Origin of the sequence: Candidatus Pseudothioglobus sp. Uisw_050_01 (assembly GCF_048085775.1) — a bacterium.
Taxonomy (GTDB): Bacteria; Pseudomonadota; Gammaproteobacteria; order PS1; family Pseudothioglobaceae; genus Pseudothioglobus.
This window is the reverse complement of the sequence record NZ_CP159804.1, coordinates 1668291-1725689: the sequence shown is the minus strand read 5'-3', so window position 1 is coordinate 1725689 and position 57399 is coordinate 1668291. Positions and strand designations below refer to the sequence as shown.

Annotated in this window: 62 protein-coding genes (2 of these 62 running past the window's edge); 44 read left to right on the top strand and 18 right to left on the bottom strand. The window is 38.2% G+C overall.

What is annotated here, in order from left to right; all coding sequences use genetic code 11:
* The 6 genes from ABXT51_RS08760 to ABXT51_RS08735 form a co-directional block, all read right to left on the bottom strand.
* A protein-coding gene (locus tag ABXT51_RS08760; RefSeq protein WP_416695442.1) for an aldehyde dehydrogenase crosses the window boundary here: on the bottom strand, positions 1 to 1029 show its 5' portion. The gene continues 441 nt to the left of window position 1, outside the view; only the first 1029 of its 1470 coding nucleotides appear in the window; its start codon is at positions 1027 to 1029; its stop codon lies beyond the left edge, outside the window.
* Positions 1030 to 1041: 12 nt separating this feature from the next.
* Positions 1042 to 2079 (bottom strand): LLM class flavin-dependent oxidoreductase, encoded by a 1038-nt coding sequence (locus ABXT51_RS08755; RefSeq protein WP_416695440.1) that lies wholly within the window; start codon positions 2077 to 2079, stop codon positions 1042 to 1044.
* 11 nt (positions 2080 to 2090) lie between these two features.
* A complete protein-coding gene (locus ABXT51_RS08750) occupies positions 2091 to 3038 on the bottom strand; it encodes a flavin reductase family protein (protein ID WP_416677989.1) in 948 nt (315 codons plus the stop codon).
* The gene (locus ABXT51_RS08745; protein WP_416695438.1) at positions 3035 to 3874 is read right to left on the bottom strand and encodes an alpha/beta fold hydrolase; all 840 of its coding nucleotides are present in this window, start codon (positions 3872 to 3874) and stop codon (positions 3035 to 3037) included. Before ABXT51_RS08745 ends, ABXT51_RS08750 begins: the two co-directional genes overlap by 4 nt.
* A 292-nt stretch (positions 3875 to 4166) precedes the next feature.
* Complete coding sequence (locus tag ABXT51_RS08740) at positions 4167 to 4781, bottom strand: aspartyl/asparaginyl beta-hydroxylase domain-containing protein (protein ID WP_416695436.1); 615 nt, start codon at positions 4779 to 4781, stop codon at positions 4167 to 4169.
* 9 nt (positions 4782 to 4790) lie between these two features.
* The gene (locus tag ABXT51_RS08735) at positions 4791 to 5108 is read right to left on the bottom strand and encodes a hypothetical protein (RefSeq protein WP_416695434.1); all 318 of its coding nucleotides are present in this window, start codon (positions 5106 to 5108) and stop codon (positions 4791 to 4793) included.
* A 223-nt stretch (positions 5109 to 5331) separates the two neighbouring features.
* On the opposite strand from ABXT51_RS08735, the gene ABXT51_RS08730 reads away from it, so the two are divergent.
* Both ABXT51_RS08730 and ABXT51_RS08725 read left to right on the top strand, forming a co-directional pair.
* Positions 5332 to 5694: a hypothetical protein gene (locus tag ABXT51_RS08730; protein ID WP_416651983.1), complete on the top strand. Its 363-nt coding sequence runs from the start codon at positions 5332 to 5334 to the stop codon at positions 5692 to 5694.
* 79 nt (positions 5695 to 5773) lie between these two features.
* Positions 5774 to 6196, top strand: coding sequence for a hypothetical protein (locus ABXT51_RS08725; protein WP_416695432.1), 423 nt, complete (start codon positions 5774 to 5776; stop codon positions 6194 to 6196).
* Here the strand turns inward: ABXT51_RS08725 and ABXT51_RS08720 are convergent.
* Positions 6193 to 6852 (bottom strand): NERD domain-containing protein, encoded by a 660-nt coding sequence (locus tag ABXT51_RS08720; protein ID WP_416695430.1) that lies wholly within the window; start codon positions 6850 to 6852, stop codon positions 6193 to 6195. The two genes, ABXT51_RS08725 and ABXT51_RS08720, sit on opposite strands and share 4 nt — an antisense overlap.
* Positions 6853 to 7051: 199 nt before the next feature.
* On the opposite strand from ABXT51_RS08720, the gene ABXT51_RS08715 reads away from it, so the two are divergent.
* Together ABXT51_RS08715 and ABXT51_RS08710 are read left to right on the top strand one after the other, a co-directional pair.
* On the top strand, positions 7052 to 7456 hold the full coding sequence (locus ABXT51_RS08715) for a DUF4174 domain-containing protein (RefSeq protein ID WP_416695428.1): 405 nt from the start codon (positions 7052 to 7054) through the stop codon (positions 7454 to 7456).
* An 8-nt stretch (positions 7457 to 7464) separates the two neighbouring features.
* Positions 7465 to 7644, top strand: coding sequence for a hypothetical protein (locus tag ABXT51_RS08710; RefSeq protein ID WP_416695426.1), 180 nt, complete (start codon positions 7465 to 7467; stop codon positions 7642 to 7644).
* A gap of 161 nt (positions 7645 to 7805) precedes the next feature.
* Here ABXT51_RS08710 and grpE read toward each other — a convergent pair whose 3' ends face one another.
* On the bottom strand, positions 7806 to 8348 hold the full coding sequence (gene grpE, locus ABXT51_RS08705) for a nucleotide exchange factor GrpE (RefSeq protein ID WP_416695424.1): 543 nt from the start codon (positions 8346 to 8348) through the stop codon (positions 7806 to 7808).
* A 65-nt stretch (positions 8349 to 8413) separates the two neighbouring features.
* Between grpE and ABXT51_RS08700 the strand changes: the two genes are divergently transcribed.
* The 11 genes from ABXT51_RS08700 (at position 8414) to ABXT51_RS08650 (ending at position 17808) form a co-directional block, all read left to right on the top strand.
* On the top strand, positions 8414 to 9232 hold the full coding sequence (locus ABXT51_RS08700) for an NAD(+)/NADH kinase (protein WP_416695422.1): 819 nt from the start codon (positions 8414 to 8416) through the stop codon (positions 9230 to 9232).
* A gap of 12 nt (positions 9233 to 9244) precedes the next feature.
* On the top strand, positions 9245 to 10906 hold the full coding sequence (recN, locus tag ABXT51_RS08695) for a DNA repair protein RecN (protein WP_416695420.1): 1662 nt from the start codon (positions 9245 to 9247) through the stop codon (positions 10904 to 10906).
* A gap of 150 nt (positions 10907 to 11056) precedes the next feature.
* Entirely contained in the window at positions 11057 to 11398 is a 342-nt protein-coding gene (locus ABXT51_RS08690) for an ATP synthase subunit I (protein ID WP_416695418.1), read from the top strand.
* Positions 11398 to 12222 (top strand): F0F1 ATP synthase subunit A, encoded by an 825-nt coding sequence (gene atpB / locus ABXT51_RS08685; RefSeq protein ID WP_416651969.1) that lies wholly within the window; start codon positions 11398 to 11400, stop codon positions 12220 to 12222. Before ABXT51_RS08690 ends, atpB begins: the two co-directional genes overlap by 1 nt.
* Before the next feature lie 36 nt (positions 12223 to 12258).
* Entirely contained in the window at positions 12259 to 12492 is a 234-nt protein-coding gene (gene atpE / locus ABXT51_RS08680) for a F0F1 ATP synthase subunit C (RefSeq protein ID WP_416651967.1), read from the top strand.
* 34 nt (positions 12493 to 12526) lie between these two features.
* Complete coding sequence (locus ABXT51_RS08675) at positions 12527 to 12997, top strand: F0F1 ATP synthase subunit B (protein ID WP_416695416.1); 471 nt, start codon at positions 12527 to 12529, stop codon at positions 12995 to 12997.
* A gap of 9 nt (positions 12998 to 13006) precedes the next feature.
* On the top strand, positions 13007 to 13555 hold the full coding sequence (locus ABXT51_RS08670) for a F0F1 ATP synthase subunit delta (protein WP_416695414.1): 549 nt from the start codon (positions 13007 to 13009) through the stop codon (positions 13553 to 13555).
* A gap of 21 nt (positions 13556 to 13576) precedes the next feature.
* A complete protein-coding gene (gene atpA / locus ABXT51_RS08665; RefSeq protein ID WP_416651959.1) occupies positions 13577 to 15118 on the top strand; it encodes a F0F1 ATP synthase subunit alpha in 1542 nt (513 codons plus the stop codon).
* A 6-nt stretch (positions 15119 to 15124) separates the two neighbouring features.
* Positions 15125 to 15988, top strand: coding sequence for a F0F1 ATP synthase subunit gamma (gene atpG / locus ABXT51_RS08660; RefSeq protein WP_416695412.1), 864 nt, complete (start codon positions 15125 to 15127; stop codon positions 15986 to 15988).
* Between the two features lie 23 nt (positions 15989 to 16011).
* Positions 16012 to 17391, top strand: a complete 1380-nt coding sequence (gene atpD, locus ABXT51_RS08655) for a F0F1 ATP synthase subunit beta (protein WP_416695410.1) — start codon at positions 16012 to 16014, stop codon at positions 17389 to 17391.
* Positions 17392 to 17808, top strand: a complete 417-nt coding sequence (locus ABXT51_RS08650; protein ID WP_416695408.1) for a F0F1 ATP synthase subunit epsilon — start codon at positions 17392 to 17394, stop codon at positions 17806 to 17808.
* Here ABXT51_RS08650 and ABXT51_RS08645 read toward each other — a convergent pair.
* Genes ABXT51_RS08645 through rpmH form a run of 6 tightly spaced genes read right to left on the bottom strand, consistent with a single transcriptional unit; the run spans position 17805 to position 21021 of the window.
* Positions 17805 to 18110 carry an MGMT family protein gene (locus ABXT51_RS08645; protein ID WP_416695406.1) on the bottom strand — a complete coding sequence of 102 codons (306 nt, stop codon included), beginning with the start codon at positions 18108 to 18110 and terminating at the stop codon, positions 17805 to 17807. The two genes, ABXT51_RS08650 and ABXT51_RS08645, sit on opposite strands and share 4 nt — an antisense overlap.
* Positions 18107 to 18640 carry a KdsC family phosphatase gene (locus ABXT51_RS08640; RefSeq protein WP_416695405.1) on the bottom strand — a complete coding sequence of 178 codons (534 nt, stop codon included), beginning with the start codon at positions 18638 to 18640 and terminating at the stop codon, positions 18107 to 18109. The genes ABXT51_RS08645 and ABXT51_RS08640 overlap by 4 nt, the downstream gene beginning before the upstream one ends.
* An 8-nt stretch (positions 18641 to 18648) precedes the next feature.
* Positions 18649 to 20292 carry a membrane protein insertase YidC gene (yidC, locus tag ABXT51_RS08635; protein ID WP_416695403.1) on the bottom strand — a complete coding sequence of 548 codons (1644 nt, stop codon included), beginning with the start codon at positions 20290 to 20292 and terminating at the stop codon, positions 18649 to 18651.
* 6 nt (positions 20293 to 20298) lie between these two features.
* Positions 20299 to 20532 carry a membrane protein insertion efficiency factor YidD gene (gene yidD, locus ABXT51_RS08630; RefSeq protein WP_416651945.1) on the bottom strand — a complete coding sequence of 78 codons (234 nt, stop codon included), beginning with the start codon at positions 20530 to 20532 and terminating at the stop codon, positions 20299 to 20301.
* Positions 20529 to 20882: a ribonuclease P protein component gene (gene rnpA / locus ABXT51_RS08625; protein WP_416695401.1), complete on the bottom strand. Its 354-nt coding sequence runs from the start codon at positions 20880 to 20882 to the stop codon at positions 20529 to 20531. Before rnpA ends, yidD begins: the two co-directional genes overlap by 4 nt.
* Before the next feature lie 4 nt (positions 20883 to 20886).
* Complete coding sequence (gene rpmH, locus ABXT51_RS08620; RefSeq protein WP_082344989.1) at positions 20887 to 21021, bottom strand: 50S ribosomal protein L34; 135 nt, start codon at positions 21019 to 21021, stop codon at positions 20887 to 20889.
* A 296-nt stretch (positions 21022 to 21317) separates the two neighbouring features.
* Here rpmH and ABXT51_RS08615 point away from each other — a divergent pair, with 296 nt between their 5' ends.
* The 7 genes from ABXT51_RS08615 to ABXT51_RS08585 all read left to right on the top strand — a co-directional run bounded on the left by ABXT51_RS08615 (position 21318) and on the right by ABXT51_RS08585 (position 28689).
* Complete coding sequence (locus ABXT51_RS08615; RefSeq protein ID WP_416651941.1) at positions 21318 to 21806, top strand: DUF494 family protein; 489 nt, start codon at positions 21318 to 21320, stop codon at positions 21804 to 21806.
* Between the two features lie 8 nt (positions 21807 to 21814).
* On the top strand, positions 21815 to 24166 hold the full coding sequence (gene topA / locus ABXT51_RS08610; RefSeq protein WP_416695399.1) for a type I DNA topoisomerase: 2352 nt from the start codon (positions 21815 to 21817) through the stop codon (positions 24164 to 24166).
* Positions 24167 to 24239: 73 nt separating this feature from the next.
* Positions 24240 to 24863, top strand: a complete 624-nt coding sequence (locus tag ABXT51_RS08605) for a phosphoribosylanthranilate isomerase (RefSeq protein WP_416695397.1) — start codon at positions 24240 to 24242, stop codon at positions 24861 to 24863.
* Complete coding sequence (gene trpB / locus ABXT51_RS08600; RefSeq protein ID WP_416686925.1) at positions 24860 to 26062, top strand: tryptophan synthase subunit beta; 1203 nt, start codon at positions 24860 to 24862, stop codon at positions 26060 to 26062. The genes ABXT51_RS08605 and trpB overlap by 4 nt, the downstream gene beginning before the upstream one ends.
* Before the next feature lie 79 nt (positions 26063 to 26141).
* On the top strand, positions 26142 to 27440 hold the full coding sequence (locus ABXT51_RS08595) for an MFS transporter (protein WP_416695395.1): 1299 nt from the start codon (positions 26142 to 26144) through the stop codon (positions 27438 to 27440).
* Between the two features lie 2 nt (positions 27441 to 27442).
* Entirely contained in the window at positions 27443 to 28030 is a 588-nt protein-coding gene (locus ABXT51_RS08590; protein ID WP_416695393.1) for a 1-acyl-sn-glycerol-3-phosphate acyltransferase, read from the top strand.
* Between the two features lie 47 nt (positions 28031 to 28077).
* Positions 28078 to 28689: a short chain dehydrogenase gene (locus ABXT51_RS08585; RefSeq protein WP_416695391.1), complete on the top strand. Its 612-nt coding sequence runs from the start codon at positions 28078 to 28080 to the stop codon at positions 28687 to 28689.
* A 19-nt stretch (positions 28690 to 28708) separates the two neighbouring features.
* On the opposite strand, the gene ABXT51_RS08580 is transcribed toward ABXT51_RS08585, so the two are convergent.
* Entirely contained in the window at positions 28709 to 30187 is a 1479-nt protein-coding gene (locus ABXT51_RS08580) for a carnitine 3-dehydrogenase (RefSeq protein ID WP_416695389.1), read from the bottom strand.
* 2 nt (positions 30188 to 30189) lie between these two features.
* Positions 30190 to 31101 (bottom strand): 3-keto-5-aminohexanoate cleavage protein, encoded by a 912-nt coding sequence (locus tag ABXT51_RS08575; protein ID WP_416695387.1) that lies wholly within the window; start codon positions 31099 to 31101, stop codon positions 30190 to 30192.
* 188 nt (positions 31102 to 31289) lie between these two features.
* Here ABXT51_RS08575 and ABXT51_RS08570 point away from each other — a divergent pair, with 188 nt between their 5' ends.
* The 22 genes from ABXT51_RS08570 to ABXT51_RS08465 all read left to right on the top strand — a co-directional run bounded on the left by ABXT51_RS08570 (position 31290) and on the right by ABXT51_RS08465 (position 55782).
* Entirely contained in the window at positions 31290 to 32342 is a 1053-nt protein-coding gene (locus ABXT51_RS08570) for an ABC transporter ATP-binding protein (RefSeq protein ID WP_416695385.1), read from the top strand.
* Positions 32343 to 32361: 19 nt separating this feature from the next.
* Positions 32362 to 32847 (top strand): ester cyclase, encoded by a 486-nt coding sequence (locus ABXT51_RS08565; protein WP_416695383.1) that lies wholly within the window; start codon positions 32362 to 32364, stop codon positions 32845 to 32847.
* Positions 32848 to 32858: 11 nt separating this feature from the next.
* Entirely contained in the window at positions 32859 to 34169 is a 1311-nt protein-coding gene (gene hisD, locus ABXT51_RS08560; protein ID WP_416695381.1) for a histidinol dehydrogenase, read from the top strand.
* Between the two features lie 50 nt (positions 34170 to 34219).
* Positions 34220 to 35224 (top strand): ester cyclase, encoded by a 1005-nt coding sequence (locus ABXT51_RS08555; protein ID WP_416695379.1) that lies wholly within the window; start codon positions 34220 to 34222, stop codon positions 35222 to 35224.
* Positions 35225 to 35226: 2 nt separating this feature from the next.
* On the top strand, positions 35227 to 35991 hold the full coding sequence (locus tag ABXT51_RS08550; protein WP_271556908.1) for an SDR family NAD(P)-dependent oxidoreductase: 765 nt from the start codon (positions 35227 to 35229) through the stop codon (positions 35989 to 35991).
* Positions 35991 to 37013, top strand: a complete 1023-nt coding sequence (locus tag ABXT51_RS08545; protein ID WP_416695377.1) for a LacI family DNA-binding transcriptional regulator — start codon at positions 35991 to 35993, stop codon at positions 37011 to 37013. Before ABXT51_RS08550 ends, ABXT51_RS08545 begins: the two co-directional genes overlap by 1 nt.
* Positions 37014 to 37016: 3 nt before the next feature.
* Positions 37017 to 37985 (top strand): nuclear transport factor 2 family protein, encoded by a 969-nt coding sequence (locus ABXT51_RS08540; RefSeq protein WP_416695375.1) that lies wholly within the window; start codon positions 37017 to 37019, stop codon positions 37983 to 37985.
* Positions 37986 to 37987: 2 nt separating this feature from the next.
* Positions 37988 to 38953, top strand: coding sequence for a cupin domain-containing protein (locus ABXT51_RS08535; RefSeq protein ID WP_416696316.1), 966 nt, complete (start codon positions 37988 to 37990; stop codon positions 38951 to 38953).
* A 17-nt stretch (positions 38954 to 38970) separates the two neighbouring features.
* Positions 38971 to 39633 (top strand): HAD-IA family hydrolase, encoded by a 663-nt coding sequence (locus ABXT51_RS08530; RefSeq protein WP_416695373.1) that lies wholly within the window; start codon positions 38971 to 38973, stop codon positions 39631 to 39633.
* Positions 39634 to 39671: 38 nt separating this feature from the next.
* Entirely contained in the window at positions 39672 to 40805 is a 1134-nt protein-coding gene (locus ABXT51_RS08525; protein ID WP_416695371.1) for a cobalamin-independent methionine synthase II family protein, read from the top strand.
* Positions 40802 to 41494, top strand: coding sequence for an alpha/beta fold hydrolase (locus ABXT51_RS08520; RefSeq protein ID WP_416695369.1), 693 nt, complete (start codon positions 40802 to 40804; stop codon positions 41492 to 41494). Before ABXT51_RS08525 ends, ABXT51_RS08520 begins: the two co-directional genes overlap by 4 nt.
* The gene (locus ABXT51_RS08515; RefSeq protein ID WP_416695367.1) at positions 41479 to 42186 is read left to right on the top strand and encodes an RraA family protein; all 708 of its coding nucleotides are present in this window, start codon (positions 41479 to 41481) and stop codon (positions 42184 to 42186) included. Before ABXT51_RS08520 ends, ABXT51_RS08515 begins: the two co-directional genes overlap by 16 nt.
* Positions 42187 to 42379: 193 nt before the next feature.
* Positions 42380 to 43609, top strand: a complete 1230-nt coding sequence (locus ABXT51_RS08510; protein ID WP_416695365.1) for an ABC transporter substrate-binding protein — start codon at positions 42380 to 42382, stop codon at positions 43607 to 43609.
* Positions 43610 to 43708: 99 nt separating this feature from the next.
* Positions 43709 to 44734, top strand: a complete 1026-nt coding sequence (locus ABXT51_RS08505) for a carbohydrate ABC transporter permease (protein WP_416695363.1) — start codon at positions 43709 to 43711, stop codon at positions 44732 to 44734.
* Position 44735: 1 nt separating this feature from the next.
* On the top strand, positions 44736 to 45617 hold the full coding sequence (locus ABXT51_RS08500; protein ID WP_416695361.1) for a carbohydrate ABC transporter permease: 882 nt from the start codon (positions 44736 to 44738) through the stop codon (positions 45615 to 45617).
* A gap of 3 nt (positions 45618 to 45620) precedes the next feature.
* Positions 45621 to 47225, top strand: coding sequence for a GMC family oxidoreductase (locus ABXT51_RS08495; protein WP_416695359.1), 1605 nt, complete (start codon positions 45621 to 45623; stop codon positions 47223 to 47225).
* A 431-nt stretch (positions 47226 to 47656) separates the two neighbouring features.
* On the top strand, positions 47657 to 48217 hold the full coding sequence (locus ABXT51_RS08490) for a hypothetical protein (RefSeq protein ID WP_416695356.1): 561 nt from the start codon (positions 47657 to 47659) through the stop codon (positions 48215 to 48217).
* 35 nt (positions 48218 to 48252) lie between these two features.
* Positions 48253 to 49266 (top strand): ester cyclase, encoded by a 1014-nt coding sequence (locus ABXT51_RS08485; RefSeq protein ID WP_416696315.1) that lies wholly within the window; start codon positions 48253 to 48255, stop codon positions 49264 to 49266.
* A 115-nt stretch (positions 49267 to 49381) separates the two neighbouring features.
* Positions 49382 to 50902 carry a trimethylamine methyltransferase family protein gene (locus tag ABXT51_RS08480; protein ID WP_416695354.1) on the top strand — a complete coding sequence of 507 codons (1521 nt, stop codon included), beginning with the start codon at positions 49382 to 49384 and terminating at the stop codon, positions 50900 to 50902.
* 27 nt (positions 50903 to 50929) lie between these two features.
* Positions 50930 to 53347 carry a GcvT family protein gene (locus tag ABXT51_RS08475; protein ID WP_416695352.1) on the top strand — a complete coding sequence of 806 codons (2418 nt, stop codon included), beginning with the start codon at positions 50930 to 50932 and terminating at the stop codon, positions 53345 to 53347.
* 13 nt (positions 53348 to 53360) lie between these two features.
* On the top strand, positions 53361 to 54677 hold the full coding sequence (locus ABXT51_RS08470) for a M24 family metallopeptidase (protein ID WP_416695350.1): 1317 nt from the start codon (positions 53361 to 53363) through the stop codon (positions 54675 to 54677).
* 49 nt (positions 54678 to 54726) lie between these two features.
* Complete coding sequence (locus tag ABXT51_RS08465) at positions 54727 to 55782, top strand: alcohol dehydrogenase family protein (RefSeq protein WP_416696314.1); 1056 nt, start codon at positions 54727 to 54729, stop codon at positions 55780 to 55782.
* A gap of 9 nt (positions 55783 to 55791) precedes the next feature.
* On the opposite strand, the gene ABXT51_RS08460 is transcribed toward ABXT51_RS08465, so the two are convergent.
* Positions 55792 to 57144 (bottom strand): NAD(P)/FAD-dependent oxidoreductase, encoded by a 1353-nt coding sequence (locus tag ABXT51_RS08460; protein WP_416695348.1) that lies wholly within the window; start codon positions 57142 to 57144, stop codon positions 55792 to 55794.
* A 10-nt stretch (positions 57145 to 57154) separates the two neighbouring features.
* Positions 57155 to 57399, bottom strand: partial view of an aldehyde dehydrogenase gene (locus ABXT51_RS08455; protein ID WP_416695346.1) — the 3' end only. The gene runs 1258 nt beyond the window's last position; only the last 245 of its 1503 coding nucleotides appear in the window; the start codon falls outside the window, past its right edge — the gene reads right to left on this strand; its stop codon occupies positions 57155 to 57157.

Genomic DNA, 57399 nt, shown 5'->3' with positions numbered 1-57399 from the left:
TTGCTTAATAGACTGTTTAACAACGCTTAGCGCTCTTTCGACCTGATGTTTTGTGGCAAGAGGACCAACCTGTGTATCACTATCTAAGGGGTCACCAACTATAATATTTTTTGCGCGCTCTTTAATCTTGTCAACTATTTTAGAGTGTATTGATCTTTGAATAAAAACGCGCGAGCCAGCAACACAGCTTTGCCCAGAAGCTCCAAAGTTTCCTGCAATAATGCCATTTACTGCCCCATCAATATTGCAGTCTTCAAATATTAGCATGGGTGATTTACCACCAAGCTCAAGACTTACATGAGCAAAGTTTTCAGCACTATTCCTAACAATATGTCTCGCAACTTCAGTGCCTCCAGTAAAAGCAATTCTCGCAACTTTTGGATGCGTAGTTAATACACGCCCACAGGGCTCTGCAAAGCCAGTTATGATATTTATAACTCCAGAAGGAAAGCCACTTTTTTCAACCAATTCAGCAAATTTAAATAATGCAGCTGGGGCCTGCTCCGACGCTTTTACTACTAGTGTATTGCCAGCAGCTAAAGCAGGAGCTATTTTCGTTGCTGAAAGGAAAAGTTGAGCATTCCAAGGAACAATAGCAACAACAACCCCAATAGGTTCACGGGTTGTAAAAACACGCATATCAGGCTTGTCAATAGGAAGAACTTCTCCCTGTATTTTGTCTGCTAGGCCCGCATAGTAATAGTAATAGTCAGAAACATAGCTGGATTGAGCGCGAGTTTCAACCGCTAATTTTCCACTATCCCTAGTCTCGAGATCACCTAATTCGCTAGCATGTTCAGAGATTAAATCACCAAGCCTATGAATTAACTTCCCTCTTTGAGTGGCGGTAAGGTTTGACCAGGCACCATCATAGAGTGCTTTATGTGCAGACTCTATAGCAAAGTTAGACTCATCTTCTGTTGCAGATGGAAAGGTTGCCCATGGCATACCATTTGCAGGATTAAGAGTCTCAAAGCGCTCTGATCCAGAACTAAACTTACCATTAATGTAGTGTTTAAAGTGCTCCATGTCCCTTCCTCTTTAAGTAAATTCAGGCATCACTTTGTCAATAAAAAGCTCTAAAGATTTCTTTTTCTTTTCAAAGCTCATGCTACTATCAATCCAGTAACTATATTCGTCAAAACCAAGATTCTCGCAAAACTTAATACGCTCAATAACTTCATCAGGAGTTCCTATAATACTATTTTGACGCATTTTTTCAGGTGAGTACATTTCAATCTTAGACATTTCTTCTTCCGTAAGTTTCTCAATAAGCCCTTGATTAATAGGTCTTTCATTTTTAAACCATGCACCAAAATAACAGTAGAATCTAGATATATCTTTAGCGCCTTGAACAACTTCTTCTTCACTCTCACCCACAAATGTATGGCGTAATACCATTATTTTTGGACGCTCTATATCTTTAAATTTCTCACAGGAGTTATTGAATTTTTCCATCAATGAGACAACCTCATCATCACCAAGCCATAGAGGGGTTACTTGAACATTGCAGCCCTGCTGAACTGCAAAGTCATGAGAATGTTGATCCCTTGCTGCAATCCAAATAGGTGGGTTTGGAGATTGTAGGGGTTTTGGTGAGCTGGTAGTTTTTGGAAATGACCAATGCTCCCCTTCACCAGTGAAGTCCCCTTTCCATAAAGCTTTAATAGCAGGGACTATTTCTCTTAAAGCGCTTCCAGCTGAAAATGCATCTATACCACCTGCTAGTCGGTCATACTCAAAAGAGTAAGCTCCTCGAGCTATACCAATTTCAAGCCGACCTCCTGAAATAATATCGGTCATTGCCGCTTCTTCAGCAAGTTTTATTGGGTGCCAAAAAGGAGCAATAATTGTTCCAGTTCCAAGCCTAACATTCTTTGTTTTATTCGCTAAATCAGCTAGATTTACAAATGGATTTGGAGCAATAGTGAAGTTCATGCCGTGATGTTCACCAGTCCATATTGTTTTGAAACCTGACCTATCAGCTATTTGACATAACTCGACATACTCCTCATACAAGCGCTTTTGCGACTGCTCCTCATCTATTCTTTCCATTTGTATAAATAAAGAAAAATTCATATTAATAGCTCCTACACATTTTGATTAGTTTTACTTATAGCCTCTACATTGCCTTCACTTTCCTTACCCACAAATACTCCGAAAGCATTTAAATCTCTTTCTGCAATATAGCGTTTAAGCATTATTCTACTTGCATCATCAGCTAGAAGTTCAAACGGTATTGAATCAAATTCATAGAATTGTCCAGTAGTTATAGATGAGCCATCTTCGACTTTTGTGCGGTAATATATAAGACTAGTTTTATCATCATTATTTTCAAATACTGAAAATAGATAGTGTTCATTGATATGTATTTTTTGCTTTTGGAGACTTCCAAGAAGACTTTCTTCGTCAGAAGTTGAACCCAGTCTTGAAGCATTTGGGAAATAAAGCATTCCAGTTGTTTGATCTGTAAGAAGAAATATTTTTTTTCGCCATTCAATTAACGCCCCAACAATTATTTTTGTGTTTTTATTTTCCATTGCAAGGAGCATTTTTTGTTCAAGTCCGAGATTAACATAATTTCCTCGTAAATAAACCAGTGGGGTTTGTGGATTGTATCCAAACTCCCTTACCTTGCCAATAAGAATAAGGTGATCGCCACCCTCTATAATATTATCCGTATCACAATCAAACCAGGCAACTGAGTCAGATATGATAGGGCTTCCTGTAGTTTTTGATTTCCAAGAAATATTCTTAAAGCGATCAGTTTCAGGGCTTGCAAAAGTGGTTGATATATGTTGCTGACTTTCAGAGAGAACACTAACTGCAAAACTTCCACCTTTAGAAAACGACTCTATGTTGAAAGACTCCTTGTCAATACATATCAATATTAATTGAGGCTCTAACGACACTGAAGTGAAAGAGTTCGCAGTAAACCCTACTGGACTTCCATCTTTATCTTTGGCTGTAACCACAGTTACCCCTGTTGGAAAAGAGCCAAGTGCTTGTCTTAGATCCCGTGTTTCTTCTGTTTTCATGTAGTAGTATTGGTAGTGTTATTAAGAAAATGTTCTATTATTGGGTTAACTTTTTTTGCCGATATATATGCCATCATATGCGCCTCACTTTCAATGGACTCACTCCAGCTATTTGGAGTTTCTTGAGCCATTTGTTCAGACATTAGCGAAGTAGAGTTAGGGTCTTCACTCCCGGTTAAGTATAAAACAGGTGGTTGTAAGTTTGAAAGATTATTTACAAAAACTCGATCAGATGTAGCAAATAAATAGTAAGCTTCTGCGTAAGCTTTTGGCGAGGTATTGTTAAGCCAGCTTCGAACATTATTAATCTTCAGTAAATCATCAGGGCTGGTTTTATTTTTAAACCACCTTTCAAGTGTTTGACTAATATTAGTTATTTGTTGAGATGTAAAGACATCTTTAGCCCTCATAATTACATCATCTTGGGCTTTTTTAGTTCTTTTAAAGACAATATTTATAGGAATGAGTGTGTCAACTTTTCTAGGATATTTTAATGCGAATGCAACCGCAATAATTGCCCCCATTGAGTGTCCAATTAATGAAAAGTTTGTAACTCCAATCTCATTAACAAGATTGTATAGTTGAGTTACATAGTCTTCTAGGGTGAGTTTGTCCTTTTTGAGCACGCTCTGTCCATGACCTAAAAAGTCATAAGTTATTACGCGATAATCTTTTGAAAAATGTTCAACTTGAGGCTGCCATATTTCTCCACACATTCCAACACCATGTATAAAGATCAATGTAGCAGGTTCGTCTCCAAAGATTTTGTAGGCTGAACCATCTTTATCAAAAAGAGAGGGGATATCTGAATAATTGCTTAATTCAAGGTCTTTCACAAGCCAGTCCATTTATAAATGTTTGTAAAATATTCTTACAGGGCACACACCTTTTTCTCTCACTGCCTGCCGACTTGAGTAATAAGAAATATAGAGTATTAAATGTTATGTGTCAAGGGACAAAAATATGCGATTTTTTTAAGAATATGGCTTATTATTTAAAAAAAATTACTTAATATCTAAAAAAATGATTAAAAAATGGTAATTTGACTATTTTTGTATATAAAAAAATTGTTATTAGTTAAAAAATAGCTAAAAATAGCTCATTTTTATGAAAATTAATGTATTTATATCAAAAAATACCCTTAAATAGTGTTTTTAACTCATCATTTACGAAGCAATCTATAACTAGGTGGTACCTATCAATATTGCTATTATTGCTTACGGAATGATGTTTCGTAACGTCAAGGTAGTAATAGTGCCCTGTTTTGAGATTAAATAACTTGCCTTTTAGATCATTTTCATTTTCATAAAAAGTAAAAATAACATCATTATTGGTCCTAATAGGAATATGAAGCCTGGCAATCTTTTTATTTTTAATATCATCATCTATATTGTCTGTATGCTTTTTAAGAGTCTTGCCTGCAACTAATTTTGTAAATCGAATTCTCTCAAAATTACAAGGTAGCTTAGAGATCATCTCACTTATTGGTTTCATAATAGATTCATTGAATAGCGAAGTCCACTGCAATTGAGTGTCAACTTCTACCTTTGTATCTACAAAACCTGGTTTAAATATATCTGATGCATTTGAGCCAAACCCATGAAGTGATAATGCTGTCCAAATATTATTGTTTTTATAAGGCGCTATTTGAGTTAACAGTTGAAAATTCATTCTATCGAGGTAATGCGCAACACCCGATAAATCACCCTCATAGGGCTCTATTGGAATTCTTAAATTATGCACTTAATTCTATTACGATTTTGAGTTGTTATTATGTGTCGATATGCCTAGTGAAGTTCCAGCAAGAACTTTGTCTGAATCAGACCCATCAAGAACCCAGCCATTTATTAGCATTCTTGTCATGTATTGTTTGTTATATAGGAAACTTACAATAATTTGCCAAATACCACCAGTTACTATCGTGAAAAGAAGATGAAGCGCCCCAACACCTAATTCACCTCTAAACAATGGAACAACCCAACCAAAGATGAGATATGTCCAACTATAACCATAAAAACCTGTCTTCACCATTCCACTTTGAGTGTGCTTAATATTTATTTTTGTTGCCATTTTATATTTCTTCACTTGAAATCATCACTAAATTATATTTCAATATAAACACAGAATGTACAAAAGTACCTCAGAAATAACTGAATTGAAGCCCTCTTAAAGTAGGACATTCTGGCAGTCTAAAACTGTGCTGTGAAATCAAGGGTTTTTTCACCATTAATAAAGCCATTTTTGTAAATGGATTTTTTGCCACATATTTTTTGTGTCCTGTAACATTTTGCAAATGAAAAACTTTACAGTTACTTACTATGTAGAAAATCATGAAGAGGTGGATTTTGTTACATATGATTTTGATGCAGAAAATTTAGAGTCACTTCAACTTCAACTTCAACAAAGTGAAGGGATTTCTCAAAGATGGTGGAAACATTTCTACACTCAACACTTAGCACCTGATCAAACGACTAGTCTTGATGATATTACTGATTGGGGTTATTTTTATATTGAAGATACAGATGGTAATGTGGCGTTTTGCAACAATGATGAGTATCTTGAACTACTTCTTAAAGATAAACAAACATTTATTAATAAGTTAATAAAGAAGAATATAACAAATCCAGTAGTCGTTCATCAAAGTAAGAAGAGTTAAATCCAGTTGTATTTTTGACTGACTGATTTTGTATGTTGGAGACACCTAACAAAGTCATATTTATAATAAAATAAAAATTATGATGAATAACTTTGTTAAACACTCAATAATTAGATTTGTTACAAAAGAATTAACAACGATTATTGATGACACTAAATCATCAACCTATAACTTTACTAAGGTTAGAACAAACTTTTCAGATGATTCCTTTAATATCACTAGAGTTGACGGAATGTTTGAAGGATCATTACATATGTTGATTCACAGAATTATGTACGTAGAAAAACACTATCTGAGGTTTTTAGATTCTGAAATGATGAATGAAGTTGAAGAAGATCCACATTCAAGATGGTGGGTTGATCATGATCATGAGGATTATGAAAAGATTGATGAATTTTTATCTGATATTTATTATGATTGTATCTTTAATGTTTACGAGTACCTAACTAATGACATTGGTAGTGATGTCAAGGATGAATTTAAAGATTATTTAAATCTTTAATTTAAAGTAAATTTACATTTAGGATAACCACTACATCCTACAAACTGGGCACCTGTTCTTGATCCTTGTTTAACAGTTCTTTCAACTAAGTCAGATCCACATCTTGGACATACTGTGTCGGATGAATGACGGTCTTGTAATGATCTAATATGTTCCCTTTTAGAAATCTTACCTTCAGTATTAATAATTAAACTACATATCCTTTCAACTTCATTATTTGATAAAACTGTATCTTGAAACTGTTTGATGTAAAGACCAAGACCAGAAGATAAGACATTTGAAGGTAGTTCAGTTTTAAATGTGGAATCACCAACGAAACAAACAACAGTTTGAATATCTGATTCCTTTATATCAAGGTATTTTGATAAGACTTTTTTATGTCTATGTGTTTGTCTTAAAGGGTTTTGAAACGAATACTTATTCCCGTAAACGACTTGTGTCCATTTAGGTTTTTCTTCAGATCCAAAAATCCATCCTTTCAGATTTTTTGTTTCAACTATGAACAATCCAAATGGCGATACTAGGACATGATCTACTTGAGTTGTTCCATTGTCAGATGGAATGATGACGTCATGAAACCGACGGTATAGTTCTTTGTTTAAACTAAACCACAAGTTAAATTGTGTTTTCCTTTCCCCAAACCATCCTTTAAACATACAAAGGTATTCTACCTCTTCCCTTTAAAAGGGTTCATGCAAAACCACTCTACGGTAACGGAATTGTTTTTGCGAGCAATTCTTTTTGACCATAATTTTTATTTAACAGTCTCCAGTTTGATTGAATTTTTTGACAAATTTAAATTCGCACTAATAGAATCTAGATACAATAAGTACTCTGATGAACAGGATAAAAGTATTGTGCCTATTGTTAACTTTGTTAATGTTTCCAATCATGAGTAATTCAAATGTAAAAATAAATTTAGAAGAATATATTAATTCATTTTCATGGGACAAAAGAATAGTCCTTTTTATTACAAAAGATATTCATTTCATTAATGAAACTGACGATTTTTTTAAAACAAATAGTTGTGAAAATGAAGAAAGAAATTTGAAGTACATTAGAATTGTTGGAGATGATATTAATAAATACATTGTTCCAGATAGATATAAGAATAAATATGGACTTTGGTTAATTGGTTATGATGGTGAAGACAAATCATATTCAAATGACACCTCATTACTAAAAGAAATTCACAATATTATTGATACAATGACAATAAGAAAGAGTGAAATGACTGAACAAAATGAAAAATGTAATTAAGGATTTTTATGAATTTACCACCTGAATTGTTTTTTCTAGTATTTGTATTTATTTTTGGATTTTTAGGATACTTCTTATTACAAAAAGAAAATCTTTGGTTTAAAGTAGTTGGAGGAACACTCACAGTTGTTCTAATACTTTCTATTCCAGCCTTATTTATTATGGGTTTTGTTTTAACTAACTTTTAAAGATTATAAAATCAAAAAGTATAGTATTTGACTGCGAATTTACCTATCTTAATAGGGAGGTTCAAGACACCCAACCAAGATATACAGATAGTCGTTTTTGTTTCACACTTGTTTCACACTCTAAAAAAGTGTTGTTGGAGTAGGGGTTGTAGAGGGTCCAACTATTGTACGACTATTACCAGTGCTGGGCGGACTAATCGACCATTTAAAGTAAATCCAATTTGGATAACCTCTAAAACAGTGTTTGATATTTTGTCTGGCATCGGCGCCATAGTTACTGCCTCATGAAGTTCTGGGTTAAATTTTTCATCAACAGGATTTATAGCCTCAACTCCAAATTTTTCAAGAGTTGACATAAAAACTTTATTTGTAAGCTCAATTCCTTCAATTGTATTTGCTAGAGTTGCATTTTCATCCATTGCTAGCTTAAGTCCCATTGAAAGAGAGTCGTTGACTTCTAATAGGGCTTTAACAAAACCATCAAGTGCATATTTATGGGCATTCTCAAGGTCTTTTGATGTACGTCTTTTAAGGTTTTCCATCTCGGCTTGGGAGCGTAAAAGCTTGTCCCAATTATCTTTCGCAGACTGCTGTGCCTCTAAAAGCTGAGTCGCTAAATCTTCATTTTTGTTATCATCAAGTACATCTTTTTGAGCCTCATTAGAGGTATCATCTTGAGTTTTTTGTTCTTTCTTTTTTGTCATTTTTTAACCAAACTAATGTATATTTAACATGTTATGTAGTTACTTTTTAGTATATTTCAAGGCCTATGTTTAATTCTATTGGCGTTATCTGTAAACCAAACGATTTTACCAGTCAAAAAACTGCCCTGGAGCTTGGTGTTCTCCTTAAAGATCTTGGTGTTATTTTGTTGGAGGATCAAAAAGACTTTGAGAAAAATGCTGATCTAATCATTGTTGTCGGTGGTGACGGTACCATATTGAATACCGCAAGAACTTATGTAGACTTCAATATTCCTATACTTGGAGTTAATTTAGGACGCCTTGGTTTTCTAGCTGACGTTTCAGTTGACTCGATGACGCCAGTAGTTAGCGCTGTTCTAAATGGTGAGTTTATTAAAGAGAAAAGATCTCTTTTAAGCTGTCAAATTGAACAAAATGGCAAAGTATTGTCAAAACATCTAGCATTTAATGAGGTGGTAATTCATAGGAATGAAACTCCAAGAATGATAGAGTTTGAGCTGAATGTTGATGGAGACTTTGTGAATAATCAGAGGGCAGATGGAATTATAGTTACCACACCTACTGGTTCTACTGCTTATGCACTTTCTAGCGGAGGCCCAATTATGCACCCGAGTACAAATGCGATTTGCCTAGTATCAATCAGCCCTCATACAATGAGTCATAGACCGTTCATTCTTGATGGCGATAGTGAGGTATTGATTACTCTTTTAGATTGCGAAGATAGGGCAACAATTAGCTTTGATGCTCAGTCCTCAGTTCATGCATCAGAAGGCGTTGCTCTTAGAGTAAAGCAACATGAAAATTTTGTCCATCTAATTCATCCAAAAGGTTATGACTACTTTGAGATTATAAGATCAAAGCTTCATTGGGGCCAAAAAGTTTAATAAATTAAAGATATGCTTGAGCACTTACATGTAAAAAATTTAGTTGTTGTCGAAGACTTAAGTGTTGAGTTTAAGTCTGGTATGACTGTTGTGACTGGGGAGACGGGTGCAGGTAAATCAATCTTAATTCAGGCATTAAGTTTAGTTGCTGGAGGTCGTTCTGATTCGTCTCTCGTTAGGAAAGGTGCAAGTAAGGCTGAAATTGTGGCTACATTTAGTTTGAATTTAGGAACTGAGCTTCAAACTTTTTTGGAAGGCCTGGATTTAGAAAACGAGAGTGAGTGCATCTTGAGAAGGGTTATTGCTTCGGATGGTAAGTCACGTTCATATGTCAATGGTTCTAATGTACCTTTATCAACACTAAAGGATATTGGCAGTTTTTTGATTGATATGCATGGCCAAAATGAGCATCAGCTGTTACTTCGAGCGAACCATCATCGCTTGCTACTTGATGATTATGCCGGCACTCAAAAGCAGTGTGAAGAAGTAAATAATATTGTCAACAATTATCAAGCGGTCAAGAATGAGGTTGAAGACTTACAAAATAATAACTCTCTCCTTGCAGCCCAAAAAGAGTTAATAACCCATCAACTGAATGAGCTTATTCAAGCTGAAATGACCCAGGATGAGCTTGATAATATTGAGGATGACTATAAAGTCTCAACAAATGCAAGCGAGCTTGTTGAAAAAATTTCTAAGATAATAGACTCTCTTGACAACGAATCAGGCGTTAATAATGTGTTAATTGAAAGTGAAAATATTATTAATCAGTCGAAAGAGCTTGATTCGCGGTTAGACACAATACATTCATTGCTGGCTAGTGCCCAGCTTCAGGTCCAAGAAGGAATTTATGACTTGACAGATTACCTTGGTAAGATTAGCAGCCAAGAAGATAATTCAGTGCAACTTAGCTCTAGAATTAATGAGCTTCATGACCTTGGTCGTAAACATAATTGTCAAATTCAAGGACTACTTGAGGCACAATCAGCTTTGCAAGAAAATCTCAATATGTTGGGCTCATCGAGCGATAAGATAGATGAGTTATTACTCGCGCAAAGTAAATTTGAGAAAGAATATTATGCTAAGTCAAAGTTGTTGAGTGCTGAAAGAGTAATTGCTAGCAAGTCTCTTTCAAAAGAGGTTACAAGCTTAATGCAAAAACTTGGAATGCCTGGGAGTGAAATTACTTTTAGCATTAACTCTTCTGAAGGATCTGTAAGGCTTAATGGTATGGAGGAAATTATCATTCTTACTAAAACTAACGCTGGGCAGGATTTTAAGCCACTAGGTAAAGTAGCCTCGGGTGGAGAGTTATCAAGAATATCTCTAGCACTTTCAGTTGTCACAAGTAAAACTGAGCTCACCCCATCAGTTGTATTTGATGAAGTCGACGTAGGTATCAGTGGATCAGTTGCTGAAATTGTTGGCCAAATGTTAAAAAAATTATCAAGTCGATATCAAATTATTTGTGTAACGCACCTTGCTCAGGTTGCAGCGCAGGGACAAGATCATATGAAGGTTGTAAAAACGCAAAAAAATGGCTCAACTTTTACCCAAGTTGCAAGCCTAAATCCGAAAGAAAGGACGGATGAAGTGGCAAGAATCTTAGGTGGAATTACAATCAGTGATAAAACTCGAATAGCTGCTGAAGAGATGATAAATTCAAGCTCTTAATCAACTGAATCTTTTTTGAAAATAAGCTTTAATAAATTGCGTAAATTTATTTTGCTTCACAGTAAATAAATTGTCTTTGTAGGACTTGACTATTAAACATTAAATTGTATAATATTTCGTTTGTGCATAGTCAGGGTGAATATCGAAAAAGTGAAATCAATAAGCTCACTTAGTCAATACTTTCTCCTAGCTTTAATTGTTGTTTTTTATGCCACTGATGGTTTTGCAGTTGCTGCCTTTTATGGTGCCTTAGTAAGTTTAAGCAATACCTGGATATTTAATTGGTATACAAAAAAACAAAAAGCATTGGTTGACGCTGATGCACAAAAAAGCTTTAGGATGGCGATCAGCAGCAGTATCAGTAGGATGCTCTCTCTAATCCTACTAGCTTTAATTGGACTTGGTTTTTTAGAACTTGAGCCTGCAGCTCTCTGTTTGAGTTTAGTTGTTGGTCAGGTAGGATTTATATTAGATAGGTTAAGGCAAAAATAATGGCAAGTGGTGAACTAACATCTGGCGCTTATATTAAGCACCATTTACAAAATTTAACTTACGGAAAATTTCCAGATGGTCATTGGGGGTTTGCTGAAAGTGCTTTAGAAGCAAAAGAAATGGGTTTCATGGCTTTCCATGTTGATACTCTTGGATTTTCTTTTGTTTTAGGCGCGCTATTTTTATTTTTTTTTGCTAGAGCAGCAAAACGTGCTTCTATTGACGCTCCAAGTGGGTTTCAAAATTTTGTAGAAAGCATTATTGAATTTATTGATGAAAATGTACGTGGTTCTTTCAGTGGTAAAAACCCTATGGTTGCGCCTCTTGCTTTAACGACATTTATTTGGATAATCTTAATGAATACGATGGATTTAGTGCCTGTTGATTGGCTTCCATCTCTAGCTGTTGTTCTAGGTATTGATTTTCTTAAGGTGGTTCCAACAACCGACCCTAATGCTACATTCGGAATGTCTATCGGTATTTTCATATTAATTCTTTACTACAGTATTAAAGAAAAAGGCCTTGGTGGATTTGTAGGCGAACTAACGCTCCATCCTTTTGGTAAATGGATGTTGCCTTTTAACTTCTTTTTAGAAGGGGTGAACTTACTGGCAAAGCCAGTTTCTCTTGCATTACGTTTATTTGGAAACATGTATGCAGGTGAAATGATCTTCATTCTAATCGCACTGTTGCCATTCTGGATTCAGTGGAGCCTGTCTTTACCGTGGGCTATTTTTCATATCTTAATTGTATTACTTCAGGCATTTATCTTTATGACTTTAGTGATTGTATATATGGATATGGCGCACCAAAAAGAGCATTAATTTTTTTTAAACAGTTTTTATAAGTAGGAGTAAAAAATGGAACAAAGTATATTATTTTTAGCAGGATCTATCTTAATGGGTTTAGGTGCATTAGGCGCTGCTGTAGGTATCGGTATTCTTGGCGCTAAATTCATTGAAGGTGCTGCGCGTCAGCCGGAACTTATTCCAATGCTAAGAACACAAATGTTTATTGTTATGGGACTTGTTGATGCGGTACCTATGATCGCAGTTGGTATATCAATGTATATATTGTTTGCGGTTGCTGGATAAATTGTATTCTTTTAATAATTAAGGGTATTAAGTTATGAACATTAACCTTACACTCATTGGGCAAACAATCATGTTTGCCATGTTTGTCTTGTTCTGCATGAAGTTTGTTTGGCCTCCACTCGTTGAGGCAATGGCTGCTCGCAAAAAGGCAATCGAAGATGGATTAAAAGCTGCAGAACTTGGAAAAGAAGAGCATGCTTTAGCCCAGAAAAATGCTGAAGATCTCATAGAAAGTACTAAAACCCAAGCGGCTGAAATTATTGCAAATGCTGATAAACAAGCTAATGGAATGATTGATAAAGCTAAAGGCACAGCTTTTGAAGAAGCTGATAAGATTAAAGCACACGCTAAGTCTGAACTAGACCAAGAGGTTGTGAAGGCACGTAACGAGCTTAAAAATCAAGTCTCAACTTTGGTTATGCAGGGAGTCAACTCAGTTTTAGAGAAAGAAGTTGATGCTAAGGCACATAAAGATATGCTTTCTAAGTTGTCTAAATCACTCTAGGACGGTAGGATGGAATTATCAACAATTGCCAAGCCATACGCTCAAGCGATTTTTGAAATTGCTGAACAAAGTAACTCTGTTTTAGGATGGAGTGACTTTTTAGCTGCTGCTACTGTAATTATGGCTGATAAAAATACAAAGACTTTTATTGCATCTCCAAGCAAAAGTAAAAATCAAAAATTTGATTTAATTTCTGCTTTAATTGCAAGAATGACTTCAAAAGATTTAAGTAAACAAGAGGTGGCTTTTATTAATCTTGTTTTAAACAACGATCGTTCGAGTGCAATTAGCAGTATAGCTAATGCGTTTGAATCGACAGTTTCTAATGCTAACAAGAGCAAGAACTTTAAAGTTATTAGCGCTTATGAGCTTAGTGAAGACGAACAAAAAGCAATCGTTAAAGATTTAACAAGTAAACATAAAACAACTGTATCTGTTGAAACTGAAATTGATGTGACTCTTAAAGGTGGTGTCATTATTAAAGAAGGTGATAAGGTAATTGATACATCAATTAAGGCAAAAGTAGATGCTCTAGGCGTCTCCTTGTCTGTAAATTAATTTTATAAAGAGAGGTTAGTTATGCAATTAAATGCTTCTGAAATCAGTGATTTAATTAAAAAAGAAATAGAGGGATTTGACTTTTCAGCTGAAGCTCGCACAGAAGGCACAGTAATTAGTGTAAGTGATGGAATCGTTCGTATTCATGGTCTAGCAGATGCTCAGTTTGGTGAGATGCTAGAATTTCCAGGAAATACTTTTGGTTTAGCGCTTAACCTTGAACAGGATTCTGTTGGTGCAGTTGTATTAGGTGATTATCTTCACATTTCAGAAGGCGACACTGTTAAGTGTACAAATCGAATTATGGAAGTGCCAGTTGGTAATGAGCTGCTTGGACGCGTTGTTAATCCTCTTGGAGTAGACCTAGAAGGTAAGGGAGAAATAAAAACATCTATCACTCGCCCAATTGAGGTTGTTGCTCCTGGGGTTATTGAAAGACAATCAGTTGACCAACCAATTCAAACTGGTATTAAGGCAATTGATGCAATGGTTCCAATTGGACGTGGTCAGCGCGAACTTATTATTGGTGATCGCCAAACTGGAAAAACTGCCGTTGCAATTGATGCTATTATTAATCAAAAAGGTACAGGCGTTAAATGTATCTATGTTGCAATTGGACAAAAGGCGTCTTCAATTGCTACTGTAGTTCGCAAGCTAGAAGAGCATGGAGCATTAGAGCATACTATTATTGTTGCTGCAGCCGCTTCTGACTCTGCAGCTCTTCAATATATTGCTCCTTACGCTGGATGTGCAATGGGCGAATATTTCAGAGATCGTGGTGAAGATGCACTAATTGTTTATGATGATTTGACAAAGCAAGCTTGGGCATACCGCCAAGTATCACTTCTTTTAAAGCGCCCACCAGGACGTGAAGCATATCCAGGTGATGTATTCTATCTTCACTCTCGTTTATTAGAAAGAGCATCAAGAGTTAACGCGGAGTATGTAGAAAAAGCAACGAATGGAGAGGTGAAAGGTAAGACAGGTTCTTTGACAGCTCTACCTATAATTGAAACTCAGGCTGGAGACGTTTCGGCGTTTGTTCCAACAAATGTAATTTCCATTACGGACGGTCAAATCTTCTTAGAAACAGACCTATTTAACTCTGGTATTCGACCGGCAATTAATGCGGGCCTTTCAGTTTCTAGAGTTGGCGGTGCAGCACAAACTAAAATTGTTAAGAAGCTTGGTGGTAGTATTCGCCTTGACTTAGCACAGTATCGTGAATTAGCGGCTTTTGCTCAGTTTGCATCTGATCTAGATGCTGAAACTAAAGCTCAAATTGATCGAGGAATACGCGTAACCGAACTAATGAAGCAAGCACAATACTCCCCTCTAAATGTTGCTGAAACTGCGACTTCACTTTTTGCTGCTAATTCTGGCGCACTAGATGATGTTGAGGCGAATAAAGTTGTTGCATTTGAAGGCGCACTTTTAGCTTATATGAATGCTAATCAGGCTGAATTGATGGCATCTATTAATGAGTCTGGTGACTATAATGATGATATATCAGCAAAACTTCAAGCTGCTATTGATGACTTTAAAGCTAACAATACCTGGTAGAAAGATATGGCAGTAGGCAAGGAAATTAGAACACAAATCGCGAGTATTAAAAATACTCAAAAGATTACTTCAGCGATGGAAATGGTTGCCGCTTCTAAGATGAAGAAAGCGCAAGATAGAATGCTCGCTTCACGTCCATATGCTGAAAAAATTCTAAATGTTATTGGACATCTAACTCATGCTAACTCTGAGTTTAAACATCCATATATGACCTCTTCAGAAGAGAAAAAGCGTGTAGGAATTATAGTTATTTCAAGTGATAGAGGGCTTTGTGGTGGTTTAAACACCAATTTATTTAGAAGCCTTTTAAAAGATATAGCTGCTTTGCAATCAGATAAAGTTGAGGTTGAGCTTTGTACGATTGGTAAAAAAGCAACTTCATTTTTTAAAAATACTGGACTTAAAATTAACTCTGTTCTTACTGATATTGGTGATAAGCCTCAATTTGATGATCTTTTAGGTACTATCAAAGTAATGCTTGATCGCTATGATGCAGGTGAGATTGATCAAATCATGATTGCTTATAATAAGTTTGCAAGTGCAATGACACAAGTCCCAACTGTCAAGCAAATTGTGCCAATGGAGGTTACTGATGAAACCAGTAAGGATCACCACTGGGACTATTTATATGAACCAGATGCGGAGAGTGCACTAAGCGCACTTTTAGTTAGGTATATCGAAGCATTAGTTTATCAAGGAATTGTAGAAAACATTGCTTGTGAGCAATCTTCTAGAATGATAGCTATGCATAGCGCAACAGAAAATGCAGGTGATATGATTGATGAGCTACAATTAATTTATAACAAGGCAAGGCAGGCAGCTATTACTCAGGAAATATCTGAGATTGTGGCAGGCGCTGCTGCTGTTTAAAGATTTAAAAAAAGGAAAAGCAAATGAGTATAGGTAAAATTACACAAATTATTGGTGCGGTTATTGATGTCGAGTTTCCATCTGACTCAATACCTAAAATATATAACGCACTTCATGTTACTAAAGCAAACCTTACTTTAGAGGTTCAGCAACAACTTGGAGACAATGTTGTTAGAACAATTGCTATGGGTGGATCTGAAGGGCTTCAGCGAGGATTAGAAGTTACCGATAAAGGCAAGGCAATCACTGTGCCAGTTGGAACAAAAACTCTTGGACGAATCATGAATGTACTTGGGGAGCCAATTGATAACGCTGGTGAAATTGGTTCAGAGGCTGAATGGGAAATTCATCGCTCTGCTCCTGCATATGAAGAATTAGCACCTGCTACAGAGTTGCTTGAAACAGGCATTAAGGTAATTGACTTAGTTTGCCCGTTTGCAAAAGGCGGTAAGGTCGGATTATTTGGTGGTGCTGGTGTTGGTAAAACAGTAAACATGATGGAGCTTATTCGTAACATTGCCATTGAGCACTCAGGTTATTCAGTATTTGCAGGTGTTGGTGAGCGAACTCGAGAAGGTAATGACTTCTATCATGAAATGAAAGACTCAAATGTACTCGATAAAGTATCACTAGTATATGGACAGATGAATGAGCCTCCTGGAAACAGGCTTCGTGTTGCACTTACTGGCCTTACAATGGCTGAATATTTCCGTGATGAGGGACGTGATGTTCTTTTATTTATTGATAATATTTACCGTTACACGCTTGCTGGAACTGAGGTTTCTGCTTTATTGGGACGTATGCCATCAGCGGTTGGTTACCAGCCAACACTTGCAGCTGAAATGGGAGCGCTTCAAGAAAGAATTACGTCAACTAAAACTGGCTCTATCACTTCAATTCAAGCGGTATATGTTCCTGCGGATGACTTAACTGACCCATCTCCAGCGACAACATTTGCTCACCTAGATGCGACAGTAGTACTTTCGCGCCAAGTTGCAGAGCTTGGTATTTATCCTGCTGTAGATCCATTAGACTCAACTTCACGTCAGCTCGACCCACTAGTTGTTGGTCAAGAGCATTATGATGTGGCTCGTGGAGTTCAAGGTGTACTTCAGCGTTATAAAGAATTAAAAGACATTATTGCGATTCTAGGAATGGATGAACTATCCGAAGAAGACAAGCAAACTGTTTCTAGAGCTCGTAAGATTCAAAAATTCTTATCACAGCCTTTCTTTGTTGCAGAAGTATTTACCGGATCTCCTGGTAAGTATGTATCTTTGAAGGACACTATTTCTGGATTTAAAGCTATTCTTGATGGTGAGCATGACTCTATACCTGAGCAAGCTTTCTACATGACCGGCTCTATTGAAGAAGTTAAAATAAAGGCATCGGAGGCATCATAAATGTCAGTATTACATGTAGATGTAGTTAGCGCAACAGAAGAAATATACTCTGGAGAAGCTAAATGTGTATTTGCACCAGCTACAATCGGTGAGATTGGTGTGTACCCTATGCATGTTCCTTTAATAAGTACACTTAAACCTGGTGAAGTCAGAGTTGAAACTGAAAATGGTGTTGAATCTATTTTTGTCTCTGGTGGCATCATTGAGGTGCAGCCTGATACAGTTACAATATTTTCTGATACAGCTATTCGTGCAAATGATTTAGATGAATCAAAAGCCCTTGAAGCGAAAAAGCGCGCTGAAGAAGCTATGTCTAGTTCGCAGACAGAACAAGATATTTCAACTACACAAGCAGCACTAGCTGAATCTATGATGCAACTTCAAATGATCTCTAAGATGAGAGGAAAGAAGCGCTAGTTTGATTTGAAGAGTACAGACTGAAAATTAACAATCTTATTGTTTGACACACGAACGCCTTCTTTTTGAAGGCGTTTTATTTTGACGCTGATGTCATCAGCAAAGCCACCTAATTCGCCGTTTGATTTAACAACTCGATGGCAGGGGACGGATGGTGCAAATGGGTTTTTATTCATTGCACTGCCAACTGCGCGATGTGCGTTGGGTCTTCCAATCATTTCCGCAAGGCCTCCATATGAAATTACATTGCCAGCAGGAATTTTTTTTAAAGCCTCATAACATTCTGATTGAAAGGATGTCATTTTAGAAAAGATTTTACTAAGGCATCGTATTTATCTTGTGATTTTAACAAGAAGTTACATACCTCACGAACTGCTCCATTACCACCACTCTTCTCAGTAATCATAAGTGCGTGATCTTTTACAGATTCTTGAGCATTTGCTACTGCAATTGGAAGAGCGACTCTAGTCATGACAGGTAAGTCAATGACGTCATCACCAACATAAGCTGACTCACTGGGATCGATTGAAAGTTTCTTTATTAGTTTTTCCAGAGCAATACTTTTATCAAGTATGCCATGATAATAATGTTCAACTCCAAGCCCTTTAAGTCTATGAGCAACAGATTTTGTGCTTCTTGCTGTGATTACTGCAACTTCAATTCCTGATAATTGCAATAATTTAATACCAAGACCATCTTGCGAATCAAATTTTTTCTGTTCAACGCCGTTGTCATCAAAATATATCCCACCGTCAGTGAGAACTCCATCAACATCTACAATTAATAGTTTAATTTTTTTAGCTATCTCACTTACTTTTTCATTTGAGTGCATGGGCTTATTTAACCATTAATTTTTTTATTGATGTACACTTGTTGAGCAATTGAAAGTACGTTGTTGGTTACCCAGTACAATACTAAGCCTGAAGGGAACCAGAGGAAGAAAACTGTAAATACAACTGGCAGCATCATCATTATTTTTGCTTGTATTGGGTCCGCTGGAGGCGGATTAAGTCTCTGCTGAAACCACATAGATGCACCCATAATTAATGGCAGGATGAAATAAGGATCTTTCATCGCAAGGTCAGGTAAGTACAAGAATGGGGTCATTCTTAATTCAACCATTTCTATAAGAACCCAATAAACAGAAATAAAAACTGGAATCTGTACTAAGATAGGAAGACAGCCTGCAGCAGGATTTATTTTTTCAGTCCTATAAAGCTCCATCGTTTTCTTACCAATTTTTTGCTTATCACCCTCATAGGTTTCTTTAATTTTCTGAAGCCTTGGTGCTAATTTTTTCATTCCAGCCATTGAGCGGAATGATTTTTCAGAAAGCTTATAAAAAGCTAGCTTAATTGATAGAGTTAGAAGAACAATAGATATTGCCCAGTCACCAACAAAACTATAAATCCAATGAAGAAATATTGACAACGGTTTAGCAACAATAAAAAGGAAACCATAGTCTACAGTTTTGTCTAGGCCAGGGGCAAGCTCTTCAAGACGCACATGCTCTTTAGGGCCAACATATAGCTGGTTTTTTTCAAGATTAGCTGTTGTTCCAGCTGCAACTCTCACCGTTGGATTCACTGTGGTTAATAGGTAGTTGCCTCTACTAGATTTAGTTGAGTAAGTATGCTTCTGACTATCATTTGGTATCCACGCAGTAAAAAAGTAGTGCTGAATCATTGCGGCCCAGCCACCAATAGATGAAGTTTTTGGCGTAGAGTCAAAATCTTCAAAATCAATTTTCTCAAAAACTTCTTCATCGTTATAGGTTGCGCCACCACTAAAGTTTTGCATACCCATTGCCATGCCGCTAGACTCAATTATTGCACCATGGGCTAACTGCGTATAACTGCTAACATTTTGATCAGTCAAGCTGTTATTTCGAATCTGGTAATCTACTTCGATGATATAACTATCAGGATTAAAGTAGAAGTACTTAGTAACTTCAATGCCATTATCCCCCTTCCAAGAAAGTGGCACAATTAGCTCACTATTGTTTTGTAGAAAGTATTCTTGTCTTTCCGAAGTAAATTCAGATTGGTGCGTTGGCATTTGATCTGCAGGGATGAGACCACTTTGAGCGTGAAAAATACTCTCTGGAGAATTGCTAAGTAGTTCAAATGTTTGATCTGAGTTTAATTCAGTTGGGTAGTCATTCAGAAACGCACTAATTATTGTTCCACCCTTATTTGAAATTTGCACTGTTAAAAGATCTGTTACAACCGTTGTGTATGCGCCGCTTATGTTGGAGTCCTCAATAACGGGAGTTGAAACTTCTGTAAATGTGTTTTCTGCTACTGGGACTTCAGCAGCTAATGGGACGTCGTCTTCTGCAGATGGCGAATCAATTCCTACTATCGCAGTTTGCGTTACTATATTTCCATTTTCATCGATTGATTGTGTCAGTTCCCATTTATCCCAAAGAAGGAAAATTGTCAAAAAGATTGCAATGAAAAGAAATAATTTTTGAGTGTTCATAAATTTTTAATTGTTAATTGAGTGAATTTTTTTTGGTACGGGATCATAACTTGCCTCTGACCATGGGTGGCACTTACTAATTCTTTTTGCCCCGAGAGTAACTCCTTTAACAGCTCCGTGATATTTGATAGCATCGAAGGTATACTCTGAGCAGGTTGGAATGTGACGGCAGTTGCTTCCTAAAAGAGGACTAACAATCCATTGGTATAATTTAATTAGAGGTAGAAGTAGAAATTTCATTTTGATTGCACCTGGCTCTTTACATTTTTCATAAGTGAAAGGAGGTCTTTAGTAATTTCAATATTATCAGTGCAAGCTGATTTTTTTACCATTATGACAAAGTCAATAGACTCTAAATCGTCCCGATTTTTTCTAAAAGTTTCGCGTGCTAAGCGCTTAAAAAGATTTCGGTCTACTGCCCTTTTATATTGCTTTTTGGAAATCGCAAGACCAAGCCTTGAAAATGATTTATCAGAATCACTAGCTATGACCTTCCAAAATCTACTTTGAGTATGAAAGCCTTTTTTGAAAACGTGAGCGTAATCTTTGGAATCTGTAATACGCGCACCGTGAGCGAGCGAGCTGGTCATGAGTTTAAGCAGCTAAACGTTTACGCCCTTTTTTCCTGCGAGCGCTTAAGATAGCACGCCCAGAACGAGTTTTCATTCTAGCTCTAAAGCCATGGTTACGTTTACGTTTTAGTACGCTTGGTTGGAAAGTTCTTTTCATAATGTATCTACCAATAAAAAAGTTTGCAATTTTACCATACTTGGATTAGTTCGGTATGCATGTTAAACGAGAGTTTATATGACAATACTGCTTTAATAAAGCCCAATCTCGATCAAGATGTGGATAATAAGGGTTAAATTAAGAATTTACTTTTCGAGCAAATCACTATATAACTCAATATATAGTTGAAAAAGTGTTTTTTGCCCACAAGTAATAAGCAATATAGGTTCTTTTGATGTTTATAAGAATCTTGTAATAGTTAGCTTGAAATACATGTATTAATTTGATGAGGCTTTATGACTAATAATATTCTTGATGTACTCACCTTTATGTTTGATTTCCTATTTGAGTCTGCTGAGCAAGACTCTTCTCAAGAGCTGGATGATGATCTTTTGAAGACGCATCTTTCAGAGGCTGGCTTTGATGCTGACCGGATTGAGAAGGCTTTAGTTTGGCTTGAAAATATTGCAGCACTTCAAGATGGAAAGATAGCTAGTTTTGATACTTTGCATAATTCTATGCGAATTTATAGTGAGTATGAAAAAACCAAATTAGATTCTAGGGCCAGAGGCTTCATAATGTTTATGGAGAATATGGGTCAGCTTAATGCCAGTCAACGTGAAATAGTAATTGATCAGGTTATGTCTCTAGAGGACTCAAAATTGAGTATTGATGACTTGAAATGGGTAGTTATGATGGTCATCGGAAATAGCACTGAATCATCTGTGCCATCGCAATGGATAGAGTCTATTGTGTTTTATGATGATAACCCTACCCTGCAGTAGGAACCTTTATGTCTAAGAATCTTGTTATTGTCGAATCTCCGGCGAAAGCAAAAACTATTGAAAAGTTTTTGGGACCAGATTATGTTGTAAAGTCGAGTATAGGCCACATCAGGGATATGCCCAAGAAAGATATGGGCGTTGACATTGAGAATAACTTTCAACCAACCTATGCTATCAGTGCGGATAAAAAGAAAGTAGTTGCTGACCTTAAAAAATCAGTCAAAACCGCAACGAAAATCTTTCTAGCTACTGATGAAGATCGAGAGGGTGAAGCCATTGCTTGGCATTTACAGCAAGCTCTATCCCTTGCAGAAGATACACCGAGAATAGTCTTTCATGAGATAACTAAAGGTGCTATTACGGATGCTATTAATAACCCAAGAACAATTGATACTGATCTTGTAAATGCGCAACAAGCTAGGCGTATTATTGATAGGCTAGTAGGTTTTGAGATTTCTCCAGTATTGTGGCGTAAGATTTCAGGAGCGCGATCAGCTGGCAGGGTTCAATCACCAGTTGTAAGAATAGTTGTTGAAAGAGAGCGAGAAATTTCTGCTCATAATCCTACAAGCTCCCATAAAGTTAAAGCTAATTTAGAAAATAGCTCAAATCAGTCTCTAGAGGTTAAGCTTAGCGTAGACTTTAAATCTAAAGAAGAGGCGCTCTCTTTTGCTGAAAGTGTTTTATTGGCAGAATTAAAAGTTAATTCAGTTGAGACTAAGCCCTCGAAGAGGTCACCTAAAGCTCCATTTATTACCTCTACGCTGCAGCAAGAAGCCTCTCAAAAACTAGGTTTTTCTGTCAAACAGACCATGTCGATTGCTCAAAATTTATATCGAGAAGGTGCTATTACTTACATGAGAACAGATTCACTCAATTTGTCTGAACTAGCTATATCAGCTGCTCAAGAGGTTATTGTTTCAAAGTTTGGTTCTGAGTTTCATCAAACAAGAAGATATAAGACAAATTCTTCAGGTGCTCAGGAGGCGCATGAAGCCATAAGGCCTACAGACCTTACTAAGCCATCTATATTAGGTTTAGATGATCAATCTACTAAGCTGTATTCGTTAATTTATAAGAGAACCTTGGCTTCTCAGATGAGCGATGCACAACTTCAAAAAACTAAAATTAATATCAATATTTCAAACCGTAGTGAGCATTTTATTGCTGATGGAGAGGTTTTATCTTTTGCTGGATTCCTCGAGGTTTATGACTATATGGCGGCTGAAGATAAGCTTCTTCCTGAAGTTAGTAAAGGTGATTTGCTAACCCTAGTCGACTTAGCTTCAAAGGAGTCTTTTTCAAGAGCAAAGCCAAGATATACAGAAGCTTCATTGGTTAAAGAAATTGAGCAAATGGGTATTGGAAGGCCTTCAACATTCGCAACAATGATTACAACTGTTCAAGATAGAAACTATGTTGTGAAAGAAACCAGAGAAGGAGTTCAGCGTGATTATCATTTGATTGAAATTGAAGATGGCGTTATTTCAGAGTCTATCCAAGCTGAAACTACTGGCGCTGAAAAAAATAAATTATTCCCAACAAATGTTGCCTATCTTTTGGTTGATTTTCTAGTCAAAAATTTTAGCAACATTATTGGATATGAATTTACTGCAAACCTTGAAAGTGATTTTGATTTAATTGCTGAAGAGTCAAAGCCTTGGGCAGGTGTTATTCGCGATTTTTATGAGCCTTTTCATGCACAGATTGAGCTTGCTAAAGATATTTCGAGAGACGAAACTCATGGTAAGAGAGATCTTGGTGAGGACCCTGTCTCTGGAAAACCTGTCAGTGTTCGTTTTGGACGCTATGGCGCTTTTGCTCAGATTGGACATCAAGATGATGAAGAAAAACCAACTTTCTCGTCATTAAGAACTGGCCAAGATATAGAGAATATTACGCTTGCTGAAGCCATTGAGCTTTTTAAAATGCCAAGAACAGTGGGTGAGACAATTGATGGTGAAACAATTAAGGCAAATTATGGGCGTTTTGGCCCATACATTCAATACGGTAAAAAATATGTTTCTTTAAAGGAAATCTCACCAGAGGAGGTAACCTTAGAAGAAGCTCTTGAGCTAATTATTGTTAAGGAAAAGCTTGATGCTGAACGAATTATTAAAGTCTTTGAAGATTCTGATATTCAAGTTTTAAATGGACGCTTTGGGCCGTATGTTTGGAATGGTAAAAAGCGCGGCAAAGGTCAAAAAAATGTTACAGTTCAAAAAGTGTTTGGTGATAAGGCTCCTATTGACCTAACTCTAGAAGAGTGTAAAAAAGCAATAGATGGAAAAATTAAAGCCAAAGCAAAGGCAAAAAAAGCTAAAAAGAAGACTACTGCTAAGAAAAAAGCCTCAAGCTAAATCTCAAGCTTTCTTAGCTATTTGCATTTAATACTAGGTAACGCTATGAAAAAATTTGCACTTGAAAAAGCTAATGGTAATTCAGATGACCAAAGTTAAGATTTGTGGGTTCACTAATGCTGAAAATGCAAGAGACGCGGCTATAGCTGGTGTTGATGCAATTGGTTTGGTCTTTTATAATAAGTCACCACGTAATGTTGATATTCAAAGAGCACGAGAAATAGTCTCAGCTCTGCCACCATTTGTAAATCGAGTGGGACTTTTTGTTAATGCAAATCCAAGCTTCATTGATGAAGTTTTATGTGAGGTCCCTCTGGACACTTTACAATTTCATGGAGACGAGGTAGTGGGAGATTGTACTCAATATCAAATGCCTTTTATAAAGTCCTTGAGAGTAACACCCAAGACCAATGTAGTTCAATTAGCTGATAATTTTTCAGAAGCAAGCGCACTTCTTCTCGATTCACATAACCCTAATAGTTATGGAGGTACTGGAGAGGTTTTTGACTGGATGCTGGCGCGAGTCAATATAGATTTACCAATTATTCTTGCTGGTGGTCTTAATTCAGAAAATGTCTCAGATGCAATTAGTCAAGTAAATCCATATGCAGTTGATGCCTCAAGTGGAGTGGAAAGTGCACCAGGGGTTAAAGATATTGATAAAATATTAGCTTTTATCCGAAGTGTTCATTCATGAGTTATAACCTACCAGATGATAAAGGTCATTTTGATCAATATGGAGGAGTCTTTGTAGCAGAGACCCTAATGACTGCTGTCACTGAGCTAAAAGATGCTTATGATAAATATAAAGACGATCCTGACTTTTTAAAAGAGTTTGAGGATGATCTAAAGCATTATGTGGGACGTGAAACTCCACTTTATCATGCAAAAAACCTATCCAAGAAGCTTGGTGGTGCTCAAATTTATTTGAAACGCGAAGACTTAAATCACACTGGTGCTCATAAGATCAACAATACTATAGGGCAAGCTTTACTTGCTCAGAGAATGGGCAAAACAAGAATTATTGCTGAAACAGGAGCTGGACAGCATGGCGTTGCATCGGCAACTATTGCTGCAAGACTTGGCCTTGAATGTGTTGTGTATATGGGCGAAGTTGATGTTGTTAGGCAGGCGCAGAATGTTTACCGTATGAAGTTACTTGGGGCAACAGTTGTGCCAGTTTCTTCAGGCTCTAAAACACTGAAAGACGCCCTGAATGAAGCAATGCGTGATTGGGTAACTAATATTGATAATACTTATTATATTATTGGAACAGTCGCTGGCCCTCATCCCTACCCTATGATGGTGAGAGACTTTCAAAGTGTTATTGGTAAAGAGGCGAAAGAGCAATTTAATGAGCAAGTGGGTGGTTTACCAGATGCAATAATTGCATGTGTTGGAGGAGGCTCAAATGCAATTGGGCTTTTTTATCCATTTATTGAAGATACATCAGTAAAAATTATTGGTGTTGAGGCGGGCGGACGTGGAATTGACTTAGGTCCAGATGCTCATGCAGCTCCGCTTACTGCTGGAAGTGTCGGTGTGCTGCATGGTAATAGAACATATTTGATGGAAAATGAAGATGGCCAAATTATAGAGGGTCACTCCATTTCAGCTGGACTTGATTATCCTGGTGTTGGACCAGAGCATGCCTATCTGAAAGATATTGGAAGAGCAGAGTATGTTGCAATAACAGACAAAGAAGCTTTAGAAGCCTTCCATCTTCTTACAGAGGTTGAAGGTATTATTCCAGCGCTTGAGCCATCTCATGCAATAGCGTATGCGGTTAAACTTGCCAAACAATGGTCTAGTGATAAAACTATTATTATTAACCTCTCAGGTAGAGGTGATAAAGACATGCAGACTATTGCTGAGGTTGAGGGGCGTGAGCTCTAAGAGCGAGTTAAGGTATTAAGCCCTAATCCTATAAAAATCTCTTATACTATTGATTATATAAATTATAGTTTGGTAGGTCATGCAAGAAAATCAACAGATTGATAAAGGGCGTTCAGTCATATTTTCCGTTTACCTAGTTGCAGTTTTTCTCAATGCATTTGTCGACCTAGGCCATAAGATCATAATTCAAAATACAATCTTTATGATATATGGTGAGCAGCAGCAAATTATTTTAACTGCTGTTGTAAATGCAATGATTTTAGTACCATTTATCATGTTATTTACATTATCAGGCTACCTTTCTGATAAATTTGCAAAGACAAGTATCATGCGCTATAGCGCATTTTCTGCTGTCTTAATTACCTTAGCAATTACCTATTGTTATTACAACGGTTTATACCAAGTTGCATTTGGCTTTACCTTGCTCCTTGCGACTCAGAGTGCAATATATTCTCCTGCGAAAATGGGTTACATTAAAGAGTGCCTTAGCAAGGCAGGCCTTAGTAGGGGTAATGCCTTTCACTCTTCAGTGGTATTAATAGCAATTTTGATGGGTACGGTTTTTTTCTCATACTTATTCGAAGCTTATCTGGGAACAATGCAAGCAACTACCCCTGAAGAAATATTAATGAAAATAGCGCCAGTAGGCTGGGTTCTTGTTGGGCTTTCATTGGTTGAGTTTTTAGCAACACTTGGAACACGCCTCTATCCAACAAAGTTAAGCCAGGCTAAATTTTCTATAAAGAAATTTGTTTCTTTTCATTACTTATTGACTAACTTTAAAGCCATGAGGAGTAATGAAATTGTTTGGTATTCTATTTTAGGGACAGCAATCTTTTGGGGCATGTCACAAAACTTAGTGGCAGTTATACCAGCTCATGCAAAAGCTAATTTTGGCGTCGAAAGTCCTCTTGTTGTGAATGCGATGTTAGCCTCTTCTGTATTTGGAATTATGATTGGTGCTTTTTTATCTGGCAGAAAAAGTCTCAATTTCATACGTATTAATAATATCTATACCGGCTCCATAATGATTACAGTTTGTTCAATTCTAATCCCTGTAATTTCAAGCCTAAGTTTTATTCCAGATTCTACTGCCTTAATTTTAGTAACTGCCGTCATTCTTATGTTTGGTGTTGGCGCAGGAATGATGATTATCCCCCTCAATGCACTGATGCAAGCGAACTCTCCTGAAGACGGTCTTGGAAGCATGCTAGCAGGTAAAAACTGGCTTCAAAATATTGCTATGATTACCCTTTTGATTTTTACAATGATTCTTGCAAACCTTAATTTTGGAAGTGAGTTTATACTTTACTTTAACGCATTTATTGCGGTAGCAGGGTTTAGTGTTGTTCTTAAAAAACTGAAAATTATTCTTTAGTCATGAGGCAAATTGTAGGCCTCTTATTGTTTGGGTGGCGATATCGACTAAAGGTAACTGGTTTAGATAATTTACCTAAAACTGGACCTGTTCTTCTTTTAGGTAACCACATTAGTTGGATAGATTTTGCTTTAATTCAGTGGGCAACTCCAAGGACGATTCGATTTGTTGTTCATGATGATTACTATCGTAAGCCAATATTTAATTGGATTCTAAGGGGTGTTGGTGCGGTATCAATAAGGCCTGAAAATAGTCGTAATGCAATGCAAAATATTATCAACTTGCTAAATGATGATTGCGTTGTTGGAATATTTCCAGAAGGTCATATTTCCACCACAGGGGAATTGAGTGACTTGAAAAGGGGCTTCGAAAAAATATTAGCTGAATGCAAAGATAATGTAGTTGTCGTTCCTTTTGCAATAAATGATATGTGGGGTAGTTTCTTTTCAAAAGCTCCAAAATTAATTAAAAATAAAAATAAAAAGAAATTTAACCTACGAAGGAGTGTCAATGTCAATATTGGAAAGCCCCTCACTTCTGAAACAAACAGAAATGCAGTAAAGTCATCTATTGGCAAGTTGCTTTTTTAATGATAAGATTCTATTTATTTTTTCAACTAAATATTAGAAGGCTTTAAATGAAAAAAATTATAGTAGTTGGCGCAACTGGAAAACTTGGTAGAGTAGTAGTTGAAGGTTTACAGAAAGACTATGAAGTTATAAGAGCTGGAAGGTCTGGACCAGATTTAAAGATCGACGCTTTTGATTTTGAAAGTGTTAGTGATGTTTTAGCTTCTGTTGGTCCATTTGACGGGTTGGTATCTTGTATCGGAGGTACTCCTTTTAAGACTTTTGAAGAGCTTACAATGGATGACTTTGCAGCTGGCCTTTCTACCAAATGCTTTAGTCAATTAAATTTAGCAAAAGCAGCCATACCTTTTCTCAGTGAAAATGGATCCATCACCCTGACTAGCGGAATTATTGGTGATGAGCCAATTATTGCCGGTTCATGCGCCGCTGCAGCTAATGGCGCCCTTAATATGTGCGTTTCAACATTGGCAGCCGAGTATGCTGGAAAATTAAGAATAAATGTAGTCTCACCATCTATTATTGAAAACTCAGTTGACCACTATGGAATGCTTTTTGATGGCTTTGAGCCAACTTCGAATGAAAGCATTATTCATGCGTATCGCCGAACTATCTCAGCACCAATTACTGGCCGAGTAATGAGCTTAACCAGATCGCTTTAGGTTCACCTGAAAAGTAGTATTAAAATTTATCTCCAACTGCGCGGTTTATGCCTTCTGGTTTTGGTAGTTTTTTGTGTGCTTCATAAACTAATCCCATTCGCTTCAAGACCAAATCATTTGGCATGCTTGCACCCCGTGTTTTAAGATCGACATGAATGAGCATATGCTCAGCAGTTGCTAATAGTTTGCCGTCCTCATGATTGAGCCAATGAAATAAGTGAAGTTTTTTATTTTCTCCAAAGATTACCTGGGTTTTGGCTTTTATACCTTCTCCAATTTGAACCTCATCCAAGTGGCGAATATGAGTTTCAACTGTAAAATAAGATCCTATGTTTAAAATGTATTCTTCGCCTACGCCGATAATAGACATCATTTCTGTGGTTGCTTCTGAAAAGCATTCAAGATAACGCGCTTCTGTCATATGACCATTATAGTCAGCCCACTCTTTTGGTACTTTGGTGATATAGGTAAGTATGGGGTTTGATAAATTTAGCTCTGAAAATTCTAGTTTATTAATTGACCCTGACAAGCTTGCGTCAAATTCTTTGAGAGAGTTTCCAGCACCCCACTGATTGTCTTTTAAAACTTTTAAGAAATCGACCAAGTTATCATCACGTTTTTCCATTAGCTCGTCAATACTAAATTGCCCCGATTGTTGGTCAGACTGACTGGATACCTTTTCTATTAATTCATCTGTAAATTCAGGAACATCCATTAGGTGCGTCCAGGGCCATTCAAGGCAAGGCCCAAACTGTGATATGAAGTGACGCATGCCAGCTTCACCACCTGCCAATCTATAGGTTTCAAATAGTCCCATTTGTGCCCATCGAAGGCCAAAGCCATAGCGAATTGCATCATCAATTTCTTCAGTTGTTGCTATGTCATCATTTACTAGCCATAAGGCTTCTCGCCATACTGACTCAAGAAGTCTATCTGCAATAAAAGCAGGAATTTCTTTTTTGATATGAAGTGGGAACATACCAATATTGGTAAATTTTTTACTAGTTTCCTCGATGACATTTTTGGATGTTTTAGAACCGCCAACAATTTCAACTAATGGCAAAAGATAGACTGGGTTAAATGGATGGGCAACTAGAAGCCTTTCAGGGTGTTTCATTTTTGCTTGTAAATCTGAAGGAAGAATGCCAGAAGTTGACGATGCTATGACTAGATTTTTGTCTGCGCTTGACTCAATTTCCTCATAGGCCGACTGCTTAATTGAAAGCCTTTCTGGAACAGCTTCAATAATTAACTCACAAGATTTTGCAACTTCTGAAATTGAGGCAGAAAATAATAGCTTGCCCTTTTTAGGTAGATTGGAGGTGAGCAATTTGTTATATGCTCGCTCGGCATTATCAATAACTTTATTGACATATTTTGGTGCTTCTTTGGAGGGGTCATAGACAAAAACATCAATCCCGTTGAGTAATAATCTAGCTACCCATCCACTTCCAATAACGCCTGCACCAATAACTCCTGCCGCCTTGATACTTTTCATATCTAGCCCCAGCGTTTTTCGAGTTTCATATTATCTCGGACTTGATCTGGCCCTATAATAGTGCAGCCCATCCCCTCTGCCGTCTGAACAGCCTTCTTTACAAGGTCTGCATTGGTAGCAAAAACGCCACGTTTTAGATAAAGATTGTCTTCAAGTCCAACACGAATATTGCCCCCTGCTAGGATGGCCATAGCCACATAAGGCAACTGATTTCTACCAATTGAGAAGGCAGAAAATGTCCAATCTTTTGGAATATTTGATGTCATTGCAAGGAAGGTGTTTAAGTCATCAGGAGCGCCCCATGGAATACCCATACATAACTGAATCATAACAGGATTATCAATTAAGCCCTGCTCCTTTAGCCATATGGCAAGCTGTAAATGACCAGTATCAAAGACTTCTATTTCAGGCCTAACCCCAAGTTCTTGAACTTGTCTTGCCATTTCCTTAAGGACTGCTGGAGTATTGGTCATGACATAACCGCCTTCGCCAAAATTCATTGTTCCACAATCAATAGTGCAGATCTCAGGAAGTATTTGTCTAACATGGTCAAGCCTTTCAGTTGCGCCTACCATATCAGTGCCTTCATTACTTAATGGCAAAGGTTTTTCAGCAGAGCCAAATACTAAATCTCCACCCATTCCTGCTGTTAGATTGAGCACCATATCAACCTTTGACTCACGAATAATGCTTACAACTTCAGCATAGAGCTTTGGGTCTCGAGCGGGAACTCCTGTTTTTGGGTTGCGAACATGAATGTGAACAATGGCTGCGCCAGCTTGAGCTGCCTCGATACATGAATCAGCTATTTGTTGAGGCGTAATAGGAACTTTATCAGATTTTCCCGTAGTATCTCCGGACCCTGTAACGGCGCAAGTAATAAAAACTTCTCGAGATGGTTGAAGGTTAGTCATATGATTTCTCCAAATTTATGTTTGTTATATTAATCTATATACTACTGAAATCGATTTCTAATAGTAGAAATTTAAATACGATTTCAACATCACTATCAAAAAAAAATAGCATGTGATATAATATTTTGCAATCGTATGCATTACGACCTTTCTATGCAATTTTCTTAAAACAGTATACATAAAAAAATATGGCTAAAATTGAACTAAAAAACATTACAAAGCGTTGGGGTGATTTCGTTGGTGTAGATAACTTTAACCTTACTATTCCTGACGAAGAGTTTTTGGTATTACTTGGGCCATCAGGCTGTGGAAAAACTACCACAATGCGAATGATTGCCGGACTTGAAACTGTCACTAGTGGAGAGGTACTGATTAATGGTGAGATTGTAAACAATCTAGAGCCAAAGGATCGTGATGTTGCAATGGTCTTTCAGTCATATGCCCTCTATCCAAATATGACAGTATATGAAAACATTCGCTTCCCATTAAAAGTAAGAAATATTGACAAAGAGCTTCATAAAGAAAAAGTTATGAGGGCTTCTGCAATGGTTGAGCTTGATGATTTCTTACATCGAAAACCATCAGAGCTTTCTGGTGGTCAAAGACAAAGAGTAGCTTTGGCAAGAGCAATTGTTAGAGAGCCAACAGTATTCTTAATGGATGAACCACTTTCAAACCTTGATGCTAAATTACGCGTCTCTACCCGAGCGCAAATTAAAAACCTCCAACACAAGTTACGCGTTACCACAATCTATGTAACGCATGATCAGGTTGAGGCAATGACGCTTGCAGATCGTGTTGTTGTTATGAACAATGGACTCGTCCAACAGGTTGGAACGCCTCAAGAAATATACAATACCCCTGCCAACAGTTTTGTTGCAAGCTTTATTGGTTCGCCTGCCATGAACTTGATGAAAGGAACAATAATAGATGGAGTCTTCTCTGGCGATAATGTAAAAATTGAAGGTCTGAATAAAAAGCATTCTGGTGATATAACCCTTGGATTTAGAGCGGAAGACGCATTTATTGTGAAAAGTAAAGGAGCGATTAAAGCAGCAGCATTTTCAATGGAGTTATTGGGAGACATGACAATGGTTTCAGTTAAGGCTGGTGGTGATTTAATTTCCATAAAGTCTGATAAAAATTATTATGCCAAGATTGGTTCAACAATTATGGCAAATGTGCCAGCAAATTTATGTCTACTTTTCAGTTCTAAAACTGGAAAACTGCTTAAAAATTAAAAAATTGGAGATTTAAAAAATGGACCATAATGAACAATCCAAAATGACACTTGCTGTTGTTAAGGCTATGGAAGTGGCCTTAAGTACTAATTCTAATAATATGGAAAAGCATTTTCATAAAGATTTTCGTTGGATGGGCAATAATGGATGTGGTACCAAGAAAAGTCTTGAAGAGTTTCGTAATAATTGGCAGCTACCTCTGAGAGCTGCTTTTTCAGACCGAATTTATAATACTGATAAATTTTTAGTAGACGGCGAGTGGGCGTCCTGTTTTGGGCATATTGATGCTATTCATAGTGGAGAATTCATGGGTATAGCGCCAACTAATAAGCGCGTAAAAATTCACTATACAGATTTTTGGGAAGTTAAGGATGGGCTCATAATAGACAACTGGGTAACTGTTGACTTTCCAAGTATTTTGTCACAACTTGATGTGGATGTTTTTAATGGTCAAGGCTGGGAGGCTTATGATCGAGGCGAGATTGCTCCTGCAAAGCCAAACTAATTGGAGATATTATGGCGATAACATATTTAAAAAAAGGTAAGACAGATGCTGCTAAGGCTATCGATGATGCTGAGGTTAGTGAGATTGTAAAAAATACTTTAAGATCCATTGAGGATAGAGGCGATGAGGCAGTTAGAGAGTTTGCAGAAAAATTTGATAACTATACTCCAAAATCCTTCAAATTAACTCAGACAGAGATTGACAATTTAATAAAACAAGTTTCGACCCAGGATCTTGAGGACATTAAGTTTGCTCAAGAACAAGTTAGAAACTTTGCGCAAGCGCAGAGAAATTCTATGAAAGATATAGAGGTAGAGACTATGCCTGGTGTTATATTAGGACATAAAAACATCCCAGTTCAATCGGTTGGGTGTTATATCCCAGCAGGTAAGTTCCCAATGGTTGCGTCAGCGCACATGTCTGTTGTAACTGCTAGTGTTGCAAAAGTTCCAAGAATTATTGCTTGCACGCCTCCCTATAAAGGCTCTCCAAATCCTGCCGTTATCGCTGCAATGCATCTTGGCGGTGCTCATGATATATATGTCATAGGAGGCATTCAGGCTGTTGGGGCAATGGCTCTTGGTACTGAAACAATAGACCCAGTTGATATGCTTGTTGGCCCTGGAAATGCATTTGTTGCTGAAGCTAAAAGGCAATTATTTGGAAAGGTTGGAATTGACTTGTTTGCTGGACCAACAGAGACTATGGTGATAGCTGATGAAACGGTAGATGCTGAATTATGTGCAACAGATTTGTTAGGCCAGGCTGAGCATGGATATAATTCACCAGCTGTCCTGGTAACTAATAATAAAAATCTGGCAGAAGAAACAATCTCTGAGATAGATAGAATTTTAAAGATTCTTCCAACAGCAGAAACTGCTTCCGTGAGCTGGGAAGAGTATGGTGAAATAATTCTTTGTGATAGCTATGATGAGATGTTAGATGTTGCTAATGAAATTGCATCTGAGCATGTTCAGGTAATGACAGATCGCGATGATTGGTTTTTAGAAAATATGCATTCCTACGGAGCGCTATTTTTAGGACCAAGAACAAATGTTTCTAATGGTGACAAAGTAATTGGAACCAATCATACTTTACCAACAAAAAAAGCTGGACGTTATACTGGTGGTCTTTGGGTTGGTAAGTATCTTAAAACGCATAGCTACCAAAAAATTACAACGGATGAGGCAGCTGTTAAGATTGGCAGATACTGCTCAAGACTATGTATGCTTGAGTCATTTGTTGGTCATGCAGAGCAAGCTAATATTCGAGTAAGGCGATATGGTGGAGAGGATGTTCCTTATGGCAAGGCGGCGCAGTAGTGCATAGAATTAATTATCTTAAGGAGCTAATAAAGCCCTTAAGATTGAGTATGTATAGTTTTACCGAAGATGAGGTTCGAAAAAATCTTAATTCCTTGTTTTATGAGGAAGCTACTATTCATCTTTCTCATCCTTTTGGAGATATTTCAGGACCAACTAATTTTTATAACCAGGCGCTTAAACCCTTGTTTGAATCAATGCCAGATCTAGAAAGACGTGATTATATTGTTATCGGCGGAAAAACAGAAAAGGATTTAGAGTGGATAGGATGTGCTGGTTTTTATAATGGTACATTCTTGAAACCTTTTTTAGATATTCCGCCAATAGGCCATATAGCCCACATGCGATTTCATGAATTTTATTGCTTTCGGGATGACAAAATAATAGAAGTTCAGGCTTTATGGGACATCCCAGAACTAATGATACAGTCAGGCTCTTGGCCAATGGCCCCATCACTTGGAAGAGAATGGTGTGTGCCAGGTCCCGCAACGATGGATGGAATTTCAGATAAGCCTTATGATCTAGAAAAAAGTAACACTTCAATGGAGCATATTTTAGGAATGGCTGATGCTATGAAAAAACACCCTTCTGAGGGCGGCCCTGAGATTATGAAAATGGATTACTATTGGCATCCAAAAATGAATTGGTATGGACCATCTGCTATAGGAAGTGGAAGAGGAGTTGAAGGTTTTAGAAATTGGCATCAAATTCCATTTTTGAATGCTATGCCTGATAGAGGAAAGGATACAATTTATAGTAAGAGAGATGGCTGGGGAGATAAAGTAGGCTACCACTTTTTTGGAGATGGAGATTATGTAGCCGTAACTGGCTGGCCAAATATGAAACAAACTCTTACCCATGATGGTTGGATGGGTATAGCTCCAACTAACAAAGAAGTTTTTCTTCGCTCTCTTGATTTCTGGAGGCTCGAAGAAGGAAAAATAAGAGAAAACTGGGTGATGCTTGATATCCTTGATATTTATGATCAAATGGGTGTCGACGTACTCGGAAGATTAAGAGAGTTTAACAAAGCAAGAAATATAAAAGGATATTGAGTGTGAAGCTACCAACTACACCATCGTTTAGACTAGATGACAAGACTGCTTTAATTACAGGAGCCTCATCTGGTATTGGTCTTGGTTGTGCAGTAGCTTTAGCTGAAGCAGGCGCACACGTTGTTGTATCAGCTCGACGTATTGATAAACTTCATTCTGTTGTTGATGCAATGAAAGCGAAAGGGTTAAGTGCTGAAGCAATGGTGATGGATGTTGCTGATACAAATGCAATTAAAGAAACTATTGATAATAAAGGGCCATTCGATATTTTAGTTAATAGTGCTGGTTTAGGCAGGCATGCACCTTCTAAAGATACATCATTAGAGGATTTTGATGCGGTAATGAATGTTAATCTTCGCGGCGCATACTTTGTAACTCAAGCAGTAGCAAATGGATTAATAAAAGCAAAAAAACCTGGCTCATTAATCAACATTTCTTCTCAGATGGGTCATGTAGGTGGGATTGATAGAGCAGTTTATTCAGCATCAAAGCATGCGGTAGAGGGATTTACAAAAGCTATGGCCATTGAGTGGGGCTCCCATCAAATTAGAGTTAATACAATCTGTCCAACATTTATACGTACACCGCTTACTCAATCAACTTTTGATAATCCTGATCGTAAAGAGTGGATTGAAAGTAAGATTAAAATTGGCCGAATTGGAGAGGTTGAAGATATCATGGGAGCTGTAGTATTTTTAGCTTCCGCTGGCTCATCAATGGTCACTGGCTCTGCACTTATGGTTGATGGAGGCTGGACTGCTGACTAATGCTAAATAAAAAAGTCACGTCATTAGAAGTAGCAAAATTAGCTGGCGTTAGCCAGTCTGCAGTATCTCGCGTATTTACACCTGGAGCTTCATCCTCTAAAAAAACTAATGAGCTAGTTCGAAAGGCTGCTTTGAAACTTGGATATAGACCTAATATAGTAGCGCGATCACTAATTACTGGAAAGACAAAGATTATAGGCCTTGTTGTTGCCTACTTAGATAATTACTTTTATCCTGAAGCGTTAGAGCTTCTATCAGGGGCCCTTCAAAAGAATGGTTATCACGTATTGATCTTTATGGCCACAAATACTTCAGGAAATATTGATAACGTAGTAGAAGAGATTTTAGACTATCAGGTGGATGGAATCATTGCAGCATCTGTTGGAATGTCTACTAACTTAGCATCAAGATGTTCTGATGCTGGCATCCCAGTTGTTTTATTTAATCGTACTCAGGATGACGAAAGACTGTCAGCAGTTACCTCTGATAATGAACTTGGGGGGCAAAAAATTGCACAATTTCTCTGTGATAATGGCCATACAAGAATCGGTTATATAGCAGGCTGGGAAGGCGCATCTACTCAAAGAGATCGAGAGAAAGGATTTACTGACGTACTTAAAAAGAATGGACAGGGTCTTTTTGCTCGAGAAGTTGGTAACTTCAATTTAGACGAGGCTCGTCAAGCAGCACGATCAATGTTCACAGCAAGTGAAATACCGGATGCAGTTTTTGTGGCAAATGACCATATGGCATTTGCAGTAATGGACGTAATGCGCTTTGAGCTTGGACTAAAAATACCTGACCAGGTTTCAGTTGTTGGTTTTGATGATGTCCCGGTTGCCAAATGGCTAGCTTATAGTCTAACAACTGTAAGGCAGCGTGCAAATCGTATGGTGGACGAAACAGTTGCTATATTAATTGACAGCATTGAAAATAACTCAACTAAGCCAAGACGTATAAAAATTGATGGTCCTCTAATACTGAGAGGATCTGCAAAAATTTTAGATAACTATGGAGTTTAATTTATGAAAGGTTTTGATTCAAAATATGCTAATTTTCCAGATTGGATAAATGGCATTACTCATGAAATTTGGGAAGATCGAGGAATTGATAAACTGCTTTATCTTTATTCGGATGATATTATATTAAGATCCCCCCACTCCCTGATAATTGGCAATAAGCCAGTTATAGAGGCGACCAAAGCAACCTTATCTGAATTTCCAGATCGTCAACTCTTAGGTGAAGATGTAATCTGGTCTGGTACTCCTGAGACAGGAATGTTGTCATCCCATAGAATTATATCAACGGCATCTCATATGGGCGACGGGCAGTTTGGTAAAGCAACGGGTACAAAAATTGTTTTTAGAACGATAGCAGATTGCCATGCTATTAATAATCAAGTTAATGATGAATGGCTAATTCGTGATGTAGGCGCTATGGCAAGACAGCTGGGCGTTCATCCAAAAGACTTTGCTAGAAAGCAGATAGATTCAGAGGGTGGTATGGATAAATGCCTACACCCTTTTAAAGATTCTATGGATCAACCTGGGCCATATCTAGGAAAGGGCAACACTAATGAGTGGGGCGAAAAGTATGTTGATATATTAAAACGGATTATGGACTCTGATCAATCAGTGATTAATGATGAGTATGACCGTGGTTGTGATTTGGAATATCCTGGTGGTGTTTCAGGCCATTCCTACTCGGATGCAGATGAGTTCTGGACGGGCCTTCGATCTTCAATGCCGAGTGCAAAATTTACTATCGAGCATCAAATTGGAAGAGAAGATCCATATATGTCTCCCCGCGCAGCTGTTCGATGGTCTCTTAAAGGTAAGCATGATGGTTGGGGAGTTTTTGGTGAACCTACAGGTGCTGATTTATATGTGATGGGAGTTTCTCATGCTGAATTTGGTCCATGGGGCTTAAGAAGAGAGTACACATTATTTGATGAGACTTCTATGTGGAAGCAAATAATCCTCAAGACTGGATGATAATGACTTTAGAAGAAATGGAAAAGTGTATTGTTCGATATGCTGATTTAAAGCCTTGCAAAACTGCATTTATTGACGCACATACGCCTGGATCAAATCAGAAAGATAACTTTACAATTATTGGTTCTGGGGTATCAGAGAGTCCTGATCAGTATGTTCATATTGATCAATCACCAGGCTTTAATATTGGTGCTGCGGGCCAACCTCCAGGCTGCACAAATTCATTACACTCGCATACAACTGCTGAAGTATTCTTCGTATTCAAGGGTCGATGGCGTTTTTTCTGGGGACGCTATGGTGATTCTGGAGAGGTAGTTGCAGAAGAAGGAGATATCGTTAATATTCCTACAGGTATGTTTCGCGCATTTGAAAATGTTGGTGAGGATTATGGAATGTTGATGGCAATACTTGGAGGCGATGATTCAGGGGGAGGCGTTATATGGGCACCTGAGGTTATTAATGATGCCAAAGACTTTGGCCTGATTTTGGGTGAAAATGGATTATTATATGACACTAAAAAAGGGGAGATTTTGCCAAAAAATGTCAACCCAATGCCATTATTAACTGAAACTAATCTTAGAAATTTTTCTGAAATTACAACTGAAGAGTTTATTAATAATTTTTTTGTCAGCTCATCAGAGTTAAAGCAAAAGTCACAGAATTTACCGCTAAATGTTATTGGGGTAGATGGGATTTTAAAAGATCGGCCTGGTTTTGAAGTTGACTACATCACATCCGACACTTTTACTGATGAGCAATACTCTTCAAGTCGATACGAGGTTAATATGATAATGAGTGGTGAATGGTCTCTAGAGTGGGATGACAATGTTGCAACTCTTTCTCCTGGGGACACATGTTTGATACGCCCTGAAATGTTGCATAAGATTGTCCCAAAAGATTTGAGAAGTGCAAGTCTTTTCAGGGTCACAAAGACTGATGATCAAGCAGGCCCAACATGGAAAAGCTAATTTTTAAGGACATGATAATGAATCACAAAGCAATTCTTTTTGGATCGATTGGGACACTTGTTGAAACCTCTGAGCTTCAACGTCGCTCATTCAACCAGGCATTTTCTGAGGCTGAACTTGACTGGAATTGGAGTCCTGATGAGTACCAGAAGCTATTGGCAAAGTCTGGAGGCTGTGAGAGGATCAAAAACTATGCGATTCAACGTGGTGTGGATATAGATGCAATGCATCTGCATAGACAAAAAACTAAAATCTTTGATAGTTTTATGGCCAAAGAATCCATCCTACTCCGCCCTGGTGTAGCAAGCCTTATTAGTCATTCACTGGATAGTAGTTTACTACTAGCATTCGTGACAAATACTTCAAAAGTCAATATTGATGCTGTCTTTTATGCATTAGGAGATCAGATAAAGCGCAATGATTTCAGTTTCATTGGTAACAATAAAATGGTATCTAATCCAAAGCCAAGTCCAGATATATACCTAAAAGCTCTCTCTGAACTGCATCTAGATGCAAAAGATTGCATTGCCATTGAGGACTCTGAAATTAGTATGCAGTCTGCTTTAGAAGCAGGTATCCAGTGTATTGGATTCCCGGGAGCGAATACACAAGGTAATGATTTTAGTGGTGCTGAGTTTGTAACGGATTATTTGGCTGCCAATGACCTAACAAAGCTATAAGGGAATGACCTTTTTTATATATTATTAAGGAGTAATGAATGAGTAGAATATTAACTAGTCACGTAGGCTCACTTCCAAGAACTCAAGAAGTTGTTGACTATATTTTTGCAAGAGAAAATAGTCAAAAATATAATGAGAAGAGTTTTGATGAGTGCATGGAAGAGAATGTTTTAAAGACTGTTGAGAAGCAAAAAAATGCAGGTATCGATATTGTTAGTGATGGGGAGACATCAAAAATATCATATGCAACCTATGTAAAAGACAGATATACAGGTTTCTCAGGTGACAGTGCTCGAAATGCGCCAGAAGACTTAAAGATGTTTCCAGGCTTTCTTAAAAGGCTATCCGATGATGGTGGAACTCCTCAATATTCAAGACCAATGTGCACAAGTGAAGTAAAGTCAAAAGGCCAAGGAGAGCTTCAAAAGGATATATCTAATTTGAAATCTGCAATGGCTAAAAATAGCATTAATAGAGGTTTTATGAATGCAGCTTCGCCTGGTGTTATTTCACTATTTTTACAAAATGACTACTATCCTTCAAGGGATTCTTATCTGGCCGCCTTGGCCGATGCTATGAGAGATGAGTATGAAACTATTGTGGGGTCAGGTTTAGACTTACAGTTAGATTGTCCTGATCTAGCACTTTCTAGGCATATGCTATTTAGTGACTTGTCTGACTCAGAGTTTATAAAGATTATTGAGTCACATGTTGAAGCTTTAAATCATGCGCTTAAGAATGTCCCAGAAGAGAAGGTTAGAATTCATATTTGTTGGGGGAATTATGAAGGTCCCCACTGTTGTGATATAGATATGAATAAGGTTTTTGGAACTCTTATGAAGGCAAAAGCTCGATATACTTTATTTGAAACTTCAAACCCACGCCATGCTCATGAATGGACAGTTTTTAGAGATCGTAAAAGCGAAATACCAGATACAAAAATACTTGTACCTGGTGTTGTTGATACAACCACTAACTTCATTGAGCATCCTGAGCTAGTGGCAGAGCGCATCGAAAAATTTGTTAATATAGTAGGGGGTGAAAGAGTAATTGCAGGATCAGACTGTGGTTTTGGAACATTTGCAGGGTTTGGAGCGGTCGATCCAGAAATTGCTTTTGCTAAATTAAAGTCTTTATCTGAGGGTGCTGCGCTTGTAAGTAATAGATTATGACACCCCTTGTAATGATTCCTGGAATGATGTGTGACGAGCGCATTTTTGCTCCACAAATAGAGGTTCTTCTCGCTGAGGTATCGGTGCATATTGCAGATATTTCTAAACATGATAATATTAGTGACTTGGCGGCCGATGTTTTAAGTCATGCGCCACCAAAATTCAGCCTTGCTGGCCACTCTATGGGTGGTATTGTAGCAATGGAAATTTGTTCACAGGCACCAGAAAGAGTTGAAAAATTGGTGTTAATTGATACCAATCCTAAATCTGAATTAGAGGAAGTGAAGGCTAAGCGTGAACCTCAAATAAGTGATGCTTTATCAGGAAAATTAATAAATGTTATTCGTGATGAGATGAAACCTAAATATTTAGCGGATAGCGATAATCCAGATATTATTTTAAATATCTGCATGGATATGGCCCTTTCTTTAGGTCCTAAAGTTTTTGTTAACCAGTCAAGAGCCCTCCAAGGAAGAATTGATCAAGAGGAGGCCCTTAACTTACTTAATATTCCCGTGTTGATAATGTGCGGCTTGGAAGATAAATTATGCCCTCTAGAGAAGCATGAATTGATGCATAATATAATTAGTAACTCAACTTTAGAGGTAATTGAAAATGCCGGTCATTTGCCAACATTAGAACAACCAGAGAAAACTACGGAGATATTAAAAACATGGCTTATGAACTAGATCAAGAATTACTTACCCTTCTTCAATCAGTAGATACACCTACTGTATGTAACGCAATTGAAGTAGCACAAGGAAAGAGGGGTTTTTCAGAGTTTACTCGTGGAACCATGATTTGCTCGGTACCCAAGGGTGGAGCAATGGTTGGTTTTGCCAAAACTGCAAAAATTGCTGCACTGAGTCCGCCAAAAGAAGATCAAGAGATAATTAAAGAGCGGAGGATGAATTATTACCGCTATATGTCAGAAGTTACTGGCCCTGCCGTTGCTGTAATTGAGGATGTTGATTATCCAAATTGTATTGGAGCTTATTGGGGTGAGGTTAATACGAAGGTTCACAAAGGGTTCGGCCTTTCTGGGGCACTGACTAACGGAGTTATGAGAGATCTTGGTGATCTTGCAGAAGATTTTCCAGTCGTTGCAGGCTCTATTGGTCCAAGTCATGGATTTGTTCACGTACGAGAAATTGATACAAAAATTAGTGTTCTTGGTATGAGTGTTTCGCCAAATGATTTAATTCATGCCGACCTTCACGGCGCAGTTGTAATCCCTAAAGAGGTTATTAATGGTTTAAAGGACGCTATCCATAAGTTATTTGCTTCAGAGCAGTTAATACTCGGTCCTGCTGAAAAGAAAGGTTTTAATTTTGATAGCTTTAAAAGTGCATGGGAAGATTTCGAAAAATCAAGAACATAAATTTTTTGAGTTTTTAGTAATGTTGTTATTGAGAAATTTTAGATAGTATGTCTCGGTCTAATATGGTGAATAAAAAGTTATGTAGAGATTAAGACTCTGTGATATAATCGTTTGCAATCGTATGCAATTTTTTTTTAATGTTTGCTACGATGTATTATTAATTTGTATTTAATTGAAAAAAAGGAGTGTTATTATGTTTTTAAGAAAAATCGCTACAGTTGTAGCGCTTACTACTCTAGCTTCAAGTGCATGGGCGGGTTGCGGCATCTCTGAAGGAAGAGTTAGTATTGTTGGTAATGAGTTTCCAGCGATCCAAACGATTGGTGCAGGTGCAATGGAATGTGCAGGTGGTGGTGTTACAGTTGAAACAAACCTAACTGCTGATCATCAAAAAATTAATCTTCCAGGTATGACTGGTAACCCAGCTGAATTTACATCAGCTATTGTTGCTAACTCATCAATTGTTGCTCTTATGAACAATGATGTGATTAGACCTTTGAATGATCTAGTTGCTAAGCATGGACAAGGTCTTCAGAAAAGTCAGTTAGTTACAATTGATGGAAATATTATGGGTATTGCCTTCATGGCGAACGCTCAACATCTAACTTATAGATCAGATATTTTGGACCAGTTAGGAATTGCGGTGCCTACTACTTATGAAGCAATGTTAGAAGCTGCTGCAAGAATTCGTTCTAGTGGTTTGATGAAGAACCCTATTGGCGGTGCTTATGCTTCAGGCTGGAACTTAGCTGAGGAATTTGTTAATATGTATATTGGTCATGGTGGCGAGTTCTTTGAGCCTGGTACAGCTAAGATTGCTGTTAACAATCAGCATGGTTACGATACACTTAACATGATGAAGCAGTTATCTCACTTTATGAACCCTGACTATTTAACTCATGATTCAAACGCAACAAGTGCCGAATGGAAAGCTGGTAACGTTGCTCTTATGAATATGTGGGGATCACGTATCGGAGCCCTTAAAGGTGATGAAGTAGATGCTGCTGTAGTAGCAGCTACAGCTACTGCTGGCCCTATGACAGTTGGTGGTGGTACAACTGCAGCTTCAACTCTATGGTGGGATGGATTTACTGTAGCTAAGAATATTTCAGATGCAGATGCAGAGGCTACTTTTATGGCTATGATGCATGCAATTCGTCCAGCTATGTTGAACGAAACGACTTCGCCACAAGCTGTTTGGTTAATTGATGGTTATGAACCTACTCCAGCTGCTGCAGGTGTATTTGCTGCTGCTGCAATGGGAACTAAGCCTTATCCAATGTTGCCATATGCAGGTCTAATGCATTCAGCTGCAGGTGCTGAATTAGTTGACTTCATGCAAGGCAAAGAAAATGCTGAGCAAGCTTTAATTGGTTTAGAAGCGGCATACACAACTGCTGCGACAGAAAAAGGCTATTTATAAGCTTTTGTAAGTTGTTTGTCTCCTAAGATTAGGGCGTGTGTTTCACATGCCCTTTTCTTTTTTTGTATAATTGAGTTTCTCTAATCTTGTTATTTCCATATGAAGCATAAGACTTTTTTCTGGTTCTTTTTACCTACAGCCCTAGCAATGTTTTTGTTCATTGCCTTGCCCCTAACTTCGATTGTAAGTCAGTCACTTCATACACCCCATGATCAGGTTCTGGTTGTTGTTGAATCGTGTGATCCGTTTGGTTGTAAATCTGAAACAACTATTGATCATGAGGCGAGTAAACAAATCAATGAAGAGGAGCCACAAGGTAAGTGGGTTGGGTTTCAAATCTATACTGACAGAAACCACCTAGCCTTTAAAGAGGTAGGTGAGCTTTGGGAGAGCAAGACAAACTTTAGTGATTTTGTATCCAGTCTAAATAACCTTCCATTTTATCGAGCAATGAGCTTTACTTTGACTTATACCTTTGTGGTTACCCCACTGGTTATATTATTTGGATTTATAATTGCAATAGCAGTAAACTCTCTGCATCGACACTTGAAAGGATTCATGGTGTTCTTTTCATTGCTGCCGATGATTGTAACCCCTTTGGTTGGCTCGTTGATCCTGTTTTGGATGATTGATTCACGAGGTATTATTGGTTCAGGTCTCCAAGAATTATTTGCAGATCCTACGTTGTCACTTAAGGCATCAACTGGCCTAACATGGATAACACTTATTGTATACGGTGTTTGGCACTCTGCCCCTTTTGCCTTCATTGTTTTTTACGCTGGACTCCAGACTGTTCCACAAGAAACTATAGAGGCAGCAATGATTGATGGGGCCTCACGCTTTCAGCAAACTATGCATGTCGTTGTGCCTCATCTATCTCCACTAGTAGCATTTGTGGCTTTAATTCAGCTGATGGATAATTTCCGAGTATTTGAGCCAATAGTTGGTTTTAGTGCTTCGGCACATGCGACCTCTCTTTCATGGATTATATGGAATGATATTGGCCAAGAAATCAGACTTATGTCATCCGCTGCCACAACATCAGTGTTGACAATTATTGGCGTCATCATACTTCTTATGCCAGTATTGATTAGAACATGGCGTGAATTTAACCCAGAGAAATAATATGACTTCAAATCAAATAAAAAGACCATTAGGACTCCAGATCTTAATATATGGCTTTGTATTGTTCTGGTTAATTTTGGCTGCCTTTCCATTTTTATGGACTATGTGGGGCTCATTCAAAGTAGAGCTGGATTTTTTCTCAAAAGGAGACTGGACTAATGTATTTTCTGGCGTGAGAACACAAGTAGTATATGGAAAATCTTTTACAGGCGCAGGTTATGAGGGTGCATGGATTCAAGAAGAGTTTTGGCGGGCTTTTTTAAATACAGCGATAGTTTGTGTTTCTACAGTACTCATATCATTAACTCTTGCAACTTTAGGTGGTTATGCGCTTTCAAGGTCTGGGTTTCGTTATTCATTTTGGCTGCTAATAATTGCACTTGTTTTTCGTGCGCTGCCTCCAATCACTCTTGTTTCTGGCTATTTACAGCCGTTCTATGATTGGAATGTTTGGGGAACATTGCCGACTACTATTATTGTTTTAGTAGCGATTAACCAGCCATTTACATTGTGGATGCTGCACTCATTTTTTCAAACAATACCCAAAGAGCTTGATGAGAGTGCAAAGGTTGATGGGTGTACTCAGTTCCAAGCATTTCGACATGTAATTATTCCAGTGATGTGGCCAGGAGTTATTACTGCTGGACTCTTCTCATTTCTTTTGGCATATAATGATTTTGCTGTTACAGCGTTACTGCTATCCCAGGAAAACCAAACTATGGTCCCTAAAATAGCCAGCTTTATGGGCACCACTCAAACAGAAGGTAATATTATGTTTGCAGTAGCAGCAGTTGTATCCGCAATAATTCCATTATTTATTCTGGTTATGTTTTTTCAAAGGCAGCTAGTTAGTGGGTTAACAGCTGGCGCAGTTAAGGGTTAGTCATTGTCCTCGTTTGATTATATTATTATTGGTGCAGGTTCCGCCGGATGCGTTTTAGCAAATCGATTAAGCTTAGACCCTAAAACCACCGTCTGTTTGATTGAAGGAGGCGGAAGTGATAAGAGTCCATGGGTGAAAATTCCTGCTGGTCTTTCTGTTGCATATGACCATAAGAAGCTTGACTATGCTTACAAGGGAGTCCCACAAAAAAAACTAAACAACCGTGTAATTACTGTTAATCGTGGCAGGTGCCTTGGGGGATCGAGCTCAATTAATGGCATGATCTATATTCGTGGTAATAAGAATGATTACGATAATTGGGAAACCCTAGGTTGTAAGGGCTGGTCTTATAATGATGTCTTGCCGATATTTAAAAAACTTGAGAATGATCAAACAGGGGGAAACCCTAAGTACCATTCAACAGCCGGTGAGTGGCCAGTTGTAATGCCACAAGAAGTCAATAAGACCGCAATGCGCTTTATTAATGCTGGCACCCATATAGGGCTTCCAAAGAATTCTGACTTTAATGATGAATCTCAATTAGGTCTGGGTATTTACAAGGTTAATCAGGATAAAGGGACTCGAGTTAATTCTTATAGGGCTTTTATTAAGCCTATTGTTTTTAGAGCCAATCTAACCATAATGACCCATGCCAGAGTTCAATCAATTGAGGTGGAAAGCGATATTGCTAAGTCTTTAAAGCTTAAAGTTAATGGTATTGATAAAGAATTATATTGTAATAAAGAGGTTCTACTATGTGCTGGTGCCATTGAGTCACCAAGGATACTTTTATCTTCAGGAATAGGCAATAGGGAGGAGCTTGAAAAGGCAGGAATTAATTGTCATCATAATGTTCCAGGAGTTGGTGAAAATCTTCAAGACCACTTAGATGCAATGGTCACAGTTCGCTCAAAGAAAGCAGAATCAATTGGTGTTTCATGGAGGTCTTTGTTGCCCCATATAATTACCTCTCCTTTTAACTTTCTTTTTAGAAGGATGGGATGGTGGACGAGTAATTTTGTTGAAGCTGGAGGTTTTGCAGATACAAAGCTTGGTCGGCCTGAGTATCCTGATGTCCAGTTCCACTTTACGCCTATTTACCGAAGTCACCGCGGCAGAAAGTTTGAGTTTGGGCATGGGTATTCTCTTTTTACATGTTTGTTAAGGCCACATAGTTCAGGGTCAGTAAAAATAAAGAAGGAAGGTGAGAATCATAAGATACTGATCGACCAAAACTTTTTATCTGATACCAGGGATGAGCAAAGCATTATTGAAGCGATTAAAAAAGCGAGAGAGGTTTTATCATCTAAAGAGTTTGATGAAGTTCGTGGTGAAGAAATTGCACCTGGGAAATCTATCCAATCAGATGAAGAGCTATTAGACTACATTCGTAAAACTGCAGTAACAGTCTATCACCCTGTTGGGACTTGCAAGATGGGGGTCGATGATTTAGCAGTCGTCTCCCCAAATGATTTAAAGGTAAAAAAAATGAGTAACTTACGAGTGATTGATGCTTCTATTATGCCTAGCATAGTAAGTGGTAATACCTCAGCAGCAACCATGATGATTGCAGAACGAGGCGCAAGAATGATCTTGGATAATAAATAATCATGTCAATACAGGATCGTTCACCCTATTTGAGATATGCCGAAGCTTTAAGCCATCCGGGCGACTTCTTTTCTAATGTCGCAAGTTTCTTTGACCAGGATGCTGATATTAATATAGTCCATCCTTTCAATCAATTTATAGGCATGGATACCTACCTTAATGAATTTCTACTCCCACTTCAGCATTCATTTGAAGGGCTTTATCGGCGAGATGACATCTTCATGGCTGGAGAATTTGAGGGACAAAATTGGATTAGCTCAACTGGATATTATGTCGGACAATTTGTAAATGATTGGATTGGTCTAAAAGCGACGAAAACTCTAAGTTACTTGCGCTATGGCGAATTCCATCGTATTGAGAATGATCAGGCTGTTGAAAGCTATATCTTCCTAGACATTCCAGAGCTGATGATTGCCTGTAATCAATGGCCTTTGAATTTGGGCCCAGGGTATTCGCGAGGGTACACCGGTCTGATACAGGGGCCTGCGTCACGGGATGGCGTCCTTATAAATTCTTTAGACCCTGCTGAGGGGCAGCAAAGCTATCAAATTGTGACTGATATGCTCGATAAATTAGCGACAAAGGATGAGGCCTGGCGGCCCTATTGGCATAAAAATATGATGTGGTATGGACCAGGTGCGTTCGGTTCTTTTATTGGCGTTGACGAGTTCGCTTCATTTCAGGTCCCGTTTGAATCTCAGTTTGAAGGGTGGTCAGGCGGAACAAAAAATAATGGCTTTACAAAACACTTCACAAGATTTGGCGAGGGTTATTACACCTGCTCAGGAGGCTGGCCATCCTTGACCGGTATTAACGTTAAACCATTCCTAGGGCAACGTCCAACCAACGAGCGAGTTTTAATGCGCGTCTGTGATTGGTGGCGCCGTGAAAATGAGCTTCTAGTAGAAAACTGGGTATTCGTTGATGTTCCGCATGTTTTATTGCAGTTGGGATTTGACCCACTGCCGACCTGGAATAAGAAATATGGATGACCTAAAACTTACAAATATCTCAAATAGGATGAACGATTATGAATAACTTTCAACAAGAAAAAAAGATTGTATTGGATTACTACAAGTCATTAGATTCAGCACAAGGCAATGATATTACAAAAGTTTTAAAAAACTATATTAGTGAAGATTATATTTGGCGTGGATTTCACCCCTTTAATGAATTATCAGAGGCGGAAGATGTTTCTAAGAAATTCTGGCAGCCCTTTCGTCATGCATTCCAGAATATGCAGAGACGTATGGATATTTTCATTGCAGGAAAAAATCAAATTGATGGATTTGAATCCGTCTGGGTAGTTTCTATGGGAAATCTTATGGGTCTCTTTGATAATGAGTGGCTTGGAATTGCCCCTTCAAGGAAGATGGCATTATTACGTTACTGCGAATTTAATAAAGTTGAAAATGGAAAGATAACTGAAACCGCAATGTTTTTTGACATTCCACATGTCATGCTGCAGGTTGGACTTAACCCATTTCCACCTCAAACAGGGGCTCATCTTGTTCAGCCAGGGCCAATGACTCATGAGGGCTTGTTGTTTGAAGAACAAAATATGCAAGATGGCGAAAAGACACTTGCTTCAATAAACTTTATGGTTGAAGATATTAAGGGTTGGAAACACACAGGAAAAATATCACTAGTTGATGAACTTAGAGCTAGCTGGAATGAAGATATGATTTGGTGGGGCCCTGCCGGTATTGGCTCGAGCTACACAATTGAAAGGTATGCTGAACAGCACTCTGGGCCATTTAGGGCAGGATTTAAAGATCGTATATCTAATGGCCATCTTTGTAAACTTGCAGAAGGTAATTTTGGTGGCTTTTTTGGATGGCCTAACCTTACCCTTACTCCTACCGGTGGCTTTATGGGAATGCCTGCATCAGAAAAACCAGGAGACATGAGGGTTATAGATATGTATCGCCGTGAAGGTGATAAACTCTCAGAAAACTGGATTTTCATTGATCTGTTGCATTTTTGGAAGCAACAGGGCGTTGATATTTTAGATCGAATCAAAAAAACTCCAAGAACCTAAAAAACTTCTCAGTGAGCTGAATACAGCTCACTATTTTTAATAAATATTTTTAACTTGAGTTCAATTCATTTTTGAATTAACATCAATTCTATAACGATTTAAATAGAATTGATTAATGAGACGAGGAAGAGCTAAGGTCACTAGAGAAGTTACAAACTTTACACAGGCCCCTTATCGACAAAAAAAGAATCCTTTTCAGCCGATGAGCATTTTTTCAGTGGATGAGATTGAATCAATCCATGAAGCCTCTTTAAAAGTTTTATGTGATATAGGTATGGACATCCAGTCCCCTAGAGCAGTAGAGATTTTAAAACGAGGTGGTGCCTCCGTTGACTCTGATGGAAGACGCGTTAGATTTGAACCTGGTTTTATAATGGAAAAAATAGCAACCACCCCTAGTGAGTTTACGCTTCATGGAAGAAACAAAGAAAGGCATGTGCATGTTGGTGGTCAGTCTATTATTAATACAATGGTTTCCAGTGCACCCAATGTTTCTGATCTAGATAGAGGTAGAATTCTAGGTAACTTTGAAGACTACACAAACTTAATCAAACTAGGCGAAATGCTAAATACGGTCCATGCATTTGGTGGTTACCCTGTCGAACCTTGCGATTTGGATGTAAGTGTGCGGCATTTAAAGGCAGTTTCTGCAGCTGCTCGTCTCACAACAAAACCCCTTTTTGGATACGCGATTGGCAGTGAGAGGATGCTTGATGTTATTGAAATTGTCCGAATTAGTAGAGGGATTAATAAAGAAACCCTTCTGAAGGAACCTTCAATTACTACAGTTGTAAATGCAAACTCTCCATTGGTCTATGACAAGGCCCTTTTAGAAGGTGCTATTGAAATGGCAGAGCATAATCAACCTGTTATTTATACACCATTCACTCTAGCTGGGGCAATGGCGCCGATCACTGTTGCGGGTGCCTTAGTTCAGCAAAATGCTGAAGCGCTTGCGGGACTTGCTTTTCATCAATGTGTTAAGCCAGGAGCTCCTGCAATGTATGGCAGCTTTACTTCAAATGTTGATATGAAATCAGGCTCCCCAGCTTTTGGTACGCCAGAATATACGCAAGCTACAATCGCAAGTGGACAACTAGCTAGAAAATATAAAATTCCTCTTAGAGCATCTAATGCTAATGCCTCTAATGCTCCAGATGAGCAATCAGTATATGAGTCACAAATGTCTCTATGGGCTTGCTTGCTGGGCCAAGTAAATTTTATTCTACATGGCCATGGCTGGATAGAGGGAGGACTTTGCGCATCTTATGAGAAAGTAATTTTAGACGCTGAGATGAACCAAATGATGGAGGCTTTTCTTCAACCCACAATTGTGAATAAAGATACCTTAGGGGTAGAAGCGATTGCAGAGGTCGGCCCTGCAAATCATTTTTTTGCAGCTCAACAAACTTTGGATCGATATGAGACTGAACACTACAACCCAATGCTTTCAGACTGGAGAAATTTTGAATCTTGGAGGGATGCAGGTTCAGAAACTGCAACTCAACGAGCAAATAAAATATGGAAGCAGCTCTTAGAAGAGTATGAAGAGCCAAAGTTAAAGCCAGAAGTGGAAGAAAGACTTTCAGCTTTTGTTGACAAAAGGGTTGCAGAGGGTGGAGCCGCTCCTTTATAGGGGCACTTTTTTATTAAGGGATTGGTTATGAAAGATTCTGCAAGAGTTGTTGTTATTGGGGGCGGCGTAGTAGGCTGCTCGATTCTTTTTCACCTTGCAAAAATGGGGTGGAAAGATGTTGTTCTTCTTGAAAGGGATGAATTAACATCTGGCTCAAGTTGGCATGCAGCGGGCTCATTTCATACAGTTAGTTCTGATCCGAATGTTTCCAAGTTACAAGACTATACAATTAATTTATACAAAGAAATTGAGGAGACTTCAGGCCACTCAATTAGTCTTCACAAAACAGGAGGCTTCTACTTAGCTTCAAATCAAAGCTGGTATGACTACCTCAAACGAGAGCGCTCTAAGGCTAGAACATTGGGTTTAGACCAAGAATTTGTATCGTTAGATGAGGTGGTAGATAAGCACCCATTAATTGACCCTAAACATTATGTGGCTGCACTATGGGATCCAACTGAGGGGGATGTTGACCCTTCTGGCGTTGTCTATGCTTATGCAAAATCTGCACGCGTTCATGGCGCTGAATTTTATACGCATACACCAGTTATTGAGACCAACCAAAGGGCAGATGGATCTTGGGATGTCGTGAGCGAGAAAGGGAATATCCATGCAGAGCATATTGTTAATGCTGGCGGTCTTTGGGCACGTGAACTTGGGCGGATGTCTGGAGTACATTTGCCTGTTGTTCCGATGGAGCATCACTATTTAATTACTGAAGAGATTGAAAAGATTGCTGGCTTAGCGGATGGCCAACGCTTACCTAGTTTTATTGATTTTGAAGCAAATATATACACGCGCCAAGAAAATACTGGCATGTTGCTGGGGACCTATGAGCCTCGATCTACTCCTTGGTCTCTTGACGGAACACCACAGACCTTTGGGCATGATTTATTGGAGCCAAAACTTGATAATATCGCAGATCGATTGGAGCTAGCATATGAGCGTATTCCTGCGCTAGCAACCGCTGGCATTAAAAACATTATTAATGGGCCATTTGTATTTTCTCCAGATGGCAATCCTATGATTGGGCCTGTTCCAGGTATGAAAAATTATTGGACAGCTGTAGGTGTTATGGCTGGTTTTTGTCAAGCAGGCGGAGTTGGGAAAACTCTTGCTGAGTGGATGATTGAAGGGGAACCATCAGTCGATGTTTGGGCAATGGACATTGCACGCTTTGGAAGCTTTGCGACACCTCAATGGGGCGTTACTAAATCCTCTGAAAATTATGAAAGACGATTTGTAATGACGTTTCCAAACGAAACACTACCTAAAGGAAGGCGGCAAAAAACCACATCTATTTATGATCGCTTAACTCATAAAGGCGCAGTCTGGCAAGACACTTTTGGACTCGAAAATGTTTTATGGTTTGCAAACTCGCCAGAGGATGCTTATGAAGACCCTACATTTCATCGATCAAGATCCCATGATTATGTTGCAAGTGAGGTCAATGCTGTTCGCGAATCTGTTGGTGCAATCGAAGTTGCAAACTTTGCGAATCATAAGTTTACTGGGAAAGGAGCGAAAGCTTTCTTAGAAAAAATTCTTGCTGGACATATTCCTAGTAAAGGCCGCGTTAACTTATCACCCATGCTACTAGAGAGTGGTAAGTTGAATGGTGACCTAACAGTTTCCTGTATTGATGAAGAGACCTATTATTTATTTGGCTCAAGTGCAGCACAAAATATGCACCTTCGATGGTTTGAAAAACATCTTGAGGGTATAGACGATGTCCTCTATCAAAACATGACAGATGATTTTCATGGTATTGCAATATCTGGACCAAAGTCAAGAGAATTATTGTCAAAGCTTACGAGAGAAGATGTCAGCTCTGAAGCTTTTAAGTTTCGCGATATAAGGGATACCTTTATAGCTGGCGTTCCTGCATTATGTGTCAGAATTTCATTTACAGGAGAGCTTGGTTATGAAATATATGTCTCACCACAATACCAATTAAAGCTTTTTGAGGAAATAGATAAGGCTGGAAAAGATCTTGGACTAAAGTGGTTTGGTGGACGAGCGTTAATGTCAATGAGGCTTGAGAAAAATTGGGGAGCATGGACAATGGATTTTCGCCCTGACTTTACTTTAATGGAGTCTGGAATGGATTACTTTGTTAATTGGGAGGGTGACTTTATTGGTAAAAAAGCTGCCTTAATAGAAAAAAAGAATGGTCCAATTAAAAAGCTTTCAGTCATTCAAATTGATACAGAAACTGATGTGAGTGGAGATGAAGCGGTAATGTATAACGGCAAGTGTGTCTCTTATATTACCTCAGGGGGGTACGGCCACTCGGTTAGAAAATCCCTTGCTATGACCTATCTTCCAGTTGAATTGATTGATCCTAGTATAGGCCTAGAAGTGGAGATATTAGGCGAATTTCATAAGGCTTCGGTAGAAATGAAACCACTATATGATCCTTCTGGATCCAAAATGAGACAGTAAAAAGAGGATTTTTATGAGCTTTTCAATACCTAAAAGACACCACTCAAAAATTGGCTCTCATCTAGAGGTTGCTGAAGATATTTTTAGCCTTAATAAGCACTCGCTTGGGCCAGGGGAGTTGGCAGAAAAAGAATGGCGTGCTGCTGGCTTAGAAGCTCCAGATATGACAAAAATTAGAGAGTATCGCCTAAAAAGAGTTCGTGAAAAACTTGTTGAATTTGACTGTGCTGGAATTTTACTTTATGACCCTGTCAACATTCGATACGCAACAGATAGCACTAATATGTCTTTATGGACTTCCCATAATGCAGCTAGATACTCATTAATAATGACTGAAGGGCCCGTTATTATCTTTGAGTTTGATGCCCATGAGTTTTTATCAAATCATAACCCATTAATAACTGAAGTCAGACATGCGCTGACATACCTCTACTTTACTGCGGGTAATAAAAGTAAAGAAAAAGCTAAGATTTGGGCTTCTGAAATATCTGATATTGTGAGAGAGCATGGTAAAGGCAATAGGCGGTTGGCTGTGGATCATTGTGCTCCAGAAGGAATTCATGAGCTTCAATCTCTTGGTCTAGAGCTTACTAATGGTGAGGAGGTAATGGAGTTAGCAAGGCTCATTAAATCAGATGATGAAGTTGATGCAATGAGGCGCTCTATTTTTGCTTGTGAGTGCTCTGTAGAGTTAATGCGAAATTATTTTAAACCTGGTATTTCTGAGCAGGAGCTTTGGAGTCGTTTCCAGATGGAGGCAGTCAATAGAGGGGCAGAGTGGATTGAAACCCGACTTCTTGCCTCTGGTCCTAGAGCAAATCCATGGTACCAAGAGTGTTCATCGAGACCAATCCAGGCTGGAGAATTGATGGGTTTTGATACAGATTTGGTTGGCTCATATGGCTATTGTACTGACATGTCACGAACCTGGCTTTGTGGCGACGAGAAGCCAACTAATGAGCAAAAAGAAATTTATACTTTGGGCTTTGAACAAATCCAAAAAAATATGGAGTTATTAAAGCCAGGGATAACCTTTAAAGAGTTAACTCTTAATGCTAAGGAGTATTCTAAGGATGAGTTTCGACATTATTCAGTCCTTTTTCATGGCGTAGGACTATGTGATGAATTTCCAGCAATTCCGTTCAGTTGGGAGTTAAATGAAAACAGTTTTGATGGTGTATTAAAAAAGGGTATGGTGATGTGCGTTGAAACCTATGTTGGAAGATTTAGTGGAGGCTCTGGCGTAAAACTCGAAGAACAAGTATTAATAACTGAAAATGGACATGAGTTGCTGACAAGTTACCCATTTGAATCAGATTTGTTAATATAGTTTTTAAAATATCAAATAATTCCTGATAATGATTACAATTCCAAAGACAATGAGCGCAGTTCTAACTAAAGGCCATGGTGGTTTTGAAATGCTTGAGTTTCGAAATGATATCAACGTTCCTGAGCCAAATTCCAACCAAGTGCTGGTAAAAGTTTTAGCTGCAGGAGTAAACAATACAGATATCAATACACGAACTGCCTGGTACTCTAAGTCTGTTACTGGCCAGACTGATTCAAAAGATTTTCAAGGTAATGATATTGATGGAGGCTGGGCTGGGGTCCCGCTTAATTTCCCAATTATCCAGGGCGCTGATTGTTATGGTGAGATAGTTGCTGTTGGAGTTGGAGTCAACTCAGAGCGAATTGGTGAACGTGTTCTGGTTAGAACAATGCAGCAATATGCAGTGGAATATCGACCCTACGAGTGCTGGACAATGGGCTCAGAATGTGATGGTGCTTTTGCAGAGTTTATGGTAGCTTTTAGTGAAGAGAGTTTTAAGATTGAAAGTGATTGGTCTGCTGCTGAACTTGCATCTATACCCTGTGCTTACTCAACAGCAGAAAACCTATTAGAGCGTTCAAATGTTATGGCAGGCGAAGTTGTTCTGATAACAGGCGCATCAGGTGGCGTTGGATCTGCTGCAATTCAGCTTGCAAAAAGACGAGGTGCGTCTGTAGTGGCAATAGCAAGTAAATCAAAGGCAGTCGCAGTTAAAGAGATAGGCGCTGATGAGGTCATTAATCGAGAAGATCGATTGATAAGCTCTTTAGAAAAGGAAAGTATTGATGTTGTTATCGATCTAGTTGCTGGAAGTGATTGGGCGGATCTGCTTGATGTTTTAAAGAGGGGTGGAAGGTACGCTGCAGCAGGAGCAATTGCAGGTCCAATCGTTGAACTTGATATTAGAACCCTCTACCTAAAAGACTTAACATTAATGGGATGCACTGTCCAGGACTCCCAGGTATTTAAAAATTTAATTGGCTATATAGAAAGAAATGAAATTAAGCCATTAGTATCCAGGACTTATCCCCTTAAGGATATTGTAAGTGCCCAAAAAGACTTCTTGGCTAAAAAATATGTTGGAAAATTAGTACTATTGCCTTGACGCTTAAAGCTACTTTTCTTTTCCTGACATAAACTCTTTCCAGCCCAAGTAGGCATTAACACCTGTCCACATGATAGCTTTTGGCATCAATTTTTTTGGCGCTTCTTCATCAACAAAATTAGGAACAAGACTACTAATTGCCCCACTAATTTTTTCAGCAGTAATGATGCCAATTGCTGTGCCTTTAGCTGTCCCAAGACCATTTTGACAGCATGCAGAATAAACACCCTCTTCAACTTCGCCCTGTGCAAAGACATTATTAAGGCTGAGGCAAAGTCTTCCTCCCCAGCAATATTCCATAGTGACACCATCAAGCGAAGAAAATCTAGCATTAAAGGATGATGAGTGACTTTTTGCTGCAGAGATCATAAATGAATCTGAAGCCTCCATATTTGGATTGTAAGACCAGCGATTTCGTATCAGAATGCGATCTCCACCAATACCTGAGATTCGTCTAACTGAAGACCCCATTGCATCTGCGGAGGTAAGCCCCCACTCTTTTGAACATCCTAATATATTAGATTCATTTGAGGTTAATTTTCTTGTCATAGATGAGTAAGTAAAAATAGTCATCAGTCTGTTCTCAAAGTATCCAAAACGCTCAACCATTCCATTGACTGCCAATATAATTTTTGAACTTGATATTGACCCCATTTTGGTTCTGGCCTTCCATATTTTTTCACCACCATGCATACCTTCATCAATTAAGTCAATCACTGGAGAGTTTTCATAGATTGTTACATTGGAGTGTTTAGTCACTCCATCCGCCAGCGATTGAATATAAAGCGCTGGCTGAAGCATGGCTGTACCAGGAGTCCATAGTCCGTTAATGTAATAGTCTATTCCAGTTAAATCTTTCATTTCTTGAGTATCAAGTATCTTATAACTTTCACTCGTTTTATCCAGATGTTTGGCATACTCGGTGTTGAAATTTACACCCTTTTTGGTTGCTGCTGCATTTGTTTTGCCGACAAGTTGTATTGCTTCAGAGGGCATTTCATACTCTTCTGAAGCGCTCTTAGCAAACTGAATTGCTGAGCGATTAATAAGGGTCTGTTCACGATCTTTTTCTACACTTCCAAGGTAGTCATCGGAAGCTAGGTTGTGAGGAAGATCAATCATAAAGCCTGAATTTCTTCCTGCGGGACCCTCACCAATTTCGCAGGCTTCAAGTATTGCAATTTTTGCATCCTTATTGATTTGACTTAAACGACGAGCTGCAGAGAGGCCAGCAAAACCTCCACCAATAATCAGATAGTCTATGTTGATATTGTCAATAAGCTGTTGATTAACCTTTCTTTTAGGAAGGATCTCTTTCCAGGCAGTATTACCAGGATTTTTTGGTAGTTTGATTTTGCTCATTCCTACTCTTTTAATCTACCGACTCTTCCGATGCACGATCCGAGAGGTCAATCCAAATTGTCTTTAATTCTGTATATTGATCATGAGCATGAATGGAGTTATCTCGTCCACCAAAGCCCGATTGTTTATATCCTCCAAATGGAGTACTCATATCACCCTCACCGTAACAATTAACAGTCACTGTTCCAGCCTTAATTGCCCTAGCTGCTCTGATTGCTTTTTTACCATTAGCAGTAAAGATGCTTGCAGCAAGAC

What these genes read in the sequence shown, in the direction of transcription:
- ABXT51_RS08755 (WP_416695440.1), bottom strand. Translation starts at nt 2,079, where the DNA reads ATGAATTTTTCTTTATTTATACAAATGGAAAGAATAGATGAGGAGCAG.
- ABXT51_RS08750 (WP_416677989.1), bottom strand. Translation starts at nt 3,038, where the DNA reads ATGAAAACAGAAGAAACACGGGATCTAAGACAAGCACTTGGCTCTTTT.
- ABXT51_RS08735 (WP_416695434.1), bottom strand. Translation starts at nt 5,108, where the DNA reads ATGGCAACAAAAATAAATATTAAGCACACTCAAAGTGGAATGGTGAAG.
- ABXT51_RS08730 (WP_416651983.1), top strand. Translation starts at nt 5,332, where the DNA reads ATGAAAAACTTTACAGTTACTTACTATGTAGAAAATCATGAAGAGGTG.
- ABXT51_RS08725 (WP_416695432.1), top strand. Translation starts at nt 5,774, where the DNA reads ATGATGAATAACTTTGTTAAACACTCAATAATTAGATTTGTTACAAAA.
- ABXT51_RS08720 (WP_416695430.1), bottom strand. Translation starts at nt 6,852, where the DNA reads ATGTTTAAAGGATGGTTTGGGGAAAGGAAAACACAATTTAACTTGTGG.
- ABXT51_RS08710 (WP_416695426.1), top strand. Translation starts at nt 7,465, where the DNA reads ATGAATTTACCACCTGAATTGTTTTTTCTAGTATTTGTATTTATTTTT.
- grpE (WP_416695424.1), bottom strand. Translation starts at nt 8,348, where the DNA reads ATGACAAAAAAGAAAGAACAAAAAACTCAAGATGATACCTCTAATGAG.
- ABXT51_RS08700 (WP_416695422.1), top strand. Translation starts at nt 8,414, where the DNA reads ATGTTTAATTCTATTGGCGTTATCTGTAAACCAAACGATTTTACCAGT.
- recN (WP_416695420.1), top strand. Translation starts at nt 9,245, where the DNA reads ATGCTTGAGCACTTACATGTAAAAAATTTAGTTGTTGTCGAAGACTTA.
- atpB (WP_416651969.1), top strand. Translation starts at nt 11,398, where the DNA reads ATGGCAAGTGGTGAACTAACATCTGGCGCTTATATTAAGCACCATTTA.
- atpE (WP_416651967.1), top strand. Translation starts at nt 12,259, where the DNA reads ATGGAACAAAGTATATTATTTTTAGCAGGATCTATCTTAATGGGTTTA.
- ABXT51_RS08675 (WP_416695416.1), top strand. Translation starts at nt 12,527, where the DNA reads ATGAACATTAACCTTACACTCATTGGGCAAACAATCATGTTTGCCATG.
- ABXT51_RS08670 (WP_416695414.1), top strand. Translation starts at nt 13,007, where the DNA reads ATGGAATTATCAACAATTGCCAAGCCATACGCTCAAGCGATTTTTGAA.
- atpA (WP_416651959.1), top strand. Translation starts at nt 13,577, where the DNA reads ATGCAATTAAATGCTTCTGAAATCAGTGATTTAATTAAAAAAGAAATA.
- atpG (WP_416695412.1), top strand. Translation starts at nt 15,125, where the DNA reads ATGGCAGTAGGCAAGGAAATTAGAACACAAATCGCGAGTATTAAAAAT.
- atpD (WP_416695410.1), top strand. Translation starts at nt 16,012, where the DNA reads ATGAGTATAGGTAAAATTACACAAATTATTGGTGCGGTTATTGATGTC.
- ABXT51_RS08650 (WP_416695408.1), top strand. Translation starts at nt 17,392, where the DNA reads ATGTCAGTATTACATGTAGATGTAGTTAGCGCAACAGAAGAAATATAC.
- ABXT51_RS08645 (WP_416695406.1), bottom strand. Translation starts at nt 18,110, where the DNA reads ATGACATCCTTTCAATCAGAATGTTATGAGGCTTTAAAAAAAATTCCT.
- ABXT51_RS08640 (WP_416695405.1), bottom strand. Translation starts at nt 18,640, where the DNA reads ATGCACTCAAATGAAAAAGTAAGTGAGATAGCTAAAAAAATTAAACTA.
- yidC (WP_416695403.1), bottom strand. Translation starts at nt 20,292, where the DNA reads ATGAACACTCAAAAATTATTTCTTTTCATTGCAATCTTTTTGACAATT.
- yidD (WP_416651945.1), bottom strand. Translation starts at nt 20,532, where the DNA reads ATGAAATTTCTACTTCTACCTCTAATTAAATTATACCAATGGATTGTT.
- rnpA (WP_416695401.1), bottom strand. Translation starts at nt 20,882, where the DNA reads ATGACCAGCTCGCTCGCTCACGGTGCGCGTATTACAGATTCCAAAGAT.
- rpmH (WP_082344989.1), bottom strand. Translation starts at nt 21,021, where the DNA reads ATGAAAAGAACTTTCCAACCAAGCGTACTAAAACGTAAACGTAACCAT.
- ABXT51_RS08615 (WP_416651941.1), top strand. Translation starts at nt 21,318, where the DNA reads ATGACTAATAATATTCTTGATGTACTCACCTTTATGTTTGATTTCCTA.
- topA (WP_416695399.1), top strand. Translation starts at nt 21,815, where the DNA reads ATGTCTAAGAATCTTGTTATTGTCGAATCTCCGGCGAAAGCAAAAACT.
- ABXT51_RS08605 (WP_416695397.1), top strand. Translation starts at nt 24,240, where the DNA reads ATGGTAATTCAGATGACCAAAGTTAAGATTTGTGGGTTCACTAATGCT.
- trpB (WP_416686925.1), top strand. Translation starts at nt 24,860, where the DNA reads ATGAGTTATAACCTACCAGATGATAAAGGTCATTTTGATCAATATGGA.
- ABXT51_RS08595 (WP_416695395.1), top strand. Translation starts at nt 26,142, where the DNA reads ATGCAAGAAAATCAACAGATTGATAAAGGGCGTTCAGTCATATTTTCC.
- ABXT51_RS08590 (WP_416695393.1), top strand. Translation starts at nt 27,443, where the DNA reads ATGAGGCAAATTGTAGGCCTCTTATTGTTTGGGTGGCGATATCGACTA.
- ABXT51_RS08585 (WP_416695391.1), top strand. Translation starts at nt 28,078, where the DNA reads ATGAAAAAAATTATAGTAGTTGGCGCAACTGGAAAACTTGGTAGAGTA.
- ABXT51_RS08580 (WP_416695389.1), bottom strand. Translation starts at nt 30,187, where the DNA reads ATGAAAAGTATCAAGGCGGCAGGAGTTATTGGTGCAGGCGTTATTGGA.
- ABXT51_RS08575 (WP_416695387.1), bottom strand. Translation starts at nt 31,101, where the DNA reads ATGACTAACCTTCAACCATCTCGAGAAGTTTTTATTACTTGCGCCGTT.
- ABXT51_RS08570 (WP_416695385.1), top strand. Translation starts at nt 31,290, where the DNA reads ATGGCTAAAATTGAACTAAAAAACATTACAAAGCGTTGGGGTGATTTC.
- ABXT51_RS08565 (WP_416695383.1), top strand. Translation starts at nt 32,362, where the DNA reads ATGGACCATAATGAACAATCCAAAATGACACTTGCTGTTGTTAAGGCT.
- hisD (WP_416695381.1), top strand. Translation starts at nt 32,859, where the DNA reads ATGGCGATAACATATTTAAAAAAAGGTAAGACAGATGCTGCTAAGGCT.
- ABXT51_RS08555 (WP_416695379.1), top strand. Translation starts at nt 34,220, where the DNA reads ATGTATAGTTTTACCGAAGATGAGGTTCGAAAAAATCTTAATTCCTTG.
- ABXT51_RS08545 (WP_416695377.1), top strand. Translation starts at nt 35,991, where the DNA reads ATGCTAAATAAAAAAGTCACGTCATTAGAAGTAGCAAAATTAGCTGGC.
- ABXT51_RS08540 (WP_416695375.1), top strand. Translation starts at nt 37,017, where the DNA reads ATGAAAGGTTTTGATTCAAAATATGCTAATTTTCCAGATTGGATAAAT.
- ABXT51_RS08535 (WP_416696316.1), top strand. Translation starts at nt 37,988, where the DNA reads ATGACTTTAGAAGAAATGGAAAAGTGTATTGTTCGATATGCTGATTTA.
- ABXT51_RS08530 (WP_416695373.1), top strand. Translation starts at nt 38,971, where the DNA reads ATGAATCACAAAGCAATTCTTTTTGGATCGATTGGGACACTTGTTGAA.
- ABXT51_RS08525 (WP_416695371.1), top strand. Translation starts at nt 39,672, where the DNA reads ATGAGTAGAATATTAACTAGTCACGTAGGCTCACTTCCAAGAACTCAA.
- ABXT51_RS08520 (WP_416695369.1), top strand. Translation starts at nt 40,802, where the DNA reads ATGACACCCCTTGTAATGATTCCTGGAATGATGTGTGACGAGCGCATT.
- ABXT51_RS08515 (WP_416695367.1), top strand. Translation starts at nt 41,479, where the DNA reads ATGGCTTATGAACTAGATCAAGAATTACTTACCCTTCTTCAATCAGTA.
- ABXT51_RS08510 (WP_416695365.1), top strand. Translation starts at nt 42,380, where the DNA reads ATGTTTTTAAGAAAAATCGCTACAGTTGTAGCGCTTACTACTCTAGCT.
- ABXT51_RS08505 (WP_416695363.1), top strand. Translation starts at nt 43,709, where the DNA reads ATGAAGCATAAGACTTTTTTCTGGTTCTTTTTACCTACAGCCCTAGCA.
- ABXT51_RS08500 (WP_416695361.1), top strand. Translation starts at nt 44,736, where the DNA reads ATGACTTCAAATCAAATAAAAAGACCATTAGGACTCCAGATCTTAATA.
- ABXT51_RS08480 (WP_416695354.1), top strand. Translation starts at nt 49,382, where the DNA reads ATGAGACGAGGAAGAGCTAAGGTCACTAGAGAAGTTACAAACTTTACA.
- ABXT51_RS08475 (WP_416695352.1), top strand. Translation starts at nt 50,930, where the DNA reads ATGAAAGATTCTGCAAGAGTTGTTGTTATTGGGGGCGGCGTAGTAGGC.
- ABXT51_RS08470 (WP_416695350.1), top strand. Translation starts at nt 53,361, where the DNA reads ATGAGCTTTTCAATACCTAAAAGACACCACTCAAAAATTGGCTCTCAT.
- ABXT51_RS08465 (WP_416696314.1), top strand. Translation starts at nt 54,727, where the DNA reads ATGAGCGCAGTTCTAACTAAAGGCCATGGTGGTTTTGAAATGCTTGAG.
- ABXT51_RS08460 (WP_416695348.1), bottom strand. Translation starts at nt 57,144, where the DNA reads ATGAGCAAAATCAAACTACCAAAAAATCCTGGTAATACTGCCTGGAAA.